This window comes from Telluria sp. RB2R28, assembly GCF_059685835.1.
Window position 1 is genome coordinate 57,672 of the sequence record NZ_JCASIK010000008.1, and the last position, 57,671, is coordinate 115,342.

At 65.1% G+C, this 57,671-nt stretch carries 49 protein-coding genes and 1 pseudogene (2 of these 50 cut by a window edge); 36 read left to right on the top strand and 14 right to left on the bottom strand.

Translation table 11 applies throughout. The annotated features are described in order from the left end of the window. The 4 genes from AC56LV_RS22460 to AC56LV_RS22475 all read left to right on the top strand — a co-directional run. Window positions 1-1,011, top strand: partial view of an acyl-CoA dehydrogenase family protein gene (locus AC56LV_RS22460; RefSeq protein WP_499560903.1) — the 3' portion only. Its footprint begins 114 nt before the window's first position; 1,011 of the gene's 1,125 nt are visible here — the last part of the coding sequence; its start codon lies beyond the left edge, outside the window; its stop codon occupies window positions 1,009-1,011. 127 nt (window positions 1,012-1,138) lie between these two features. Continuing rightward, window positions 1,139-4,714 (top strand): indolepyruvate ferredoxin oxidoreductase family protein, encoded by a 3,576-nt coding sequence (locus AC56LV_RS22465; protein ID WP_499560905.1) that lies wholly within the window; start codon window positions 1,139-1,141, stop codon window positions 4,712-4,714. Between the two features lie 11 nt (window positions 4,715-4,725). Continuing rightward, window positions 4,726-5,475, top strand: coding sequence for an electron transfer flavoprotein subunit beta/FixA family protein (locus AC56LV_RS22470; RefSeq protein WP_499560907.1), 750 nt, complete (start codon window positions 4,726-4,728; stop codon window positions 5,473-5,475). Window positions 5,476-5,493: 18 nt separating this feature from the next. Further along, entirely contained in the window at window positions 5,494-6,441 is a 948-nt protein-coding gene (locus AC56LV_RS22475) for an electron transfer flavoprotein subunit alpha/FixB family protein (RefSeq protein WP_499560909.1), read from the top strand. 4 nt (window positions 6,442-6,445) lie between these two features. Here the strand turns inward: AC56LV_RS22475 and AC56LV_RS22480 are convergent, their stop codons facing one another. The 8 genes from AC56LV_RS22480 to AC56LV_RS22515 form a co-directional block, all read right to left on the bottom strand. Next, the gene (locus tag AC56LV_RS22480) at window positions 6,446-8,575 is read right to left on the bottom strand and encodes an ATP-binding protein (RefSeq protein WP_499560911.1); all 2,130 of its coding nucleotides are present in this window, start codon (window positions 8,573-8,575) and stop codon (window positions 6,446-6,448) included. Window positions 8,576-8,611: 36 nt separating this feature from the next. Further along, the gene (locus AC56LV_RS22485) at window positions 8,612-8,824 is read right to left on the bottom strand and encodes a PAS domain-containing protein (protein WP_499560913.1); all 213 of its coding nucleotides are present in this window, start codon (window positions 8,822-8,824) and stop codon (window positions 8,612-8,614) included. A 116-nt stretch (window positions 8,825-8,940) separates the two neighbouring features. Beyond that, entirely contained in the window at window positions 8,941-9,861 is a 921-nt protein-coding gene (locus tag AC56LV_RS22490; protein ID WP_499560915.1) for a VOC family protein, read from the bottom strand. Window positions 9,862-9,885: 24 nt separating this feature from the next. Then, window positions 9,886-10,644, bottom strand: a complete 759-nt coding sequence (locus AC56LV_RS22495; protein ID WP_499560917.1) for an SDR family NAD(P)-dependent oxidoreductase — start codon at window positions 10,642-10,644, stop codon at window positions 9,886-9,888. Between the two features lie 108 nt (window positions 10,645-10,752). After that, window positions 10,753-10,968, bottom strand: coding sequence for a ferredoxin (locus AC56LV_RS22500; RefSeq protein WP_499560919.1), 216 nt, complete (start codon window positions 10,966-10,968; stop codon window positions 10,753-10,755). 93 nt (window positions 10,969-11,061) lie between these two features. Continuing rightward, window positions 11,062-11,850, bottom strand: coding sequence for an IclR family transcriptional regulator (locus AC56LV_RS22505; protein ID WP_499560921.1), 789 nt, complete (start codon window positions 11,848-11,850; stop codon window positions 11,062-11,064). Between the two features lie 115 nt (window positions 11,851-11,965). Then, window positions 11,966-13,159, bottom strand: coding sequence for a thiolase family protein (locus AC56LV_RS22510; protein WP_499560923.1), 1,194 nt, complete (start codon window positions 13,157-13,159; stop codon window positions 11,966-11,968). After that, window positions 13,156-13,554 carry a Zn-ribbon domain-containing OB-fold protein gene (locus tag AC56LV_RS22515; RefSeq protein WP_499560925.1) on the bottom strand — a complete coding sequence of 133 codons (399 nt, stop codon included), beginning with the start codon at window positions 13,552-13,554 and terminating at the stop codon, window positions 13,156-13,158. The genes AC56LV_RS22510 and AC56LV_RS22515 overlap by 4 nt, the downstream gene beginning before the upstream one ends. Before the next feature lie 134 nt (window positions 13,555-13,688). On the opposite strand from AC56LV_RS22515, the gene AC56LV_RS22520 reads away from it, so the two are divergent. The 4 genes from AC56LV_RS22520 (at window position 13,689) to AC56LV_RS22535 (ending at window position 18,092) form a co-directional block, all read left to right on the top strand. Then, window positions 13,689-14,387, top strand: coding sequence for an SDR family NAD(P)-dependent oxidoreductase (locus AC56LV_RS22520; protein WP_499560927.1), 699 nt, complete (start codon window positions 13,689-13,691; stop codon window positions 14,385-14,387). Window positions 14,388-14,480: 93 nt separating this feature from the next. Then, complete coding sequence (locus AC56LV_RS22525; protein WP_499560929.1) at window positions 14,481-15,467, top strand: fumarylacetoacetate hydrolase family protein; 987 nt, start codon at window positions 14,481-14,483, stop codon at window positions 15,465-15,467. An 83-nt stretch (window positions 15,468-15,550) separates the two neighbouring features. Further along, window positions 15,551-16,816: an MFS transporter gene (locus tag AC56LV_RS22530; protein WP_499560931.1), complete on the top strand. Its 1,266-nt coding sequence runs from the start codon at window positions 15,551-15,553 to the stop codon at window positions 16,814-16,816. A 43-nt stretch (window positions 16,817-16,859) separates the two neighbouring features. Next, the gene (locus tag AC56LV_RS22535) at window positions 16,860-18,092 is read left to right on the top strand and encodes an NAD(P)/FAD-dependent oxidoreductase (protein WP_499560933.1); all 1,233 of its coding nucleotides are present in this window, start codon (window positions 16,860-16,862) and stop codon (window positions 18,090-18,092) included. A 41-nt stretch (window positions 18,093-18,133) separates the two neighbouring features. On the opposite strand, the gene AC56LV_RS22540 is transcribed toward AC56LV_RS22535, so the two are convergent. Then, on the bottom strand, window positions 18,134-18,889 hold the full coding sequence (locus tag AC56LV_RS22540; protein ID WP_499560935.1) for a DUF2889 domain-containing protein: 756 nt from the start codon (window positions 18,887-18,889) through the stop codon (window positions 18,134-18,136). 87 nt (window positions 18,890-18,976) lie between these two features. On the opposite strand from AC56LV_RS22540, the gene AC56LV_RS22545 reads away from it, so the two are divergent. From AC56LV_RS22545 to AC56LV_RS22620, 16 genes are all read left to right on the top strand, one after another. Beyond that, window positions 18,977-19,777, top strand: coding sequence for an SDR family NAD(P)-dependent oxidoreductase (locus AC56LV_RS22545; protein ID WP_499560937.1), 801 nt, complete (start codon window positions 18,977-18,979; stop codon window positions 19,775-19,777). Window positions 19,778-19,808: 31 nt separating this feature from the next. Then, window positions 19,809-20,459 carry a TetR/AcrR family transcriptional regulator gene (locus AC56LV_RS22550; RefSeq protein WP_499560939.1) on the top strand — a complete coding sequence of 217 codons (651 nt, stop codon included), beginning with the start codon at window positions 19,809-19,811 and terminating at the stop codon, window positions 20,457-20,459. 171 nt (window positions 20,460-20,630) lie between these two features. After that, window positions 20,631-21,725: an amidohydrolase family protein gene (locus AC56LV_RS22555; protein WP_499560940.1), complete on the top strand. Its 1,095-nt coding sequence runs from the start codon at window positions 20,631-20,633 to the stop codon at window positions 21,723-21,725. Next, entirely contained in the window at window positions 21,722-22,606 is an 885-nt protein-coding gene (locus AC56LV_RS22560; RefSeq protein ID WP_499560941.1) for a fumarylacetoacetate hydrolase family protein, read from the top strand. The genes AC56LV_RS22555 and AC56LV_RS22560 overlap by 4 nt, the downstream gene beginning before the upstream one ends. A 13-nt stretch (window positions 22,607-22,619) precedes the next feature. Continuing rightward, window positions 22,620-23,525, top strand: a complete 906-nt coding sequence (locus tag AC56LV_RS22565) for a 3-hydroxyacyl-CoA dehydrogenase (protein WP_499560943.1) — start codon at window positions 22,620-22,622, stop codon at window positions 23,523-23,525. After that, window positions 23,522-24,694, top strand: a complete 1,173-nt coding sequence (locus AC56LV_RS22570) for a thiolase family protein (protein ID WP_499560945.1) — start codon at window positions 23,522-23,524, stop codon at window positions 24,692-24,694. Before AC56LV_RS22565 ends, AC56LV_RS22570 begins: the two co-directional genes overlap by 4 nt. Window positions 24,695-24,778: 84 nt before the next feature. Then, window positions 24,779-25,630: an SDR family oxidoreductase gene (locus AC56LV_RS22575; protein WP_499560947.1), complete on the top strand. Its 852-nt coding sequence runs from the start codon at window positions 24,779-24,781 to the stop codon at window positions 25,628-25,630. 224 nt (window positions 25,631-25,854) lie between these two features. Beyond that, complete coding sequence (locus AC56LV_RS22580; RefSeq protein WP_499560949.1) at window positions 25,855-27,543, top strand: DUF1302 domain-containing protein; 1,689 nt, start codon at window positions 25,855-25,857, stop codon at window positions 27,541-27,543. A gap of 24 nt (window positions 27,544-27,567) precedes the next feature. Then, on the top strand, window positions 27,568-28,923 hold the full coding sequence (locus AC56LV_RS22585) for a DUF1329 domain-containing protein (protein WP_499560951.1): 1,356 nt from the start codon (window positions 27,568-27,570) through the stop codon (window positions 28,921-28,923). A gap of 117 nt (window positions 28,924-29,040) precedes the next feature. Next, window positions 29,041-30,174: a WD40/YVTN/BNR-like repeat-containing protein gene (locus AC56LV_RS22590; RefSeq protein WP_499560953.1), complete on the top strand. Its 1,134-nt coding sequence runs from the start codon at window positions 29,041-29,043 to the stop codon at window positions 30,172-30,174. 32 nt (window positions 30,175-30,206) lie between these two features. After that, a complete protein-coding gene (locus AC56LV_RS22595; protein WP_499560955.1) occupies window positions 30,207-32,684 on the top strand; it encodes an efflux RND transporter permease subunit in 2,478 nt (825 codons plus the stop codon). 23 nt (window positions 32,685-32,707) lie between these two features. Next, window positions 32,708-33,673: a VOC family protein gene (locus AC56LV_RS22600; RefSeq protein WP_499560957.1), complete on the top strand. Its 966-nt coding sequence runs from the start codon at window positions 32,708-32,710 to the stop codon at window positions 33,671-33,673. 1 nt (window position 33,674) lies between these two features. Next, window positions 33,675-34,511, top strand: a complete 837-nt coding sequence (locus AC56LV_RS22605; RefSeq protein WP_499560959.1) for an enoyl-CoA hydratase/isomerase family protein — start codon at window positions 33,675-33,677, stop codon at window positions 34,509-34,511. A 34-nt stretch (window positions 34,512-34,545) separates the two neighbouring features. Beyond that, on the top strand, window positions 34,546-35,376 hold the full coding sequence (locus AC56LV_RS22610; protein WP_499560961.1) for an SDR family NAD(P)-dependent oxidoreductase: 831 nt from the start codon (window positions 34,546-34,548) through the stop codon (window positions 35,374-35,376). A 9-nt stretch (window positions 35,377-35,385) separates the two neighbouring features. Continuing rightward, window positions 35,386-36,312, top strand: a complete 927-nt coding sequence (locus AC56LV_RS22615) for a quinone oxidoreductase family protein (protein WP_499560963.1) — start codon at window positions 35,386-35,388, stop codon at window positions 36,310-36,312. Between the two features lie 12 nt (window positions 36,313-36,324). Next, window positions 36,325-37,563 carry a multidrug effflux MFS transporter gene (locus AC56LV_RS22620; RefSeq protein ID WP_499560965.1) on the top strand — a complete coding sequence of 413 codons (1,239 nt, stop codon included), beginning with the start codon at window positions 36,325-36,327 and terminating at the stop codon, window positions 37,561-37,563. Window positions 37,564-37,884: 321 nt separating this feature from the next. Here the strand turns inward: AC56LV_RS22620 and AC56LV_RS22625 are convergent, their stop codons facing one another. From AC56LV_RS22625 to AC56LV_RS22635, 3 genes are all read right to left on the bottom strand, one after another. Next, a complete protein-coding gene (locus AC56LV_RS22625) occupies window positions 37,885-38,484 on the bottom strand; it encodes an aromatic-ring-hydroxylating dioxygenase subunit beta (protein ID WP_499560966.1) in 600 nt (199 codons plus the stop codon). A gap of 41 nt (window positions 38,485-38,525) precedes the next feature. Then, window positions 38,526-39,926 carry an aromatic ring-hydroxylating dioxygenase subunit alpha gene (locus tag AC56LV_RS22630; RefSeq protein WP_499560968.1) on the bottom strand — a complete coding sequence of 467 codons (1,401 nt, stop codon included), beginning with the start codon at window positions 39,924-39,926 and terminating at the stop codon, window positions 38,526-38,528. Between the two features lie 105 nt (window positions 39,927-40,031). Beyond that, entirely contained in the window at window positions 40,032-40,499 is a 468-nt protein-coding gene (locus tag AC56LV_RS22635) for a hemerythrin domain-containing protein (protein ID WP_499560970.1), read from the bottom strand. 167 nt (window positions 40,500-40,666) lie between these two features. On the opposite strand from AC56LV_RS22635, the gene AC56LV_RS22640 reads away from it, so the two are divergent. The 12 genes and pseudogenes from AC56LV_RS22640 to AC56LV_RS22695 all read left to right on the top strand — a co-directional run bounded on the left by AC56LV_RS22640 (window position 40,667) and on the right by AC56LV_RS22695 (window position 55,735). Beyond that, on the top strand, window positions 40,667-41,374 hold the full coding sequence (locus AC56LV_RS22640; protein ID WP_499560972.1) for an IS6 family transposase: 708 nt from the start codon (window positions 40,667-40,669) through the stop codon (window positions 41,372-41,374). Window positions 41,375-41,607: 233 nt separating this feature from the next. Then, entirely contained in the window at window positions 41,608-42,399 is a 792-nt protein-coding gene (locus tag AC56LV_RS22645) for a TetR/AcrR family transcriptional regulator (protein ID WP_499560974.1), read from the top strand. A 410-nt stretch (window positions 42,400-42,809) separates the two neighbouring features. Then, complete coding sequence (locus AC56LV_RS22650) at window positions 42,810-43,058, top strand: hypothetical protein (RefSeq protein ID WP_499560976.1); 249 nt, start codon at window positions 42,810-42,812, stop codon at window positions 43,056-43,058. Between the two features lie 358 nt (window positions 43,059-43,416). Beyond that, the gene (locus AC56LV_RS22655) at window positions 43,417-44,901 is read left to right on the top strand and encodes an efflux transporter outer membrane subunit (RefSeq protein ID WP_499560978.1); all 1,485 of its coding nucleotides are present in this window, start codon (window positions 43,417-43,419) and stop codon (window positions 44,899-44,901) included. Window positions 44,902-44,911: 10 nt separating this feature from the next. Next, complete coding sequence (locus AC56LV_RS22660; RefSeq protein ID WP_499560980.1) at window positions 44,912-45,991, top strand: HlyD family secretion protein; 1,080 nt, start codon at window positions 44,912-44,914, stop codon at window positions 45,989-45,991. Next, complete coding sequence (rbbA, locus tag AC56LV_RS22665; RefSeq protein WP_499560982.1) at window positions 45,988-48,735, top strand: ribosome-associated ATPase/putative transporter RbbA; 2,748 nt, start codon at window positions 45,988-45,990, stop codon at window positions 48,733-48,735. Before AC56LV_RS22660 ends, rbbA begins: the two co-directional genes overlap by 4 nt. A gap of 2 nt (window positions 48,736-48,737) precedes the next feature. Continuing rightward, window positions 48,738-49,865 carry an ABC transporter permease gene (locus tag AC56LV_RS22670; protein ID WP_499560984.1) on the top strand — a complete coding sequence of 376 codons (1,128 nt, stop codon included), beginning with the start codon at window positions 48,738-48,740 and terminating at the stop codon, window positions 49,863-49,865. Between the two features lie 169 nt (window positions 49,866-50,034). Further along, window positions 50,035-50,925, top strand: a pseudogene (locus tag AC56LV_RS22675) (bifunctional enoyl-CoA hydratase/phosphate acetyltransferase); the annotation flags it as partial. A 13-nt stretch (window positions 50,926-50,938) separates the two neighbouring features. Then, window positions 50,939-52,165, top strand: coding sequence for an acetate/propionate family kinase (locus AC56LV_RS22680; RefSeq protein WP_499560986.1), 1,227 nt, complete (start codon window positions 50,939-50,941; stop codon window positions 52,163-52,165). Window positions 52,166-52,201: 36 nt separating this feature from the next. Next, a complete protein-coding gene (locus AC56LV_RS22685; RefSeq protein WP_499560988.1) occupies window positions 52,202-52,690 on the top strand; it encodes a universal stress protein in 489 nt (162 codons plus the stop codon). Window positions 52,691-52,725: 35 nt separating this feature from the next. Continuing rightward, window positions 52,726-54,954: a DUF3141 domain-containing protein gene (locus AC56LV_RS22690; RefSeq protein ID WP_499560990.1), complete on the top strand. Its 2,229-nt coding sequence runs from the start codon at window positions 52,726-52,728 to the stop codon at window positions 54,952-54,954. Window positions 54,955-54,982: 28 nt separating this feature from the next. Further along, complete coding sequence (locus AC56LV_RS22695) at window positions 54,983-55,735, top strand: SDR family NAD(P)-dependent oxidoreductase (protein ID WP_499560992.1); 753 nt, start codon at window positions 54,983-54,985, stop codon at window positions 55,733-55,735. Between the two features lie 21 nt (window positions 55,736-55,756). On the opposite strand, the gene AC56LV_RS22700 is transcribed toward AC56LV_RS22695, so the two are convergent. Then, complete coding sequence (locus AC56LV_RS22700; RefSeq protein ID WP_499560994.1) at window positions 55,757-56,374, bottom strand: hypothetical protein; 618 nt, start codon at window positions 56,372-56,374, stop codon at window positions 55,757-55,759. Beyond that, a protein-coding gene (locus AC56LV_RS22705) for an esterase/lipase family protein (protein ID WP_499560996.1) crosses the window boundary here: on the bottom strand, window positions 56,310-57,671 show its 3' portion. The gene runs 681 nt beyond the window's last position; only the last 1,362 of its 2,043 coding nucleotides appear in the window; its start codon lies off the right edge, out of view; its stop codon occupies window positions 56,310-56,312. The genes AC56LV_RS22700 and AC56LV_RS22705 overlap by 65 nt, the downstream gene beginning before the upstream one ends.

The following is a 57,671-nucleotide window of genomic DNA, read 5'->3' on the forward strand; positions in this document are numbered from 1 at the left end:
AAGTCGATCTGGCGCAAGGCCGGCGAGGTCGGCTTGCTGTGCTCGACCGTTCCCGAGGAATACGGCGGAGCGGGCGGCGACTTTGGCCACTCGGCGGTCATGATTGAGGAACTCGCCCGCGTGAACGCGACCGCGATCGGCTTCACGACGCATTCGGAAATTGTCGCCCCCTATATCGTTGCCTACGGCAGCGAGGAGCAGAAACGCAAATGGCTGCCGAAAATGGTCAGCGGCGAGACGATCGGCGTGATTGCCATGAGCGAGCCAGGCGTCGGCTCGGACCTGCGCTCGATGCGCACGAGCGCCCGGCGCGAGGGCGATGAGTATGTAGTGAATGGCCAGAAGACCTTCATCACCAACGGCGGCAATGCCGACCTGATGGTCACCGCAACCAAGCTCGATCCGACTGCAAAGGAGCTCACGCTGATCTGCGTCGAGGCCGGCAGTCCCGGTTTCTCGAAAGGGAAGCTGCTGGAGAAAATCGGATTGAAGGGCCAGGACACGTCGGAGCTGTTCTTTGATGAAGTACGGGTCCCCGTTGAAAACCGGCTGGGTGAAGAGAATAAGGGGTTTTCCTACCTGACGCACCAGCTGGCATGGGAGCGCACCATCATCGGCCTGCGCGCGGCGGCCTGCATCGAAGCGCTGCTGGACGACACGCTGGAGTACGTGCGCGAGCGCAAAGTCTTCGGCAAGACCGTGTTCGATTTCCAGAACACGAAGTTCAAGCTGGCCGAGTGCAAGGCGCAGGCGACCATGTTGAGGGTATTCGTCGACGACTGTTTGGCTAAGGCCATGCGTGGCGAACTGTCGGCCGAGGTCGGCGCCATGTGCAAGCTGCTGGGTTCTGAAATGCAGGGCAAGATCCTTGACGAGCTGCTCCAGCTGCACGGTGGCTATGGCTTCATGAACGAATACAAGATCAGCCGGGCCTGGGTCGATGCCAGGGTCGCGCGCATCTACGGCGGCACCTCGGAAATCATGAAAGAGATTATCGCGCGCTCGCTGTAGGTTCACGCCCCCAGCCGAGCGCGGCGCCTTTCACGTTTCGGAATTTGTCTCCCTCCGTGTCCCGCACCGGGACGGGAGACCCTGTTTGCCTACGCTGTTCATCAACACCACCACCAGGGGACCTGTCATGAATTCGCCGCTCACCTTTGAAGCGGGCGCCGCCTTGCGCGCCGTCACACTCGACGATAAATACACCGTGGAGCGTGGCCGCATCTACCTGAGCGGCGTGCAGATGCTTGCGCGCCTGCCGATGTTGCAGAAGACGCGCGACCTTCGCGCCGGCCTGCACACTGGCGGCTATGTGTCGGGCTACCGCGGCTCGCCACTCGGCGGGCTGGACCTCGCGTTGTGGAAGGCGAAGAAGCACCTCGACAGCCATGATGTCGTATTCCAGCCGGGCCTGAACGAAGACCTGGCCGCCACAGCCGTGTGGGGAACGCAGCAGGTCAACCTGTACGAGAGCGCCACGCGCGACGGCGTGTTCGGCATGTGGTACGGCAAGGGGCCAGGTGTCGACCGCTCGGCGGACGTCCTCAAGCACGCCAACTCGGCCGGGACCTCGAAGCACGGAGGGGTGTTGATGCTGGTCGGCGACGACCATGCCGCCAAGTCCTCGACCGTCGCGCACCAGTCCGAGCACCTCCTGATCGCCTGCGGCATTCCGGTGCTGTATCCGTCGAACGTCCAGGAATTCCACGACTACGGCCTGCATGGATGGGCCATGAGCCGTTACGCAGGCCTGTGGGTCTCGATGAAATGCGTGACCGACGTGGTCGAGTCTTCCGCCTCGATCGAGATGGATCCGGACGACCTGCGCATCGTGATCCCCGACGCGCCCCTGCCGGAGGGCGGGCTGGGCATCCGCTGGCCCGACGCGCCGCTTGACCAGGAAGCGCGCCTCGTCGACCACAAGTGGTATGCGGCGCTCGACTACATCCGCGCCAACAAGCTGAACAAGATCGTGCTGGACGCGCCGCAGGCACGCTTCGGTATCGTCGCCGCAGGCAAAGCCTACCTTGACCTGCGCCAGGCGCTGGCCGACCTCGGCCTCGACGATGACGCCTGCCTGCGGATCGGCATCCGGATCCTGAAAGTCGGCTGCGTGTGGCCGCTGCATGCGCAGGACGTGCAGGAGTTCGCTGCGGGGCTGGAGGAAATCCTGGTGGTCGAGGAAAAACGCCAGGTGCTCGAATATGCAATCAAGGAACAGCTCTACAACTGGCCACATGCGCAACGGCCGCGCGTGTTTGGCAAGTTCGACGAGCGCGATGGCGCCGGCGGCGAATGGGCGGAGCCGCGCGGGCAGTGGCTGCTGCCGGCCCGTTATGAGCTGTCGCCGGCGCTGGTCGCGCGCGCGCTGGCGCGACGGCTCGGCCAGGCCGGACTGCCCGAGGACCTGTGTACGGCCATGGAGGCACGCATCGCAATCATCGACGCCAAGGAGCGCGAAGCCGCCCGTCCGCGCGCGACGGCCGAGCGCAAGCCCTGGTTCTGCTCGGGCTGCCCGCATAACACCTCGACCCGGGTGCCGGAAGGCTCGCGCGCGCTGGCCGGCATCGGCTGCCACTACATGGCGCTTTGGATGGACCGGCGCACCGAGACCGTGACTCAAATGGGCGGAGAGGGTGTCAGCTGGCTGGGACAGATGCACTTCACCCGCGACAAGCACGTTTTCGTCAACCTCGGTGACGGCACCTATTTCCATTCCGGGCTGCTGGCAATACGCGCTGCCATCGCCGCCAAGGCAACGCTGACCTACAAGATTCTTTATAACGATGCCGTGGCGATGACCGGCGGCCAGCCGGTGGACGGCACGCTGACGGTCCCGCAGATCGCGCAGCAGGTAGTGGGGGAGGGCGCCGCGAGGGTGCTGGTAGTCAGCGACGAGCCGGAAAAGTACGCGGATCGTACCGGTTTGCCTGAGGGCGTGACGGTGCATCACCGCGACCAGTTCGATGCACTCCAGCTTGAGCTGCGCGAAGTGGCGGGTGTGTCGGTCCTCATTTACGACCAGACCTGCGCTACTGAAAAGCGCCGCCGCCGCAAGCGTGGCGACTACCCGGATCCGGCCAGGCGCGCTTTCATCAACCCGGCCGTGTGCGAAGGCTGCGGTGACTGCTCGGTCAAGTCGAACTGCCTGTCGGTCGAGCCTTTGGAGACGCCGCTCGGCACCAAGCGCAAGATTAACCAGAGCTCTTGTAACAAGGATTTCTCCTGTGTGAACGGCTTCTGCCCGAGTTTCGTCACTGCAGAGGGGGCCCAGCTACGCCGGCCGAAGCTTGCCGCCGCTGGCGGGCCCGCGCAGTTGACTCCTGCTCAGCTGGCGCCTGAACCTGTGCTGCCCTTGCTCGACGGCGTCTGCGGCATCGTGGTGCCGGGCGTCGGCGGGACTGGCGTAGTAACGATCGGGGCGCTGCTGGGCATGGCCGCGCACCTGGAGAACAAGGGCGTCAAGGTGCTCGACATCACCGGACTGGCGCAAAAGGGCGGGGCGGTGCTCAGCCATGTGCAGATCGCCGCGCACCCGGACCAGATCCATGCGACTCGGGTACCGACCGGGGAAGCGGCCGTATTGATCGGCTGCGATGCGATGGTCTCGGCGTCTGGCGATGCCCTGTCGCGCGTGCGCCGTGGGCGCACGCGTGCGGTCGTCAACTGCGCATCGGTGCCGTCGGCAGCCTTCCTGTCCAACCCCGACTGGACCTTCCCCGGCGCGGCGGCCGAGGGCGACCTGCGCGCCGCCATTGGCGACACCTGCGAATTCATCGACGCCAACGCTCTGGCGCTGCGCCTGTTCGGCGACAGCATTTATGCCAATCCGCTGCTGCTCGGCTACGCCTGGCAGAAGGGCTGGGTGCCGCTAGGCCGCGCTGCCCTGTTGCGCGCCATCGAGCTGAACGCAGTGTCAGTCGAGAAGAACCAGCAGGCCTTCGAAGCCGGCTGCCTGGCAGCGCACGACCCTGGCATGCTGCCTGCCAACGCAGTCCACTCAGACCAACCGGCCCAGGCAGGCGTCGTGATGGCAATGCCGCGCACGCTCGATCGCCTGGTCCAAGAGCGGGTCGACCTGCTGAGCGACTATCAGGACCGCGCATATGCGCGACGCTACCGGCTGGCGGTAGAGCGGTTGCGGGCGACCGAGGGCGCGCTCGCCGTGAAGGGCAGGCTGGCTCTCACCGAATCGGTAGCGCGCAACCTCGCCAAGCTGATGGCCTACAAGGACGAATACGAAGTAGCACGCCTGCACAGTTCGCCGGACTTCATCGAGGAACTGCGCAAGCAGTTCGAAGGCGAACCAGGAAAAGATTACATGCTGAACTTCCACCTCGCGCCGCCCCTGCTGGCCGCGCGGGATGCGGACGGAAAGCTTGTTAAACGCCGCTTCGGACCATGGATGATGGGAGCGTTCAGCGTGCTGGCGCGTTTCAAGGGGCTGCGTGGCACTCCCTTCGACCCGTTCGGCAGGACCGCTGAGCGGCGCCGCGAGCGCCAGCTGGTCGAGGACTACTTCGCGCTCGTCGAACTGTTCTGCACCAGCCTTACGCTGGAAAACATCGACGCCGCGCTCGAGCTGGCGCGCTTGCCGGAGAAAATCCGTGGCTACGGCCACGTGAAGGAAAAAGCCATGGATGCGGCACAGCAGAGCCGCGCGCTGTTGATGGAACTCTACGGCGCGCCTGCAACCAAATTACAACAAGCCTGAAGGAGTGGAGCATGAAGGTACTGGTACCCGTCAAGCGCGTGGTCGACTACAACGTCAAGGTCCGCGTCAAGTCCGATGGCAGCGGCGTGGATATCGCCAACGTCAAGATGTCGATGAATCCGTTCGACGAAATCGCGCTCGAAGAAGCGACCCGTTTGAAAGAAGCCGGCAAGGTCACGGAAGTGGTCGCCGTCTCGATCGGCGTGCCGCAGTGCCAGGAAACCCTGCGCACCGGCATGGCGATCGGCGCCGACCGCGGCATCCTGGTCGAAACCAATGGCGACATCGAGCCGCTGGGCGTGGCCAAGATCCTGAAGGCGCTTGCCGACAAGGAGCAGCCGCAGCTGATTATCCTCGGCAAGCAGGCGATCGACGACGACTCGAACCAGACCGGCCAGATGCTGGCAGCCTTGCTGGGCTGGCCGCAGGCGACCTTCGCCTCGAAAGTGGTACTGGAAGACGGTAAAGTCACCGTGACCCGCGAAGTCGATGGCGGCCTGGAGACGGTTGCCCTGACGCTGCCTGCGATCATCACGACCGACCTGCGCCTGAACGAGCCGCGCTATGTCACGCTGCCGAACATCATGAAGGCGAAGAAAAAGCCGCTGCAAAACATCAAGCCGGAAGAGCTGGGCGTCGACGTGACCCCGCGCCTGAAGACCCTGAAGGTTGTCGAGCCGGCCAAGCGCTCGGCCGGCATCATGGTGCCTGACGTCGCGACTCTGGTACAGAAGCTGCGCCTTGAGGCCAAAGTCATCTAAAAATATAGGAAAAACATCATGGTCGCATTAGTCATCGCTGAACACGATAATGGCTCCCTGAAGGGCTCCACCCACCACACCGTGACGGCGGCCGCCCAGTGCGGCGCAGGATCTGGAAATGAGGTCCACGTGCTGGTCGCCGGTTCCAGCTGCGGCGCAGCCGCTGAAGCCACCGCGCAAATCGCCGGCGTCTCGAAAGTGCTGGTCGCCGACGCTCCATACTTTGCCGACGGCCTGGCCGAGAACGTGGCCGAGCAGATCCTGTCGATCGCCGGCAACTACTCGCACATCCTGGCGCCAGCCACCGCCTTCGGCAAGAACATCCTGCCGCGCGTCGCCGCCCGCATGGACGTCGCCCAGATCTCCGAAATCACCAAGGTCGACTCGCCCGACACCTTCGAGCGCCCGATCTACGCCGGCAACGCCATCGCCACCGTGCAGTCGACTGACGCCATCAAGGTCATCACCGTGCGCGGCACCGGCTTTGATTCGGCGCCAGCCAGCGGCGGTTCGGCTGCGGTCGAGCAGATCGCCGCTGCAGCGGACTTCGGCAAGTCGGCTTTCATCGGCCGCGAACTGGCCGTCTCGAGCCGTCCGGAACTGACCGCCGCCAAGATCATCGTCTCCGGTGGCCGCGGCATGGGTTCGGGCGACAACTTCAAGCTGCTAGAACCGCTGGCCGACAAGCTGGGCGCCGCCATGGGTGCCTCGCGCGCCGCGGTCGACGCCGGCTACGTGCCGAACGACTGGCAGGTCGGCCAGACCGGCAAGATCGTCGCGCCATCGCTGTACATCGCCGTCGGTATCTCGGGCGCGATCCAGCACCTGGCCGGCATGAAGGACTCGAAGACCATCGTTGCCATCAACAAGGATCCGGAAGCGCCGATCTTTTCGGTGGCCGACTATGGCCTGGTGGGGGATTTGTTCGAGTTCGTTCCGGAACTGACCGAGCGGCTCGGCCAATAGCCATTTATGGTCGATGCTGGTCCAGAAAACTGGCTAGTTTGCTAACATCGACCGGCTTCACCAGATGCTGGTCGAATCCCGCTGCCATGGCCTTGCGCCTGTCGTGCTCCTGCCCGTATCCGGTAACTGCAATGAGGAAGGCATGGGCGATGTCTTGCTCCGCCCTTAATCGACGGGCCAATTCGTTACCGTCCATGTCAGGCAGACCGATATCGAGTATGTAGACCTCCGGTTTTTCCAGTCTGGCGCGGGCCAGCGCGCCGCGCGAAGAATGTTCGATAAGGACTTGGTGGCCCATGGTCTCGAGATACAAGGCCAGCATCTGTGCCGCGTCTTCGTTGTCATCGACCACCAGGATACGCAGGGGTTGTTTGGAGCGCGGCGTTGCATGCATATCTGCACGCTCGTTCAGTGCGGCACCCGCCGCAACACGATGGCGCGGCAGTTGTACGGTGAACCTCCTTCCTTTATCTTTTCCTGCGCTGAAGCAGCTGACTGTTCCGCCGTGGAGCTCAATTAAATTTTTGACCAGAGCGAGCCCGATCCCCAATCCTCCCTGGGTGCGATCCGATGTCCGCTCGGCCTGAGTGAATAACTCGAAGACATGTGGTTTCAGTTCCAATGGCATGCCGATGCCATTGTCTTCGACCGACAGGGCCAGCAAGTCTGCATCGACCACCAGCCTCAAACGAATCTCGCCGCCTTTCGGTGTGTATTTCGCTGCGTTATTGAGCAGATTGGTGATGATTTGCACCAGACGCTTCTGGTCCCCCATGACGCACGCTTTCTCTGCCGCCAGGTCAAATAGCAGGTGGTGACTTTGTGCTTCCAGAAATGGCCTGACTTGCTCGACTGCGCTATACACAACCGATTTCAGATCGAACGGGTCCTTGCTGATCGTGACCAGCCCCTGCGTCACCCGCGACACGTCCAGCAAGTCGTTGACGAGAGCAGTCATGTGCTTGACCTGGCGACTGATGATCTGCGAAGTTCTTTTGGTCAGCTTTTCGTCCAGGGCATGCGATTGTAGAACCTCTGCGGCTGCGGCGATGGGCGCCAAGGGATTTCTCAACTCATGGGCCAGCATCGCCAGGAACTCGTCCTTGCGCTTGTTTGCAAGCAGCCCATCCTCCGCTTGTTTGCGTTCCGTAACATCGCGCGTCGTCCCGGCGATGGCTTCCACCTGGCCATCAAGGCCGAGTACCGGCTTGAAAATGTACTCATAGATACGTCGGCCGTTTGTGCCGTGAAATGGCACTTCTCCACGAATTGGCTGCCTGGTGGAGGTGACTTGATCGATCTCGCGATCATGCATTTCCGCATGCCAGGGTTCGTAACCGAGCTCGAGGCAAGTCCTGCCGATCGCCCCATCCCAAGTACGCCCCCACATCGTGAGCAATACCTTGTTGGCGTAGATAAATCGATGGTTCAGTCCGAAAACGTATGCCAGGTCCGGAGAATTTTCTAGGAAGGTTTCATAGAGCCGGCGGCGGCGCTCGGATTCAGCGACGACCTTGTCCAGTTCTGCCGCGTTCCAAGCGCGTTCGCTGGCAATCCTGGTTCGCTCGGCGACGTCCTTGATGAATGCAAGTTCTTCGTCCGACCAGCTTTTGACCTGTGCGAAATTGACGAAAATGACCGCGACCAGCAGGTTTTTCTCGATCACAGGCACATTGACGAATGATGCGGTGCTGCGTTCTCTTAACGCCGCTGCCGAATCTGCGGTGCGGCTGTCCCTGTCGACATCATCGATCGAGATGAATTTACCGGCCTTCAAGTCACCAATGAAGGAACCATAATCCCTCAGCTTCAGCGTGCCGGCCAGTGTCTCGACACCAGGCGCAATCCAGTCCCGAGCAACATGAAGCGTTTCGGCAACCAGATAGATGGTTCCATAGCCGACCCGGCTGACACCGAGCGTCTTGCCCAGGATTTCCGCCGCCTTGTACACAATCTCATCCGGCGCGCTCAGGTCGCGGAAGATGTCGGTGAGGGTAAAAAATGCGGTGCGGCGCGCCTCTTCCTGCATCCGCGCTGTGATATCCCGAAAATATACAGACAAGCCGGCGGGCGCGGGATAGACAATAACGTCATACCATCGGTCATGGTCCGAATAGTAGGAATGGAATGACAAGGCAACGCGCTCCTGCGCCGCTTTCCGGTACATCCTTTAGAAGTCGCTGCCCACGGTGCCGGGATACACCTCCCATATGCTTTTTCCGAGTAAATCCTCTGCTTCGCATTCGAGCGTCGCTACCGTCTGACGATTGACATAGGAAAACTGCCAGTCCGAGTTTAGGCTGAAAAACGCGTCGGTAATGCTGTCCAGAATAGTCTGTGCATCGCTTAGCTGGACCGGGTTTTCTCTCGATTGATCTTGCATTCAACACTTTCCGTGGACATTTGCGTCGAGTGTAAATGCTTTTTGTTGCGCCCGGTGGCCCCGCATATCGATCAGGAATAGGGCGCAAGGCGCCCCTTCATTGTGCCGGAACGTAACTAGCGATCGAATACTTCCTCAGGCGAGCGCACGCTCGTCCCCAAGATTGGGCCGACCAGCTCATGCCCCCAGGTCGACAGCTTCTCCGGGTTCAGTTCAAACCCGTCGTCATGCCACGGTTCCAGCTCGACGATGCATTCGATCGCGAAACCGGACGGCGTAAAGTGATAGAAGGACATGTGCGGGTCCTGCGTATGCTGGCCCAGTGTCATCATCATCTGCAGCCCTTTTTTACGCACCAGGTCATAGGTTTCGCCGACGTCGCGCACCGAGTTCACGGTGATGCCCACGTGCTGCACGCCGGCCTTGCCCGGGCCGAAACCGTAGGCGATGTCGTGGCTGGTGTGCGTGTTGAGCTTCGAGCGGAAGAATCCCGTCTTGCCCTTGCCGGCCCCGGCGCCGTAGTAGCGCATGTCCATGACCACGGTCAGGAAATGCTCGAGCTCGGACGTGTACTCGGGCGTGATCAGGACCACATGTCCGACGCCACGCTCGCCGCAGCTAAAGCCGCCGTGAGGACGGCCCGGCTGGAAGGAGCGGGGCATCCATTTCTGGGCGTAGAACAACTCGTGCTGGTAGCCCACCGGGTCGCGAAAGCGCACCAGTTCCTTAACGCCACGGCGCTCGCGCAGGGCGTCATCGGCGAAAGTGATTTCGACCCCGTGTTCGCGGAAACGCTCGACCGCAGCATGAAACTCCAGCTTGCCCTTCGCCTCCCATCCGATGTAGGCGAGCCGGTCGATCTTCCCGGGATGGAAGGCGAGGCGGTGGCGCCGGTCGTCCATCTTGAAGTATAGCGAATCCGACTCGCCTTCCGGCGCGGCGCCAACTTGGAATCCCATCACTTGCGGGCCGTATTCGCGCCACGCGTCCAGGTTCGCCGTCTCGAAGCCGAGGTAACCGATGCCGATGATGTCCACTTGTTACTCCTGTGTGAGAGTGTCTTAAATAGCGAGCAGGCCGCCGTCGACCACCAGGTCGGAACCGGTCATGAAGCGCGCCTCGTCGGATGCGACATACAGCGCAAGCGACACCACTTCTTCCGGCTCGCCCGGGCGGTCCTGCAGCACGCCGTCGAGGATGATACGGCGCGTAACCGGGTTATCGACAAAGGCTGCGGTGCCCGGCGTCCGGACGAAACCAGGGCTGATGCTGACCGCGCGGATGCCGAGTGGCGCGCCCTCGACCGCCACCTGCCGGGTGAACGAGACAACTGCCCCCTTGGCTGCGCTGTGCGCGCTGATCCCCGCTGCTTTCGAGCCGCCCCAGGCTGCGGTCGACGCGATGTTGATGACCACGCCGCCCCGTGCCGACAGGTGGCGCCAGGCGTATTTGGTCGTAAAGAAGATGAGATCGAGCTCGTTACGGATCGTGAAATGCCAGTCTTCGATCGACATCTCGCCCACGCCGCCGAACTTCGCGGCCGAGGCGTTGTTGTACAGGATGTCGATGCGGCCGAGCTCCTCCGCCGCTGATTCGACCCAGAGCCTGGCCTGCTCATGGTCGCCAAGATCGACCGGCGCCGAGCCGTGCAAGGTGAAGCCATCTGCCGCCATCAGGCGCGCTGTTTCGTCGTGGGCCGCGCGGTCGACGTCGCAGCCGACCACGATAGCCCCCTCACGTGCGAAGTACAAGGCCGCAACACGTCCCTGGCCGCCACCGGTGCCCGTGATCAGGGCCACTTTTCCAGCTAATCTATTCATGGGTTATCCCCGCAGATGGGATCCGGCCGTGCGCGGGTTCGCCTTGCGCCGCCCAGGGGAGGCTGCAGGTCGACCGCACGCCTGGCGCGGACCGCCAGGGTTGGAAGCTCAGGCTGGGGCCTGGATCGCGATGGCCTCGGCCGGGCAGGAGGCGGCGCCTTCGCGCGCCGTTTCCAGCAATTCGTCCGGCACCAGGTCGCTGTCGACGTAGACGATGCCGCCGGCGTCGAGCTTGTAGACTTCGGGGCAGATGGCGGCGCAGAGACCATAACCGCAGCATTTGCTGCGTTCGATGATGACACGGTGAAGAAGTTGATCGCTCATGATTCGTCTCTTTAATAATTATCCGACCGCGCAGGTCTGTGAGACGATTATGCACACAAATCGAAAATCTGTCACGTTTTGTGGGGACGTTTTTTAGAACAGGATGTTTCCGATCTTTCCAGCCACTTTGCGCAGGGCCGCGCCCAGCTTGTCAATTTCTTCGCTACTGTGCTGGCCGCGGAAAGTGACAGCCGAGACGGAATAGGCGATGGCCCCGCTACGGTCGGCCACCGGCGCCGCCACCGCCAGGATGCCGGGAGAAAAATAGCCGTCATCGACCGCCCAGCCCTTGATGCGGGCATCCGCCACCTGCTGGCGGTAGTCCTCGAAACTCAGCGGCCGGGGCCAGCGCACCTTGTCGAAAGCGGCGCGCAGGCGCGCTTCGTCGAGTTCCAGGTGTGCGGCAAAGAGTCGTCCGCTCGCGCCCATCAGCACCGGCAAGCGTTGTCCGATCGCCATGTCGATGCGCAGGTCGCCCGGGCTGGTTTCCGAGCTGACCAGCACGATGCGGTCAATGCCCATGCGCCGCCACAGGGTCACGGTGACGTGGTGCGCCTCTGCGAACTCCTGCATGAGGGGACGCACCACCTCGAGCCGCTGGCCCTGCGTCACCAGGTGCTCGACCAGCTTGGCCAGGCCCAGGCCTGTGGTATAGGTTTTTGAGAGCGGGTCGAAGTCGAGCATTTCCTCGGCCACCAGCGTGCGCAGGGTATTGAAGCAGGTGCTGGGATTGAGCGCGAGCTCGCGCGCGATGTCAGCCGCGCGCTCGGGCGAGCCGGAGGTGGTGAGGAAGCGCAGGATGCGCACCGCGTTGACGACCGGCTTGACGATCACGCCGGTGGGCAGTTCGGCCCGCTCTTCGCTGCTTGTATTGGTAACCATGTGGCGCTCCAGTGGACGACCAGAGCGACGGTGCGCAGTCGAGTCGATTATTAAAATGTAATTCTAATATCAGAATCGATCGCGGGCAAGCATGCTGCATGCTGTCCGGACGTCGTCACTCGCGCACCAGCAGGAGGCTGCCCCCGAGCGGACCGCCACCCGAAGCCACCACCGATACCTGATGCGGCGCCACCTGGCGCGCCCCGGCGCGTCCCCAGAGCTGGCTGCAGGCCTCGTGGACGTAACCAAGGCCGTGCGTGCGTCCACCCGAAAGCTGGCCGCCGTTTGTATTGATCGGCAGGTCTCCGGTCAGCGAAATGCGCTGGCCCCCTTCGATGAACGCGCCGCTCTCGCCGCGCGGGCACAGGCCCAGCCCTTCCAACCACATCATCGTCAGGATAGAGAAGCCGTCGTACAGCTGCGCACTGCCGACCTCCGAGGGTTTGATGTCGGTGCGCGACCACATCATGTCGCCACAGTCGCGTGTCGCCATGGCGGTCAGGTCGAGCTGGTCCCACGACCAGGGCTGGTGCAGCGCCGCGCCGATCGCGTCGATGCGGACTAGCGGGTTAGGGCCATCCTTCGCCGCATCGGCGCGCGACAGGATGATGGCGGTCGAGGCGTCGCAGTGGACGTCGCAGTCGAGCATGCGCAGGGGCGTCGAAATCATGCGCGAGGCCATGTAGTCGTCCATGGTCAAGGGCGTGCGATAGATTGCCTTCGGATTGAGCGCCGCATTCGCGCGGCAGGTGAGGGCGATCTGCGCCAGCTGCTCGGGCGTGGTGCCGTATTCGTGGAAGTGGCGCTGGGCGTACATTGCCATCAGGTTGACGCCAGACAGCACGTTGAAGGGCGTGTACCACTGCCAGGCGGCACTCGTGTCGCGCCCGACCGTCTTGTTGGTCAGCGCGCTGGCGCCCTTGTCGGTCTGGCGCCGCGTCGCCTCGGTTATCGTACGGAACACCAGCACATGGCGACACAGGCCGGCGGCGATCGCCATCGCGCCGTTGATCACCCCAGCCAGGGGGCCCGGACCCTCGTAGCCACCGCCATACCAGTTGACCTTCAGGCCGAGGGTGCCGATCAGCGCGTTCGGGCCGACCGGCGAAAACGCGTCGCCGTTGTTGTTGTCGCCGGGCCAGCACGATACGCCGTCGATGTCATCGCGCGTCAAGCCGGCGTCGGCGATGGCCTCCAGGCAGGCGTCGAGCGTCAGGCGCATGGCCGATTTGTTCGAAGGGCGGCCCACTTCCGACTGGCCGATCCCGCTGATGGCCACGTCTTTTTCATAGCGTCGGTCGAACATCATGCGGCCTTTTCAAAGAGGGGAAGCCAGACGTCCTCGTGCTGCTCGAAGCGCACCTGCACCGGCATGCCGATGAATACCTCATCAGGAGGCATGCCGACGATGTTCGTGACGAAACGCAGGCCGGCCTGCTCGACCAGCTCGACGATCGCGACGACGTACGGTTCCTTCAGGTCGGCACGCCAGGGCTGGTGGTTGACCGTGCAGGTGAGCACCTTGCCGGCGCCGGAAACCGGTTCTGGCGCAACGTCCGCGCTCAGGCAGCGCGGACAGACTGGTGCGGGAGGATGGAAGAATTGCGCGCAGGCGTCGCAGTGGTGCATGCGCAGTTGGCCATCGGCGCCGCCCTGCCAGAAGGCGCTGTTGTCCGGGGTCAGGGCAGGAAGTTTTCTTGTCATTCTGGGCCTTTGAAAGTGCGTTGCGCGGGCTGTCGATGCGAAGATTCTACAACTATGTAGACAGAAATCGAAAATATGTTTAAAGTTTTCTCAGGTTGTACCGGTTTGAACCGCTCCACACAAGAAAGCCAGCCATGTCTGCAAGACTCGATTCCCGCATTATCGTCGTAACCGGCGGCTTCGGCGCCCTCGGCCGCGCAGTGGCCGAACGTTTGACAGCCGACGGTGCGCGCGTCGTGCTGCTCGACCGCGCCGCCGCACCATCGTCCGGTCTTCCACAGGTTGCGCTGGCGCTCGGCGGCGTCGAGCTTGGCGACGAAGCCGACTGCAAGGCGGCCTATGCCCAGGCACGCGAACTGCTGGGCGGTGTCGACGGCGTCGTCAACGTGGCCGGCGGATTTACCTGGGAGACGCTCGAGGGCGGCGCGCTTGCCTCGTGGGACCGGATGTACGACACCAATGTCCGCACCGCCGTCGCCAGCTGCCGCGCTGCGCTGCCGCACCTGCTGGCGCGTGGCGGCGGGCGCATTGTCAATGTCGGCGCTGCCGCCGCGCAAAAGGCTGGCATGGGCATGGGCGCATATGCCGCATCGAAAGCCGGAGTGGCGCGCCTGACTGAGGCCCTGGCCGAGGAACTGAAGGACCGCGCAATCACGGTCAACGCGGTCCTGCCGAGCATCATCAACACGCCGGCGAATCGCAGCGACATGCCAGACGCCGACGCCAGCCGCTGGGTCGCACCAGACCAGTTGGCCGCCGTGATCGCCTTCCTGCTGTCCGACGACGCTGCGGCACTGACTGGCGCCTGCATTCCGGTGAACGGCCGGGTGTAGCGGCACCGCGTCCGCAGCATCGGGCGCCCGATCCATCCAGAAGAGGGTGTGGCCGCCACAACAGGCATGCGCCCCGCAACGGAGACACAAAGAATGAGACTCGTTACCTACCGCGACGAACGAGGCGCGATGCGCCCGGGCGCCCTGATCGAGGCTGACAGCGCCATCGTCGACCTTTCGAGCGCCGCCCAGGATGACGGCCTCGGTGGCTGGCCCGCTTTCACCAGCATCCTCTCGCTGGTCGAAGCAGGCGACGAAGCGCTTGACGAGGCACGCCGCCTGGTGGCGCGCGCTGCGTCGGCGTCGGTCATCGAACGCGCCGCCGTGAAATTGTGCGCGCCGATCCAGCCGCCGCCGCAGATGCGCGACTGTTCGTGCTTCGAACTGCACCTCAGGCAAAGCTTCGCCGCCGCCCGCCGCGCCCGGGTGGCGCACCTGCCGAATACCGAGGAAGCGCTGGCGCAGATGAACACTCGGGGCGATGAGCGCGTGCTCGCCACCTTTGACCGCCAGCCGATCTATTACAAGTGCAACCGCTTCGCCGTCATCGGTCCGGACGAGGACGTCATCTGGCCGGCGTATAGCCGTGCGATGGACTTCGAGCTGGAATTCGCCTGCTATATCGGGCGCAAGGCAAAGGACATTCCTCGCGACAAGGCACGCGCTCATATCGTCGGCTACACCATCTTCAACGACATGAGCGCGCGCGACACCCAGGCCGTCGAGATGGCGGGCATGCTCGGCCCCGCCAAGAGCAAGGACTTCGACACCGGCAACGTGATGGGACCCTGCCTGGTGACCGCCGATGAACTGCCCGACCCCTACGACCTGACCATGATCGCCCGGGTCAACGGCGAGGAGTGGGGCAGGGGCAGCACGCGCGACATGCGCTGGCAGTTCGAGGACCTGATCGCGCATATCTCGCGCTCCGAGACCCTGTATCCGGGCGAAGTGTTCGGTTCCGGCACCGTGGGCAACGGCTGCGGGCTGGAGCAGTCGCGCTTCCTGAAGCCGGACGACGTGATCGAGCTGGAAGTCGAGGGCATCGGTACCCTGCGCTCCCGGATCACCAAATTGTGAGTACGAACGACTGAAGCATTCCACGGCGTCACCTGCCAGCAGAGCCAGGGACACCGATTCCAACGACCTTTGAGGAGACAAGCATGGTCGGCACTAAGAACGGCGCGGCGATCGACTTCACCGAATTCAGGCAAGCATGGCGCGTCCTGTTGCTGGCGATCGCCGGCGTCATGATCAGCATTAACGCGGCGCTGCTGTACGGCTTCGGGGTGCTCGTGATCCCGCTGCAGACCCAGTTCGGCTGGGACCGGCCCGCCTTGCAGGCCGCGATCAGCTTCCTGTTTGGCGGCGCCGTCATCGGCCTGCAGCTGGTTGGCTGGCTCAACCTGCGCTACGGGATCAAGCGCGTCACCGTCATATCGCTCTTGACGATGGCGCTGGGCTATCTGGCCACCACCCAGATTGGCGGCTCGGTCTGGACGCTGTATGCCGCCTTCTTCCTGCTGCCGATTGTTGGCATGGGTGCCCTTGCGGTTACCTGGACCCAGCTGCTGGCGCTCTGGTTCGTGCGCAACCGCGGCCTGGCGCTGGCGCTAGGTTTGTCCGGCACCGGGATCACGGCTGCGGTGACGCCGCCGCTGTTCGCCTGGGGCGTGGCGCAGTGGGGCTGGCAGGCGCCGTTCGTGATCCTGGCCATCGTCAACGTGGCGATCGGCATCCCGCTGACACTGGCTTGGTTCCGCCTGCCCGACGTGCGCGCCGCCGCGAAAACCGCGGGCGGCGAACCGGTCGCGGTGGCGGGAATGGATTTTCGCGAGGCGCTGGCCTCGCCCAAGTACTGGGTCTGCAATATCGCCCTGTGCCTGGTCGTCTCGGCCGTCATGGGCGTCGTCACCAGCACGGTGCCGATGCTGCGCGACCGTGGGCTCGATCTCGCCGGCGCTACCGCGGTGTTCGCCTGGTTCGGCATTGCACTGGTGGTCGGCCGGCTGGTAGTCGGTTATCTGCTCGACCGCCTGTGGCCGCCCGCCGTGGCCGCGATCAGTCTCGCCCTGCCTGCCGCCGGGTCGTTCATCTTCCTGTCGGGGAGTACCGACGTCGCGCTGCTCTCATGCGCGGCGGCGCTGGCCGGCCTCGGCGCGGGCGCGGAATTCGACATTGCGGCCTTCCTGATGGCGCGCTACTTCGGGTTGAAGGATTACGGCCGCATCTTCGGCTTGCACCAGGGGCTGATCACGGTCGCGTCGGCGGCGGCGCCGCTGATGTTCGGGGCCATGTTCAGCGCGACCGGCAGCTACACCACGATGCTGACCTATTGCGCGGCCAGTACGCTGATCGGGTCGGCCATGCTCCTGATGCTCGGACGAAGCCCGCAGGCCGCGGTCCAGCCGCAAGCAGTCGGGGCCTGATCCTGACATCAAGATTCTCACCTCTACACCGGGAAACCAGACCATGTCGCTCAATAGTGTCGTCATCGCAGGGGCCGGCCACGCCGGCGTGCAGGTCGCCGTATCGTTGCGCCAGGAAGGGTTTGCCGGCCGCATCGCTCTCGTCAATGATGAACCCTGGCTGCCCTACCAGCGCCCGCCACTTTCAAAAGCTTTCCTGCTCGGGAAAATCGATGCCGCGGCCATGCAGTTCCGCAGCGATGCCTTTTATGCGGAACAGCGCATCGAGCTCGTGGCCGATCGCGGCGCGGCCATCGACCGCCAGAACCGGCGCCTGCTGCTGGCATCCGGCGAGGCGCTAGACTACGACCACCTGGTGCTGGCCACCGGCGCGCACAACCGCCCGCTGAACGTGCCTGGCGCGGAGCTGGCGGGCGTGTTCGGTGTCAAGACCCGCCTTGATGCCGAAACGATCGCGCCGCTCCTGAAGACAGCAAAACGCGTGGTCGTGATTGGCGCCGGCTTCATCGGGCTCGAATTTGCCGCCGTAGCTGCGGCCGATGGGGCGGCGGTCGAAGTGCTGGAACTGGGCGAGCGGCCAATGGCGCGGGCGGTGTCGCCGCATATGTCCGCGTTGTTTCGCACGGCGCACGAGTCCTGGGACGTGCACTTCAATTTCCGCTGCGGCGTGTCCGAGATCGAGGGCGATAACGGCAGGGCAGTCGCGGTGATTACCTCGGACGGGCGCCGGCTGCCGGCGGACCTGGTCGTCTACGGCATCGGCGTGATCCCGAACGTCTCGCTGGCGCTCGAAGCGGGGCTGGACATTGATAACGGCATCCGCGTCAATTCCAGCCTGCTTACCTCGGACCCGAACATTTCGGCGCTGGGCGACGTCGCCGCTTTCCCGTGTGTGCAGAACAGCGAGCAGCTGACGCGCCTCGAATCGGTGCAGAACGCCGTCGACCAGGGCAAGCTGATCGCCGCGCGCCTGATGGGCAAACCCGCGCCCTACAGTGCGCTGCCATGGTTCTGGACCGACCAGGGGACGCTGAAGCTGCAGATCGCCGGGCTGGCGCTGTGCGCGGATAACCACGTGATGCTGGGCGACCCCGCCGCGCGCCAGGTATCGGTGCTGTGCTTTCGCGGCGAACAGTTGCTGGCCGTCGAATCCTGCGGACGGGTGGGCGACCACATGGCGGCGCGCAAGGTCCTCGCGCGGCCGCCGGCCCTGACGCCGTCCATCGCAGCGGCGCCAGGCTTCGACCTGAAGGAATGGGAAGCGGCCAACCGTTGATCGGGCTGGGCGCGATTCGTGTGTTCACTTCAGGGCTGGATTCAGGCGTCGAAGTCGGCGAGCCAGTCGCGATCATCGAAGGCCAGCGCTTCCGGGCGCGCCGTGAAATCCCAGGTGGAGCCGACGATGCGGATCGCCTGGGGCGCGCGCTGCGGCTGCTGCGCGTAGCAGCGGCCGGTCAGGTGCGCGTGCGGTTCCTTGTCGATATCCTTCAGGCGCCCCAGGGAAATCAGGGCGCAGCGGCGCAGCACCAGCGCCGCTTCGGCTTCTTCAACAGGCAGGGTCGTGAGCGCCCAGCGCGCCATCCCCTGGCGCATGTCGACGCCCGCATACGGCGCCGGCCCCAGGATGGCGCTACCCTCGACTTCCCAGTCCAGCACGGGGACGCCGTCGCGCATCAGGCGCGCATGGGTGCGTCCATCCACATGGCGCGGGATTTCGATATCGAAGCGGCGCGCCGTGTCGCCGCGGGCGGCGGCAGCAATGGCCAGGCCTGCGAGATCGAACATGTGGGTGCACTGCTGGGTCGAATCGGTATGCAGCGTTACCGAATTGGCGACCTGGTCCAGACGCATGCCGGCCAGCTTCTGGAGTTCCGGCGCCGCGCCGGGACAAGCGGTAAACGGATGGCGCGGAGTCTCCCCGCGCACGGCCGTCACCACGCCGTCGCGATGGTCGACCACGACCCGGAAGTGATGGAAATCGTCCTCCAGCGCGGCCCGAACTTGTCCCTGCTGTGGTCCGGGGCCTGCGCCATAGTGCCCGGCCAGCTCGATCCGCCTGCGAAAGCATTTCATATTGTGCATTTTGTAGATGCCGGTAGAAGTTATTTGCATGCATGTGTACAATAACAGAAAAAATGTTCAATAGTGAGGATGGGTGGCATGGGACTTCTACAGGGTAAGGTGGCGCTGATCACCGGCGCCGGAGGCGGTATCGGGCGAGGCGTGGCACGCCGCTTCGCGCGCGAGGGCGCGGCGGTGGTGATTGCCGAGATCGACCACGAGAGCGGGGCGCAGGTTGCGCGCGAGCTCCAGGAGCTCGACGGGCGAGCCCTGTTCGTGCACACGGACGTGCTGCGCAAGGAGTCGGTCGAAGCGGCCGTCGCGGCAGCGGTGGCGCAGTTCGGCGGCCTCGACATCTTGGTCAACAATGCCTTTGTGCCGACCCCGAATGTGCTGTTGGAAGACAAGACCGACGAGATGCTGGAGCAGACCCTGACCTCCACAATCAAGGCCAGCTGGTGGGCCATGCGCGCCGCGCTGCCGCACATGCGCGCGCGCGGAGGCGGCAAGGTCGTCAACTTTTACTCGATCGACGTCGACATCGGCGCCTGGCTGCATGCCGACTACAACACGGCCAAGGCGGGCATCGTCGGCCTAACACGCAGCGCCGCGGCGGAATGGGGCCGCTTCAACATAACCGTCAACGCAATCGCGCCGACCGCGATGGGCGCCACCTTCCACAAGCTCGCTGCCAAGAATCCCGGTTTTGCCGAGCGCGCCGCCGCGATGCGCCCATTGGGCCGCTGCGGAGATCCGGAAGACGACATCGGCCCGGTGGCGGTGTTTCTGGCCAGCGACATGTCGCGCTATGTCACCGGCGAATCCTTCCACGTCGACGGTGGCCTGCACCTGCCCGGCTACAACTCCCGGCCCGCGGACGTGCCGGTCAGGGACTACTGACAAAGTGCGGCTCGAGAACGGCTCCGACGCGATGCAAGCTGCACTGCCCGACAGCGCTAACGGCAACACGCCAGGCAAACCCAGGGGGCGTGCCGAAAGCACCGTCGCCGCCATCCTGCGCGCGACCGAGCAGATCGTCTTGCGCGAAGGGTCGGAGCGCATTTCGGTGCTCGACGTATGCCAGCTGGCGCAGGTATCGCGCGGCACCTTTTACCGCTATTTCAGTTCCCAGGACGAGCTGCTCGACGCATTCGCGCGGCACAAGCGCGCCTCGTTCCAGCAAGCGATGGCCGATGCCGTCACGCCGCACACGGAACCGACCGCGCGCTTTCATGCGCTGGTGCGCTATCTCGACAACTACGCGGCGCACGGTCAGGCCCGGCTGCTGCTCGGCGCCGCGCCGGAATACACCCTGCGCCTGTTCGGGCGGCTCTTCAATGAGTCCCTGGTACGGATCGAGGAGCTGATGCGCACCGTGTTCGACGCCTGGGATGCGCGCCTGGGTATCCGGGTCGACCGCGAACTGGTGTGCGAACTGATGATCCGCTGTGTGCTCAGCGAACTGGTGGTGCCGCATCAACGGCCGCAGGACGGGGTGCAGCGCATCGTGACCTTCCTGTATTCGATTGTCGACTGCGAGTCGAATTCGATCGCGCAAAAACCCACGCAAAATAAAAGTTAAACAGATTTGCAAAATCTGTCTATCTTTGGCATGATGGGTCCTAATGTAAAAGCACCGACCGAGTGCCGCGGATGAGACATGAAGCTTGTGGGCAGGCCAGTTGCGGCCGGCCAATGTGTCCGGCCGATCGCGCCCAGCGTCGGGATAACCAATCGTCACAGGGAGACATCCATGCTCATCGACCTTCACGCCCACGCGCCGCATCCCGATTACTACGACCAGCACCCGCACTGGGGACCTTTCTTCGAAAAGCGCCCGGACGGCGATATCAAGCTGCGCGTCGGCCACTGGATCCTGTCGCTCGGTTCCCCGGAGCGCAAGGCCGCGCTGAAGAAGGCCAAGGCCGAAGGCAAGGAGCTCGACATCAACCAGTACCTCGAGCGCTGGGCCGACCCGAAGACCCGGCTGGCCGGCATGGACGCCGCCGGGCAGAGCGCGCAAGTGGTGTCGGTGCCCTCGCACTGCTACATGTACTGGGCCGAGCCCGAATTCGGCGTGCCCTTCGCGCAGAAGGTCAACGACGTGATGGCGGAATACTGCGCCGCCGCGCCGAACCGCCTGATGGCCTGGGCGCACGCGCCACTGAACGTGCCGCTGGAAGCGGCCAAGGAAATCCGCCGCGCCTGTACCACTCTTGGCGCCAAGGGCCTGGTGGCCGGCGGCGCCAACTTCGGCGGCCTCGAGTTCGACTCGCCCGAGATGGATCCGGTGTGGGAGGCCCTGTGCGACGTCGACCTGCCGATGTTCGTGCACGGCTATAACCAGTCGGTGACCTGGGGCGAGCAAGCCAATACCGACCGCTACGAGACCACCGCCATCGTCGGGATGAACTACGACGAGACGAAGTGCTTCTGGAACATGATCAATGGCGGGGTGCTCGACCGGTTCCCGAACCTGAAGGTCTACATTACGCACGGCGGCGGTTTCGTGCCTTACCAGCTCGGCCGCTTGGCGCAGACCAATCCAAACCTCGATTTGTCGCACAACAAGAAGCCGGTGCTAGAGTACATGAAGAACTTTACCTTCGATGTCGAGCTGCACGAACTGCCGATGCGCCAGGCCATGATCGAAGTCATCGGCGCCGACCGCGTCGTTTACGGTTCGAACTTCGGCGGTAGCGACGCAGTGCGCCATGACCTCACCGATGGCCTGCGCCTGTCCGACGAGGACCTGCAGAAGATCCGCTGGAAGAACGCTTGCGAGCTGCTGCGCATCGACCCGGCAACCCTGGTCGAGGTCGCGAAGCCTGCGGCGATCGCAGCATGAAGATCGCGCGCTGCACTGATGGTGGCGCGCCGTTCTGGGCGCTGGTCGACAGCGAGGCCAGGACGCTGCGCGAGATCGCCGGCGCCTTCGCCGACTGGGGCCCGGCCCTGACGCGCGCGGTTGCGGCCGGCCGCGCCGGGGAAGGGCAGGCGGCCTTGCCCTTGTCCGGCCCTGCGCGCCCGCTGGCGCAAGTGCGCCTGCTGGCGCCGATCGAACCGGTCAATCGGGTCGTCGTTGCGGGTGCGAATTACGCCAAGCACCTGGCGGCCGACTTCGGCCTGAAGTCGCCAGCCCAACCGATCGCCTTCCTGAAAGCCTACGGCGCGCTGATCGGCGCGAACGACCCGATCCGCTATCCACCGCTCACCAATGAACTCGATCATGAAGTCGAACTCGTCGTCGTCCTGGGAGACGCCCCGGCCAACGTGGACAACGCGCTGGAAGATCCGCTGGCGGCGGTGCTCGGCTACACGGTCGGCAACGACGTGTCGGCGCGCGACCTGCAGCGTAGCGGCCCGGCCGGCATCGGCATGGACCTGTTCGCGGCCAAGAGCCAGGATCGCAGCACGGGTGTCGGTCCCTGGATCGTCACCCGTGACGAGTTCCCGGCCGGCAGCCCGCAGCTGTGCCTGACGCTCAAGGTGAATGGACAGACCCGCCAGGACAGCACGACCGCGGAAATGACCTGGGACGTGGCCCAGCTGGTGCGCTTCGTCGAGCAGCGCTCGAGCTTTGCAGCAGGCGACATCATGTTCACCGGGTCTCCCGCAGGCGTTGGCCAGGGCACGGGCCTGTACCTGAACCCGGGCGACGTGGTCGAAGCGAGTGTCGAAGGGATCGGCACCATCAGCAACGTAGTCGGGCCGAAGCCCGGCGCTTGAGGAGACAAGAATAATGAGCGACAAGAACCAGATAGTCGTCGTGGTCGGTGCGGGCCTGATGGGTACCGGCATCGCGCACGCCTTTGCCAGCAGCGGTTTCGCCACGCGCCTGGTCGACAGCAATGGCCAGGCGCTGGACAAGGCGCTGCAGGGCATCCACGCCATCCTCGACGGCGGCGTCAAGCTGGGCAAGCTGGCGCCTGAAGCGGCCGAGGCGGCGAAGGCGCGCCTCACCGTGCACACCGCACTGGTCGAGGGCGCCGCGGGGGCGAGCCTGCTGGTCGAGACGGTGTCGGAAAACCTGGTGCTGAAAAAGGCGATCCTGGCCGAAGCCGCGTCCGTGCTTGCCGAAGATGCGCTGCTGGCCACGAACACGTCGGCCCTGTCGGTCACCGAAATAGCGGCCTCCGTGCCGCGGCCCGAGCGCGTCATCGGCATGCACTTCTTCAATCCGGTGCACAAGATGAAGCTGGTCGAGCTGGTCCTCGGCATCGCCACCGACGAGGCCACCGTCGCCCGTAGCCGCGCCTGGGTTGATTCCATCGGCAAGACCGCCATCCTAGTCAATGAATCGCCGGGCCTGACCACGAGCCGCATGTCGGCCATGCTCGGCAACGAGGCAATGTGGATGCTGCAGGAGGGCACCGCCAGCGCCGAGGACATCGACACGGCACTGCGCATGGGGTTCAACCACCCGATGGGACCGCTCGAACTGGGCGACCTGACCGGCTGGGACACGCGCCTGTCGGTGCTGCGCTACCTGCATTCGACGCTCGGCGAGAAGTTCCGTCCTTGCCCCCTGATCATCAAGATGGTGGCCTCCGGCCGCCATGGCCGTAAGACCGGCCATGGCGTCTACCGGTACGACGCGGCAGGCCAGCGCGTGCCCGGTTCGGGCCTCAAGGCGAGCAATCTATGAAAGACGTCTACATCGTCGCAGCGGTACGCACGCCGATCGGCAAGTACAAGGGCGGCCTGGCGGGCGTGCGCGCCGACCACCTCGGTGCGCATTTGCTCAATGAAATCGTACGTCGCGCCGGCATCGAGCCCGCCGAGGTGGACGACGTTATCTTCGGCTGCGTGACCCAGGTCGGCGAGCAGTCGGCCAACATCGCCCGCACCGCCTTGCTCGGCGCAGGCTGGCCGGCCACGGTCCCGGGCCTGGCAATCGACCGCAAGTGTGGTTCGGGCGAGGTGGCCGTGCACCTTGCGGCCGGCATGATCGCGTCCGGCGCCGCGCAGGTGGTGGTTGCCGGCGGCGCCGAGAACATGAGCCGCGTGCGCATGGGCGGCAACCGGGAAGTCTATGGCGAAGCTTTCGGCTGGATGGCCTCCGAGAACTGGGAACTGACCAGCCAGGGCGAAGCTGCCGAGCGCGTGGCCGACAAGTGGGACCTGAGCCGGGCGCAGCTCGACGCCTACGCGGTCGAGAGCCACCGCCGCGCGGCGGCCGCAGCGCAGGCCGGCTGGTTCGAGCGCGAAATCGCAGCGGTGCCTGTCGCCGCCCTGCAAGAGCGCGGCTACGCGGAGCCGGCGCCCGAGGTGCTAGCGGCGGACGAAACCATCCGTCCGGGCACCAATGTCGAAAAACTCGCGACGCTGAAAACCAGCTTCCGCGAAAACGGCAAGCTGAGCGCCGGGAATTCGTCGCAGATTTCCGATGGCGCCGCCGTGCTGCTGCTGATGTCGGGCGAGGCGCTCGATCGATTCAAGCTCAAGCCGCGCGCACGGATCCGCGCCTTCACCACTGTCGGCTCCGACCCTACCCTGATGCTGACCGGCCCGGTGGCTGCGACGCGCAAGGTGCTGGCGATGAGCGGGCTGAGTATCGACGACATCGACCTGTTCGAGGTGAACGAGGCCTTTGCCTCGGTGCCGCTGATGTGGGCGAAGGAGCTGGGGGTGTCGCAGGAGCGGCTGAATGTGAATGGCGGCGCGATCGCGCTCGGCCATCCGCTCGGGGCAAGCGGCGCACGCATCATGACCTCTCTGCTGCACGAACTGGAACGGCGCGGTGCGCGCTACGGCCTCCAGGCGATCTGCTGCGCCGGCGGCATGGGCACGGCGACCATCATCGAACGCGTGTAAGTAGCAAGGGCAGGGCGGCAAACCGGCGCAGACCGGCCGCCGCAAAAAAGCGGTGCCCCGCATCACCTATAACAGGAGACAGCAATGCACATTGACCTCAGCAGCAAGCGGGTGATCGTCACCGGCGCCTCGCGCGGCATTGGCCTCGCCATCGCCCGTGCCTTTGCGGCCGAAGGGGCGCGTGTCGCGATCTGCGCACGCGGCGCAGATGCACTGCGGAGTGCCGCACGCGAACTGGCATGCGGCGCGCAGGCAGTCATCGCGCGTGAGGTGGACGTGACCGACACGGCCGGCGTCCAGGCGTTTGTCGCGGAAGTGGCCGATACCTGGGGCGGCGTCGACGTCCTGGTGAATAACGCGGGGCAGGGGCGCGGGGGCAGCCTCGATACGCTCACCCCTGAGCAGATCCTGGAACACGCGAATATCCTGCAGATGGGGCATTTTCGCTTCGTGCAAGCGGTCGTGCCGCACATGCGGCGCCAGCGCTGGGGACGCATCGTCGAGATCAATGCACTGGCCGGCGCCATCCCCACACCCGACGGGATTCCCTCGGTGATCAACCGCGCGGCTTGCCTCGCGCTGTCGAAGTCGCTCGGCATGTCACTGGCGAAGGACAACATCCTTGTCAACTCGCTGAACATGGGCTGGATCGACACCGGGCAGTGGGACCGCCATTACCGGGAAGTGGGCCCTGGCGTCAGTCGCGAGGAATTCAACGAGATGGTGCTCAAAGTGGTGCCGCTCGGTCGATTCGGCAAGCCGGAAGAGGTGGCCGGCATGGTGCTATTCCTGGCGAGCGATTATGCCTCCTTCATTAGCGCGGCCTCGATCGACATCGCGGGGGGGCTGCAAGGGCAGATCGCCTACTACCCGACACTCAAGCGCGATTTTACCGAGATGGTACGTGCACGCAATTTAGCTCAGGACGCACCTTAGAAGTGGTGCGAACGCGACTGATCCACATGCCTGTAATTCTACAAACAGAATCGTCGTCAAACAGTAGAATTTACGGGATTTTCGGGCTACAATCAAAACGCGGCAAAAGTCTCGTTTCCGTTGGGCCGAAGACAGTCGAGCAGCACGGTTCACTGGAAGGACAGGCAGGCAGTGCTGAACGATTTCTAAAAGCGGTCACAACCGATACAACAGGAGACAGTTTCATGAACCAACGAAGCGCCGTCACATCGCCCGCCGGCCTCGCGCCGCGCGCTATCGCAGCAGCGGCGGCAGCAGTTGCCCTCGCCTGCGCCTTCCCGGCGTTGGCTGGCGAAATCGCAGTCGCCAACCCTGATATCAAGATGCGGTTCGATACCACCGTCCGCTACACGGGCGGTTTCCGGATGGAAGGGCAGGACCAGCGCCTGCTGCGTAACTACATCTATGACGAAGGCGACTCGAAATTCGACAAGCACGACATGGTGACCAACCGTCTCGACCTGCTCACCGAATTCGACGTCAGCTGGCGCAACAAGATCAGCGCCCGCGTCTCGGCAGCCGGCTGGTACGACGAAGCCTATGATGATCGCTCGGTCCGCTCGCCGGCCGGCTTCCTGACCGCCTACCGCAACGCCGAGTACAACAATGAGGTGAAGCGCTACGTCAACGGCCCGTCCGGCGAGATCCTTGACGCCTTCGTTTGGGGCAACGTCGACCTCGGCCCGGTGCCGCTGAACATCAAGGTCGGGCGCCAAACCAACGTCTGGGGCGAAGGCCTGCTGCTCGGCGCCCATGCGATCTCCTACGCGCAGTCGCCGGTTGACGGCGTCAAGGCGGCGATCAATCCGGGTGTAGAAACCAAGGAGGTGTTCCTGCCGATTGGCCAGATTCACCTCAGCGCCCAGGTCACCGACGCATTGACCCTGGTCGGCCAGTATTACTATGAATGGAAGCCTACCCGTATTCCGCACGCGGGCACCTACCTGATGGGCGCCGACACCGCGCCGTCTTCCGATAACCTGGTGTTCCCCATCCCGGGCGTGGCTGCGCAGCTGATCGAAGCGCGTAAACCTGGCGACCACGGCAACTGGGGCGTTGGCGCGCGCCTGAACGCCGAGTCCATCGAATCGAATTTTGGGGCCTACTACCGCCGCTTCGACGATTACTCGCCGGAGTTGGGCGTGCAGCTGCTGGACTTCCGCGGACCACTTCCAAGCAACGCACGCTTCCTGTATCCGGAGAAGATCGACCAGTACAGCCTGAGCTTCAGCCGCGTGATCAAGTCCGTGTCGGTTGGCGCCGAGCTGTCCTACCGGAAGAACGGTGCTCTAAATACGCCGTCCTCGGTGGTGACGCCAACCGGCGCGCGCGGCGACACCTGGCATGCGGTGGTGAACGGCATCTACATGCTGCCGGCAACGCCGCTTTGGTCCACCGGCACCCTAGTGACGGAAGTGGCCTACAACCGCCTCGACGAAGTCACCACCAACCCCGGCTCCTACCGCTCGGTCGGCGCGGCAAGCTGCGTCGACTCGCGTACCGGCGTGGCGCTCTCCGGCACCAAGGACGACGGCTGCTCGACGAAGGACTCGTGGCTGATGGCATTACGCTTCACGCCGCAGTACCTCAACCCGCTACCGTCATGGGACCTGGCGCTGCCGGTGAGCGCCACCTACGGACTCTCGGGCAATGCCCCATCGTCGGGTGGTGGCACCGAGGGCGAGCTGCGCTGGTCGATCGGCGCTACCGCAACCTATGCATCGAAGTACGAATTCTCGCTCCTGTATGCCGACCGCACGCTCCCTGTCAGGGAGCTGAACGGAAGGATCACCGGGGGCGCGGCTCACAGCAATTCGTCGGTCGGCGTCATCGACCGCGGCTGGCTGTCCTTTACCTTCAAGACGGCATTCTAAAGCGCCGCAAACAGGAGACAAGACATGAATACCAATCGAATTCTCGTGGCACTGCTGGCAGGCCTTGCTGCCGGCGCACAAGCCCAGGTCACCCCCGACGAGGCCAAGCAGCTTGGCGCCACGCTGACCCAGGTCGGCGCGACCAAGGCCGGCAACAAGGAAGGCACGATTCCGGCCCACACCGGCGGGCTGACCAAGGCGCCTACTGGTTTCAAGGCCGGCAGCGGCGTCTGGGCCGACCCGTTCAAGGACGAGGCGCCCATCCTGCGCATCGACGCCAAGAACTGGGAGCAGCATGTCGACAAACTGTCGGATGGCCAGAAAGAGCTCTTCAAGAAGAATCCCGGCTTCTACATGGACGTCTACCCGAGCCATCGCACGGGGGCGATGCCGGAAGAGGTCCTGGCCAAGACCGTGCGCAACGCCACCACCTGTAAGACCACCAAGGGTGGCCTCGGCGTCGACCAGGCCTGCCGCGGCGGCATTCCATTCCCGATCGCGAAGTCCGGCAATGAAATGATGTGGAACCAGCAGCTGCGCTACAAGGCCGATACCATCACGCGCTCGTCGCGTTCGTGGGTGGTCGATTCGAGCGGCAAGGCAGTGATGACCTCGCAGCAGCAGACCTTCGAGGAAACGCCGTATTACCACGCCAACCTCGACGGGCGTGATGACCAGATGTACTGGCGTACCTATTCGGTGACCAGCGCGCCGATCCGCAAGGCAGGCGAAGTGACCGGCCTGATGGATTTCCTTGATCCGACCCAGAAGCCGCGCCGCGCGTGGAGCTATGCACCAGGCCAGCGCCGCATTAAGCTGGCGCCCGAGTTTTCCTACGACACGCCGGTGGCCAGCATGGGTGGCGTGACCCTGTTCGACGAGTTGTTCGTGTTCTCGGGCCAGATGGACCGGTTCGACTTCAAGCTGGTCGGCAAGAAGGAAATGTACGTCCCGTACAACGCCTACAAGCTGTACTTCGGCTGCGGCGTCGAGGAACAGTTCAAGGAAAAATACCCGAACCCGGCCTGCTGGCGCTGGGAGCTGCACCGCATGTGGGTGGTCGAGGCGACGCTCAAGCAGGGCTTCCGCCATGCCTACGCCAAGCGTACCTACTACATCGACGAGGACACCTACGGCGCGATGCTGTACGACGCCTATGACCGCAGCGGCCAGCTGTACCGCTCGATCTTCAACTCGATGGTCCAGCTGTACGACGTGAATGCGCCTTACACCGTCAAGAACGTGATCTTCGACTTCAACAAGGGCATGTACGCGCTGGTGAACGACGGCCTGGTCGGCGGCTATGGCGTGGTAACCAAGCCGCGCTCGAACCGCGACCTGAACCCCGAGACCATTGTGGCGAAAGAGACGGCACGCTAAGCGCCTGACCAGGCAGGCTGTCCCCAAGGCAGCCTGCGGTCCAGCATAACGTGTTGAATGACTGCGCGGCCCGCCGCGCCGCCACATCGTATCGACCGCACCACGATGGAGTCTCCATTGAAAAATCCTGACTACTTTCCCGCGGCGCGCCGTCGCCTGGGGGCGGCCCTGTTCGCTGCCTCCCTTGCCGCTCTTGCAGGCGCCACGGCGCTCGTCGCTGTCGCTTCGACCCCAACTGCACCCGTCGCCGACGTCCTCGACCTTCCCGCAGCGCCTTCCACGCTCGCGCTCAAGCGCCCCTTGTCAGGCATCGCCGTGCAAGGGTCGACCGCGCTTGCCGTGGGCGTGCGCGGCACCATCCTGGTATCGCCTGACGCCGGCAACAGTTGGAAGCAGGCAAGCGTTCCGGTGAGCGCCGACCTGACCACGGTACGTTTTACTGCACCGGGCCTGGCCTGGGCGCTCGGCCATGATGGCGTGGTACTGCGGAGCGGCGACAACGGCCGGACCTGGGCCCGCGTGCTCGACGGGCGCAGCCTGGCCGTGCTGATGAAGAAGCACTACCAGCCGCTGGCCGCAAGTGGCGATGCCGGGGCCACCGAAGTGCTGGCAGAACTCGAACGTGCCATGCTCCAGTCGGCCACGCCGGGCGTGCTGCCGTATCCTTTCCTGGATATCCGCATCGGCCCTGATGGCGAAGGCTTCCTGGCCGGCGCCTTCGGCCTCCTGCTGCGCACCCTGGATTCCGGCAAGACCTGGGAGCCGATACTGGAAAAAGCAGCCAATGACCGCCGCATGCACCTGTATGCCCTGGAACAGGGCGCCGATGGCGCCGTCTACCTGGCGGGCGAACAGGGCCTGCTTGCCCGTTACGACCGCGCCGCCGGAAATTTTGTCGCACTCAAAAGCCCGTATGCGGGCACCTTCTTTGGGCTGAAGGCCAACGGGAGCGCGCTGGTCGCCTACGGCCTGCGCGGCAACGCCTTCCTTAGCGAAGACAATGCGGCCACCTGGAAGCCGCTGGCGCTTGGCGGCGCCGCGACCGTGGTGGCCGCCATCCCGGCCGGGCCAGGTCAGTTCGCCTTCGTGACACAGGCGGGCCAGGTAGTCCAGCCAGGTGTTGACGGCGGGATGATCCGCACGGCGACGCGTGCGCGCGGCGAGGTGTTCGACGCCGCGCTGTCCGCCCCTGGCCAGCTTCTCGTGGCAGGCGTCGGTGGCGTCACCCTGCAGCCCATTTCGTCGAAATGACGGCGTATCAGTGAATAACCGGGAAGAATCAAATGGCAGGCCATAGCGAACACCCCCGGATGCCCGTGATACGGGATCCAAAAGACTTCGACCGGCGCTCGGGCAACCTGCTCGAGCGCGTCATCTTCAATAATCGCGTGCTGGTGCTGCTCGCCTGCCTGCTCGCGACCATCCTGCTCGGGGTGGCGGCAACCCGTATCAAAGTCAACGCCAATTTCGAGCGGATGATCCCGCATAACAGCCCGTACGTGCAAAACTACCTGGCGTACAAGAACCAGCTTCCGGGCCTGGGCAATACAGTGCGCGTGGTAGTCGAAAACAAGACCGGCGACATCTACGACCCCGCCTACCTGGAGGTCATGCGCAAGATTAACGATGAGCTGTACCTGATTCCGGGCGTCGACCGTTCATGGATGAAGTCGATCTGGCTGCCGATCGTGCGTTGGCGCGAGGTGACCGAAGACGGCATCACCGGCGGTCCCGTGATGCCCGCGCAGTTCGACGGCAGCCCGGCCGAAATCGCCAAGCTGCGCGATAATATCGGCAAGGCCGGGATCGTCGGCAGCCTGGTGGCGCTCGACGCAAAGTCGAGCATGATCGTGGCGCCGCTGCTCGATACCGATCCCAAGACCGGCGAGAAGCTCGACTACAGTGCCTTCTCCGAGCGCCTGGAAGCGAAGATCCGCACCTACGAAAGCGACAAGGTCGGCATCCATATCGTGGGCTTCGCCAAGATCGTGGGAGACCTGATCGAGGGCCTGCGCTCGGTGATGCTGTTCTTCGCAGTGTCGGTCGCCATTTCGATGGTGTTCGTCTACCTTTACACCCGCTGCGTGCGCAGTACGGTGATGCTGGTCTCGGCCGCGGTGATCGGTGTGGTCTGGCTGCTCGGCCTGATGCAGCTGCTGGGCTATGAGCTCGATCCTTATTCGATCCTGGTGCCCTTCCTGATCTTTGCCATCGGTCTGTCGCACGGCGCCCAGAAGATGAACGGCATCATCCAGGATATCGGGCGCGGCACCCACAAGTACGTGGCGGCGCGCTACACCTTCCGCCGCCTGTTCGTGGCGGGCATCACGGCGCTACTTGCGAATATCGTCGGATTCGCGGTGCTGGTCATCATCGACATCCCGGTGATTCGCGACCTGGCAATCACCACCAGCGTCGGCGTGTCGGTGCTGATCTTCACCAAGCTGTTCCTCATTCCCGTGGCGCTCTCGTATGTTGGCATCAGCGAGTCCGCGGTGCGTCGCGCCATCGCCGACGAACAGAAGACGGCGCAGGGCAACTCGCTGCTGGGACGCGTCTGGGCCGGGCTCGATGCGCTGACCGAACGGCGCTGGGCGATTTGCGTCGTGCTCGCTTCGGTCGTCGTGACGATCGTCTCGGTGGTGATGATGCAGGACCTGCGCATCGGCGACCTCGATGCCGGCGCGCCCGAGCTGCGCGCGGACTCACGTTACAACCGCGACAACGCCTACATCACGCGCAACTACGGGCTGTCGAGCGACCAGTTCGTGATCATCATGAAGACCGGCGACGAAGGCTGCCGCCTGTACTCGTCGCTCAACAAGATGGACGGCCTGGCGCAGCTGCTGCGCGCCGATCCGGCAGTGCAGGCCACCACCTCGCTCGCCGAGAACGTGCGCTTCGTCACGGCCGCCATGTCCGAAGGCAGCGGCAAGTGGATGACCATCAGCCGCAACCAGTCGATCACCGACGGCTCGATGTCGGCCGCCGTAATCGCGACGCCGGACATCACCAACCAGAGTTGTTCGGTGTCGCCGCTGGTGGCCTACCTGTCCGACCACAAGGCCGACACCGTGGCGCGCATCCTCAAGACTGCCGAAACCTACGCCGCGGCCAACAACACCGGCCCTGGCGCCGCGGAACCGGTGCAGTTCCTGCTTGCGGCGGGCAACGCCGGGATCGAGGCCGCCACCAATATCGAAGTCCAGAAGAGCATTGTCACGATGTACCTGGCCGTGTACGGCTCGACCGCGCTGCTGTGCCTGATCACCTTCCGTAGCCTGCGCGCGACCATCGTGGCACTGATCCCGCTGGTAATCACCACACTGCTGTGCAAGGCGCTGATGGTCTGGCTCGGCATCGGCCTGAAGGTCGCCACGCTGCCGGTAATCGCGGTCGGGGTCGGGGTCGGGGTCGATTACGCGCTCTACCTGCTCAGCGTGCAGCTGGCCTGCCAGCGCCGCGGCGACAGCCTGCGCGCCGCATACCGCCGCTCGCTCGACTTCACCGGCAAGGTGGTGGCGCTGGTCGGAATGACGATGGCGGCCGGCGTCGTCACCTGGGCCTGGTCGCCGATCAAGTTTCAGGCCGATATGGGGATCCTGCTGACCTGCATGTTCCTGTGGAACATGCTCGGCGCCCTGGTCCTGACGCCGGCGCTGTCCTATTTCCTGCTCAACCCGAAGCCGCGCGCTCCCACTGCGGCGGCGGACGCCGCGATTGAAACCGCCGCCCCGGCCCGCGCCGCGGTCGGCCGCTAACTGAACGAAATTGGAGAACAATAATGTTTGATTTGCTGATGTCCGCAGACATGATGCTGCCCGATCCCGACGGGATGGCGGCCCTGTTGATCGACAAGCTGGGCATCCATGGCCATGCGAACTGGCGCCAGGCCTTCGACAACCACCCATATATTGCGCACTTCCTGCGCGTGCATAAGTCGCTGGCGGTGGCGCCAACCCGGGTCGAGCCGCAGTGGCACCTGGACTACGAAAATCCGGGCGACCCGATGTTCCACGAGTTCCTCGAAAGCCTGAAGGACTACCAGGGCCGGCACCGCCCGATGCTCACCCACTCGCTGGTGCTGTCGCTGCACGGCCCCAAGTTCGACGTCTTCGTCGACAAGCTGATGCGCCGCAATCTCGCCTTCCGCATGGCGCAACGCACACCGGAAATGCCCTTCGACCGCCTGTGGCTGGGCGCCACGCCCGAGCGCCCGCGCTACAGCCCCGAGGTCGACGGCGGCCTCTGTATCGAGGTGATGCCGATGGAGCCGCTGCAGATGCCAGCGGAGACGTTCGCCACGCCGCCGGCCCAGCCACGCGACCCGAAGCCGGGCGATATGATCCGCGTGACCGCGCGCGGCTTCCTGGTGCGCGACCTGGACCACACGCTGCGCTGCTGCGCCAACAACCTGGACTGGGAGCCTCGAGCTGCCGTGCAGGACCTGCGCCACGAGGGATACCGCCGCGCGGTGATGCCGTTCACCGTCGCCAACAGCGCGGCGCTGCACGTGATCCAGCCCAAGGCCTGGAATACCGACGCCGCCCATTACCTGAACAACTGGGGACCGGGCCTGTATTACATCCGCATCGCTGTCAACGATCTGAAAGCGAAGGCCGAGGACCTGAAGGCGCGCGGCACCGCTTTTACCTGGGTCCCGGAATCGGAAGCGGTCGGTGGACGTGCGCTGATCAGGATCGACCCGCGTGGCTTGCGCGGCCAGGTATTCGAATTCGAGGAGGCTTGACATGGGTAGCCACTTGGCCAGCGCAGGAGGTGCATGCGCGTTGCAACGCGAAGCGGTCAACGGATCGGTCAGCGTCGAGCGCGAAGGCGCGCTCGGGTGGGTCGTGCTGACCCGCCCAGCCCAGATCAATGCCATCAACGACGAGATTCGACAGGGCGTGCCGCAGGCTTTGCGTGCACTCGATGCCGACCCGGATATCCGCGTCATTGCGATCCGTGGCGAAGGGTCGCGCGGTTTCTGCGCCGGTGCCGACATCAAGGAAGCGCGCGGTCTTGAAACCGCGATCGAGGTACGGCGCCGTATGGAAGGGGTGCGCTGGATTGAGGCGATCGACACGATCCAGAAGCCGGTGATCGCCGCCATCCACGGCTATTGCCTTGGTGGCGGCCTCGAACTGGCGCTGGCCTGCGACATCCGCTTCGCCACGCCGGACGCGGTCTTCAGCCTGCCGGAGACGGCGCTTGGATTGATTCCCGGCGGCGGCGGCACCCAGCGCCTGCCGCGCATTGTTGGCCCGGGCCGCGCGATGGACCTGCTGCTGACTGGCGAGCGCCTCGACGCTGCCGCCGCCAGGGGAATGGGCCTGACCACGCGTACCGCCAGCGTGTCCGAAGCCCTTGTCGACGAAGTGCGGGTCTTTGCCCTGCGCATTGCGGCGCGGGCGCCTGCGGCCACGCTCTCGGCCAAGCGCGCCGCACGCAGCGCCTTCGACCTTGCGCTGAAGCAGGGACTCGACCTCGAGCTCGACCTGTTCGCGATGCTGAAACCCAGCGACGACGCGCAGGAAGCGGCCAGCGCCTTCCGCGAAAAGCGCGCGCCGAACTTTTCTGGCCACTGAGCCGTAAGTACAAGAAAAACACAGGAGACAAACCATGAGTGAACGAAAGCTGGAAGGGCGGGTAGCGATCATCACCGGAGCCGGCGGGGGCCTCGGCGCCGAGGCGGCCCGGGTGATGTCCATGCACGGCGCCTATGTGGCGATTGTCGACATCGACGGCAACGCAGCGCAGCGTGTGGCCAGCTCGATCGAGATCGATGGCGGCCAGGCGCTGGCGGTGCAGACCGACGTGTCGTCCGAAGCGGCAGTCAAGGCCATGGTCGAGGCGGTGGTGGCGCGCTACGGGCGCGTCGATGTCCTCCACAACAATGCGGCGATATTGAGCGTCGAGCAGCGCCGACGCGACCGCGACGTGATCAATATGGATGTCGAGGCCTGGGACCTGGCGATGGCGGTCAACCTGCGCGGCGCCATGCTGTGCACCAAGTACGCGGTGCGCGAAATGCTCAGGAATCAGAAAGGATCGGTGATCTTCGCCACCTCGGGCCTGGGCGCCCAGGGCGACCTGTCGCTATCGGCCTACGCTGCCTCGAAGGCGGCGCTGATCATGCTGAGCCGCTCGGTGGCTGCCCAATACGGAAAGCAGGGCATCCGTTCGAACGCGCTGCAGATTGGGCTGGCGCCAGCTGAGAACGCGCATGAGAGCATGCCGGCACCGCTGATCGGCATCCTGCGCGATAACCACCTGACGCCCGACGTCGGCACCCCGCGCCAGATCGCCGATGTAGTCGCCTTCCTGGCCTCGGACGAATCGTCGTTCGTGACGGGGACGACGCTCGTCGCCGACGGCGGCTTCGGCAGCCACACGCCCTCGCTGGTGGCGATGAAGGCTTTTTTTGCGCAAACTGGCGCCCATGGAATGTAAGGAGCCCCAATGAAAGCAGCCATCATCACGGAAAAGGGCGCCGCCCCGGCGATCCAGGATTTTCCCGCGCCGACGGCGCAGCCGGGAGCCTTGCTGGTCCATGTCGACACCGCCGGCCTCGGCGGATGGGACGTGCTGGGCGCCTACCGTCTTGGCGTGCAGTTCCCATGCGTGATACGGGGTGAAGGGGTAGGGCGGCTCGAGGACGGTCGCCGCGTCTACTTCGGCGAGCGCTCGTTGCAGCCCTACGGCGCATGGGCCGAGCGCACCGTGGTGCCGGTCGAAGAGCTGTGGGACGTGCCTGACGATGTCGACGACCGCACCGCGATCGCGATGGGGATTGCCGCCACCGGCGCGCTGGTGCCGCTTGAAGCGGCGAACATCCAGCCCGGCGAGCAGGTGCTGGTGCTCGGCGCCACCGGGACCCTGGGACAGATCGCGCTGCAGCTGGCGAGCTACCTCGGTGCTGGCCGCGTGGTGGCCGCCGCACGTTCAGCCCCCGCCCTCGAGCGGCTCAGGGAACGCGGCATCGCCGACGATATCGTGGTCCTGGGCGGCAGCGACGATGTGGCGGCCCTGAAAGCGGCCGGAGGCGCCGGTTTCGACGTGGTGCTCGACCTCGTCTGCGGCCAGCCGATGCTCAATGCCCTCAAGGCCACGCGCTGGGGCGCGCGCATCATGACTATCGGCACCGGCGCCGGACGCCAGCTCAACCTCGATATTGCCGACCTGCTGTTTCGCACCCTGTCGTGCATCGGTACCGGCCAACGCCCGCCAGCCGACCGCCGCGCGATCTGGGAGCGCCTGCTGCGCGTCGCGCGCGAGCAGGACATCCAGATCGATTACGCCGATTTTGCGTTCAAAGACGCGGCCTCAGCATGGGCGGCGCAGATCGACGGACCTCACGCCAAGATCACCGCACGGGTGCGCGGCTGAACGTCGGCCCCCATGGCTGAGAATGGGCCTGTGCCGACGGCGCGGACTGACCTACGCAGCATCACGCTGATCCTTGCCCGCCTGGCGATGCTCGGGCCGTTCTCGATCAACGCCTACCTCCCATCCTTCCACGAGATGTCGGTCGTCCTCCATACCGACCAGGTGGCGCTGCAGCAGACCATTTCCGTCTACTTCGCCGCGTTCGCGTTCATGTCGCTGTGGCATGGGGCGATTTCCGATTCGCTGGGGCGGCGCAAAGTGGTACTGGCGGGGCTGGCGCTGTACGCGCTGTCCTCGCTCGGCTGCGCCCTTGCCACCCGCGTCGAGCACCTGTGGGTGCTTCGGGCGCTGCAGGGCTGCTCGGCAGGCGCCGGCATCGTGATCGGACGCGCGGTAGTGCGCGACCTGCACGACGGTCCGCTGGCGCGGCGCATGATGTCACAGGTCGTGATGCTGTACGGCCTGGCGCCTGCCGTGGCGCCGCTGATCGGCGCTGCGCTGCAGGTGGCCTTCGGATGGCGCTCCGTGTTCCTGTTCCTGGGCTTGCTGGCGGCCGCTTTGTTCGCGGCGGTGGCGCTGCGCTTGCCCGAGACGCTGCCGGCCAGTGCCCGCCAGCCATTCAATGCCCGGGGACTGGCCGCGGGTTACGGCGAACTGCTGCGCCATCGCGTCTTCATGGTGTGGGCCTGTGCATATGCCCTCATGTTCGGCGCGTTCTTCGTCTACGTGCTATCGGCACCCGTATTCCTGATGCGCCATCTCGGCCTGGGCGAATCCGACTTCATCTGGCTGTTCGGCCCCGCCACGGCCGGACTCATCGGCGGCTCCGCACTGGCCAGCCGCTACGCGGTGCGCTGGTCCGGCAACAGGACGCTGGCGCGAGGTTTTGCCCTGATGGCGGCCGCCAACCTCTATAACCTGGCAGTGTGCATGGCCGCGCCCGACGGAGGGGCGTGGTACGTGGCATATGTGTTCGTCTTCAACCTCGGCATGTCGCTGGCGGTTCCCACGCTGACGATGCGCGCCCTCGATTGCGTGCCGGCGAGGCGCGGCATGGGCTCGTCGGTGCAGATCTTCGTACAGACGGGTTTCAACGCCCTTATCGCTGCGGTGCTGGCGCCGCTGGCCTGGGGTTCGCTGCTGTCGCTGGCGATTGCCGCGGCGGGGCTGTCGCTATGTGCCGGGCTGGCGACGTTGCTGGCGAACCGCCTGGCGAGTCTGGCGCCCTCGGGTGGACCGGCAGGAGCGTGAGAAAACCGCCCGGCGCCATTGAACGGCGCCGGGAAATTTGCGTTTCCCCGAAGGGTGGGCACTTGTGCCCACGCCGTCATTCCCATGGCTACCGCAACGTTTTCGGAAACTGGAAACGGTCGAACGTCGGACGCGGTATGCGCACCGATACGTGCTCCGGACGCCGTGCGTCACGCGGCCGTACGACCGCGTGGGCACAAGTGCCCACCCTACTGTACTGGTGAGCCGCCTGGCGCGCACTTGTGGGGCGGCAGGAGCATGAAAAAACCGCCCGGCGCCCCTTTTGCGGGCGCGGGGCGGCTTGCGCCGGGCGGCAGTGGCTTATAGGAAGATGCCCAGGTTCGGCGTGCCCAATACGGCCTGGTCGATGATGACCTCGCGGCGCGCCAGCAGGTAGCCATCATCTGTCTTGCGCAGCACGTCATGACGCTCGCACGGGACAAGGTCGAAGCGATCGTTGTCGAAGCGGTTGCGGGTCAGCAGCAGGTAGCTCTGGACCTTGAACTCGTTCTCCTTGTCGGTACGGTAGACCCGAATGTTCGACACCATGTGCTTGGTGCGCGACGGCGGGTCCTCGCCCCAAGCGCTGCGGGTATCCATCACGCGCATCACGCGCAGCATGATCGAGCGGTAGTCGTCGTACATGTGCTGGACCGTGCGGATCACCGACTTGTCCTGGTCGCGTGTGGCGCGGGTATGGCGCAGCGGCACCGTGTATTCGATGTCTTTGGCGACCATTGCGATCCAGTCGCGCAAGCGCAGCGTGTCGAACATTTCGGCTTCGTCGTACAGGAATTCGACGACGTCGTTGTACAGCTGGCTGCCGATCGCAACCCGGTTGGCGCGCAGCGACGGCGGCAGGGGTGTCGGTTCGAGCGGATTTTTTTCCAGCGGATTCGTTTCCAGCGTATTCGTTTCCATCTAGGTCTCCTGGTGGTCTTGTAGAGGTTCGAGCGACGGGTTCATTTGTCTGAAGTCATCAGCTCGTGCCAGGCTTTCCACCATGCCCACTGGGTGTCGTCCTTGGTAAAACCGTCGCCTACGTGGCCCGGGCCTGACCAGCCTTCAGGCGCACCCTGCTCGAACTTGGCCTGGTACTTCAGCGTGATGGTCTTCGCCATCGCGCCTTTCGCCACCTCGGTCTGGTGCGGCCAGGTGTCGGAGTCTTCCATCTCGACCATGCCGGAGGTGCCCAGCATCTGGATCGACTGGCGCAGCATGCGCGCCTTCAGTTCGGGCGGGGTGTCCTTCTCGGCGAAGATCCAGTTCATGAACTCGAGCTGGCCAGGGCCCTTCGGGATGTAGGCGTGCAGGGCGCAAGCGCCGACAACGGTGCCGTCGGGCTGCGGCAGGTAGATGAACTCGAACAGGCCATTCGGGAAGAAACCACCGACCTGGGGTGGGCGCCAAGACATCAGCTTGAGCTGGCCATCGTCGAAACGCTCCAGCAATTCCGGCACCATCGCGGCGGTGACGCCCGGCGGAGGCAAGGCCGTCAGCTTCTCGACGACCGTCAGTTCGGACGGGTTCTTGCCGGTCAGGCGCACGATCTTGCGATCGAGGTCGATGCAGCGCAGCGCATGGCCCTGGTCCGTCCATACTTCGCAGCCATACATTTCCGGCGACAGGTCAGCGCCTTTGCCTTCCGCATCCGGTTTTTTCGCGTAGGGGCCGACTTCAGCCAGCCAGCGGTGCAGGGTCAAGGTATGGAAGCCGTCGGCGGCAGACTGCTCGCACGCGGTTTTCCAGTTGGCGTTGATGCGGAAGCGCTGCGGCGGGCCGAGGACTTCGAGGCCGCCCTCGGTACGCAGGAACAGGGTGTCGAAGTAGTACTTGGCATCGCCCAGAAACTCGTCGAGGCTCGGGCCATCGATGTTCCAGGTTGCGAAGATCAGGCCGCCGTACAGGGCGACCCGTGCTTTCTTCAGGCCCAGCTGGTCTTTCGGGGTCATATGGCCATGCATGCATTCCTTCTCGACCGGTGCGCCGATGAAGTCGCCGTTCGGCTTGAAGGCCCAGCCGTGGTAGATGCACATGTGGACGTTGGTATTGCCGGCGTCGTGGGTCTGCACTTTCATGGCGCGGTGCGGACACACGTTGAGCGAGACGTGGATGTCGCCCTCGCGGTCGCGGGCGACGATGACGGCGTCCGACCCCATGTCGCGGGTGACGAAATCGCCCTTGTTCGGGATTTCCGTTTCGTGGCCCAGAAAAACCCAGGTCTTTCCGAAAATCCGCTCCATCTCGAGTTCATACAGCTCGGGGTCGGACAGGGTCCGTACCTTGACTTCGCGGGTCTCGTGGTTGATCAGGTCGGAAATCCTCGTACCGTCCCGTAGTGTCGTATCGGCGTTCCTGTGCATTATCGTCTCCTTTGTTTTGCCTTCTTCCTGAATTGTACACATATCAGGTATTTGTTCAACATATGAGGCCGGGCGACGCGAATATATTTTGCAAATGTATTTTCGTCAGCCGGCCGGCGCCGCCGGCGGCCTGGCACTGCGGCGTTTCAGCACCACCGGGATTCCGCCCACGCGCTTCTTGACCATCCACTGCGCGAGCGCCGCGTCCATATAATCGGCATGGCCGGGAAACCAGCGCACCAGCTCCTGCGCCAGGGCGCGGCAGGTGTGGCCGTGACCGCCACCGGCGAGCAGATCGCGTACTTCATATACTGATTTCAGCACCGCATCGTGCTCGTCGATGTGGCATTGCGTAGCCGGAAAGGCAGTGGACTCCATCCAGCCGCGTTCCTCGGCGAAATGGCATTCCGCGTGTACGGCGAATGCATCGAGGTGGCGCGGCAGGTCGTCGTCAGGCGCCGAGAGGAGCGCCGCAACCAGGTCGACGAACTCGCGGTGGGTTGCGTCCATTGGGCCGTAACCAAGCAGGAATTGATCGGTCCAGGGAAAGGCTTGTGGTGATGGTGGCTGCATGGAGCTCGGGCGGGTTCATCGCGCTGATCAATGAAGAATCTAAACAGGATACACTTTTTTAAAATCTGTCGAAATAAATATCGACCAAGCGCCGGTTTGTTTGCCGGTTCAGGTCATGTAGGTACTGTCAACTTACAGGTGCGGGGAAAACTTTGTAAAGTAGCGGGATGAAAAAATCCCAACTCTACTGCGGTTTCCGCTACCCGGCAGAAATCATCAGTCATGTCGTATGGCTCTACTTCCGGTTCGCGCTGAGTTTTCGCGACATAGAAGAGCTGATGGCAAGCCGTGGCATCAGCGTAACGTACGAGACGATCCGCCAATGGACATTGAAGTTCGGCCAGGGCTATGCCAATGAACTTCGCCGGCGTCAACCGCAGCGCGGGGACAAATGGCATCTTGACGAGGTGGTGCTAACAATCAAGGGCAAGCACCATTACCTCTGGCGTGCAGTCGATCAGAACAGTCAGGTGCTCGATATCTTGATCCAGAGTCGGCGTAACCGGCAGGCAGCAAAGCGTTTTTTGCGCAAGCTCCTCAAGGGCTTGCGTTACGCACCACGGGTGCTGATCACCGACAAGCTGAAGAGCTATGCTGCGGCGAAGAAGCAAATCATGCCGGGTGTCGAGCATCGCCAGCACAAGGGCCTCAACAACCGGGCCGAACTCTCGCATCAACCGACGCGGCAACGAGAACGACAGATGCGCCGCTTCAAATCAGCCGGGCAAGGTCAGCGCTTTTTGTCGGCGCATGGCCCGATCAACAATGCTTTCCGCTGCCAGCGCAACCGCTTGACAGCGGAGCAGTACCGGCACGTCCGCACGCAGGCATTTTCTATATGGAGTGAGGTCACCCAGGTCGCAAAGAACGCTTAATTCGTGGGGCAGTATTACCCGACCAGAAGCAATTTCACTTCGAATTCTACAACTCGCCGTCCAGGTTCAGCAAGTTGACAGTACCCTCCCGGGCCGTGGGGCCGCAAGCGTGCTCCGGGGGCGGTTTGCAAATTCCTGTGGTGGCAAAGGCCGGAATTCGCGTGACATCCGCCAGGCGCCGGCATCATCTGCCGGCGAGCCAGCGTCCATCAGCGGCTGAGGGAGCCATGGTAATGTCCGATATTAAAATCTTTAGCGATTGCATTCGCATGAACGACATGGAAACACCAAACGGGCCTCAACGTCCGCCGTTGAGTGAGGCCGCAAGCATCGGCGATGCGCCACCCGCCATCGACAGGACCAATGCATCGACCGCAGCGGTCGTCGAGCACGAAACGGCCGCTGATCGTGGGCTGGTGCGCAGGCGTGCCGACGCGGTACACAACCGTGAAAAACTCCTCGCGGCGGCCGAAGCGGTCTTTCTCGAATCCGGCGTCAATACGTCCCTGGACGTCATGGCCGATCGCGCCGGGGTGGGGCGAGTGACCTTGTTCCGGAATTTCACCGATCGCCGGCAACTGCTGGTCGGCTTGCTCGATCGCTCGCTGGCTGCGCTGGAAAGGCAGGCGGCAGCGGTCGGGAGCGGTGCGGATGCCCTCGGGCACCTGCTGCGCTACGCAGCGCAGCGCATGGTCAGCCAGGGAGCGTTGGTCGAGTACTGGCTTGCCCTGGACTACGACGATCCCCGGCTACGCACCGCACTGCGGCGGGTTTCCGGCACGTTTTCTAAACCGGTGGCCTCAGCAGTCAAGGCTGGCAACTGCCGGGCGGACCTCGATCTTTCAGACATCATCCTTCTCATCGTGATGATGAGCGGCGTCAGGTATGCACGAACCCTCGAGGCGCAGCGCGAACTCGTGGAACGCGCCTGGCAGCTGGTCATCGCCGCAGCGCAATTACGCGGAGCACCACCGACAGTCGGCACATTGGGTCAACTGCCCGGACTGGCGCATCTGGCCGTCTAGGATCCTGAATTGAAGAGTCGTTGAATAAATGCGGCGAGAATCGCCCCGATACCACGTCGCAAATACGCGCAAGGCCCCGGCCTTGCCGTGCTTTGCTCCTTGTCTCGGGACGATATCGCCACATTTATTATTCAACGAATTTCCAATTCAGGACACTAGGGAAGCACTGATTTATTCGCCGTCAACCGCTCCGGCGACACCGCCCTGCTGGGACTGAGTACCAACAATATGCCGAGCGAGCCGAAGTGATCAGCGCTGCCGAACACCTCGCCGGCGAAGCTGGCGTGGCCGCAGCCTGACGCGCGTTACGGCTGCCGCGCAGCGCGTTATATCGCCATCGGAGCGCGCAACGGCTTTGTTCATCACCGCCTGTGAAGCCGGCTGCGCCAGCCCGACGTCCACCGCTCGCGTTGTCCGAACATGAGCGGCGCGTCGTACTGGAGGTGCTCGACAGCCCGCGCTTTGCCAACTGGGCGCCGGCCGCCATCCACGCGCAGTTGCTCGACGAGGGGAGCTATGTAGCATCGGTGCGCACGATGTACCGCCTGCTGCAAGGCTACGCTGCCGTGCGCGAACGCCGTAACCAGCTGCGCCATCCCGAGTACACCGATCCGATCTGCCGGCCGTCGCGCCGAACCAGGTGTAGAGCCGGGAAATAACCAAACTCAAGGGGCCGGTCCGCGGCACCCGCTGTCCATCGCCCGCGTGTCGTGCAGCGTCTTCACCTGCCGCAGGCGCGCCCCAGGAGTATGAGGCCGGGGCCAGCTCGTACATTGCCTAGACCGGGCCGTTCCATGTGGACCGAGCCCGGCAGTCGCTGACGCACACCATGTTCAGCACGCTATTCCCGACCGGGGCGAGCAAACCCGGGCGCGCGCGGCTGGACTTTATGCCACGGATGAAGTTTTAGCACTAGGTTAATCGTTAGTGTGCTAAAGTCCCGATCGTGTTGTTAACGATAGATTAATCGTTAAAATGGCGCGATCGACTTCGCAGCAGACGAGAGGATTGACGAGCATGATTCAGATCCGCAAGGCGGACAGCCTGACGAGAACGCGCGCGGCCGCACCGCCGAGAATACTGGCCCTCGCCTTCATGCTGACGGCGTGCGCGCCGCAGCAGCGCCAGCCGGCTTCGCCGGTGGTGCCGGTCTCCGCGAGCTGGCCGCAACCGGATTCGCACCAGACCACACCGCCAGCAGCCGCGACCGAACTGGGCTGGCGTAGTTATTTTTCAGACCCTCAACTGGTGGCCCTGGTCGACACGGCGCTTGCCCAGAACCGCGACCTGCGTCTGGCGCTATTGCGGGTGCAGGAGGCGCGTGCCCGCTACGGGTTCGAATCGGCCGCGCTATTCCCGACCGTGGGCGTGGGCGCGCAGGGCGCGCGCAGCCGGGTGCCGGGCGACCTGAGCCCGACCGGTAACGCGGTCACGGCAAGCCAGTACGAGGCGTCCTTCGGCGTGAATAACTGGGAGCTCGACCTGTGGGGCCGAGTGCGCAGCCTGCGCGAGGCCGCGCTGCGCGACTACCTGGCCACCGACGCCGCCGGCCGGGCAGCGCGGATCGCACTGATCGCCGAGGTGGCGAATGCCTACCTGGCGCTACGCGAGCTGGACGAACGCATGGCGCTGGCGAAGGAGTCGATCGCCGGCCGCGAGGAGGCGCTGCGCATCTTCCGGCGCCGCAACAAGGTGGGCTCGGCGTCGGCACTCGAAGTGACCCAGGTCGAGACCCTGCTGGTACAGGCGCGCGGCCTGGGCGCGCAGCTGGAGCAGGCCCGCGCGTCCCAGGCGCACGCGCTGGAGCAGCTGGTGGGGACGCCGCTCGCATTGGCGCCGCAAACCGACCCGCGCTGGCGCGATGAGGCCGTCTTCGCGCCATTGCGGGTCGGCCTGCCGGCAAGCCTGCTCAGCGCACGGCCCGACATTGCGGCGGCCGAGCAGCGCCTGGGCGCCGCCCGCGCGAATATCGCCGCGGCCCGCGCCGCATTCTTTCCGCAGCTCGTCCTGACCGGCAGCCTGGGCAGCGCAAGCGCCGAACTCGACGGTTTGTTCGATGGCCGCAGCCGCGCCTGGGCGTTCGCGCCCTCGATTTCCGTCCCGATCTTCGACGGCGGCCGCCGCCGCGCCAGCCTCGACCTTGCCGTGGTGCGCAGCGACATGGCGGTCGCCGAGTACGAGAGCACGATCCAGATCGCGTTCCGCGAGGTGGCCGACGCACTCTCCGCGCGTGACTCGCTTGGCCGCCAGGTCGCGATCGCGCGCCAGGCGCTCGACGTGCAGGTCCGCCGCGCACGGCTGGCGCAGTTGCGTTACGACAGCGGCGCCGCCGCCTATATCGAGGTCCTCGATGCGCAGCGCGATCTACTCTCCGCGCAGCAGCAACTGGTGCAGGTACGGCGCGCTCTGTTGTCGAGTCACGTGACCCTGTACGCCGCCCTCGGTGGCGGCGCCATCGACGCCGGGAAGGCCCCGGCGCCGTTCGCCTTCTTCAATCCTTAAGGCTCTCGTCATGGACATATCGAAGTTTTCAAAGAAAAAAATGTGGATTGGCGCCGCTGTCGTGGTCGTGGCAGGCCTGGGCTGGTATGCATGGTCGCGCATGGCCGACAACGCGCCTGGCGAGGGTTTCGTCAGCGGTAACGGGCGCATCGAAGCAACCGAAGTCGACGTCTCCACCAAGCTGGCGGGGCGGGTCGCCGAGATCCTGGTGAACGAGGGCGATTTCGTCAAGGCCGGGCAGGTCCTGGCGCGGATGCAGACCGATACGCTCGAAGCCCAGCGCGACGAGGCGGTGGCGGGCCAGCAGGAAGCCTTGCATGGCGTGGCCGCCGCCAAGGCCCAGACTGCCCTGCGCGTCAGCGATGTCGTGGCGGCCGAAGCCCAGCTTGTGCAGCGCGAAGCCGAGCTGGACGCCGAGCAGCGGCGCCTGGCCCGTTCTACCACGCTCAGCAAGGAGGGTGCGGCTTCCATGCAGGAGCTGGACGACAACCGCGCCCGCGAGCGCAGCGCGGCCGCCGCGGTGAATGCCGCCAAGGCCCAGGTACTGGCGGCGCGCGCCGCCGTCGAGGCGGCGAAAGCGCAGGAGACGGGCTCCGGCTCGCGCGTTGCCGCTGCCGAGGCGGCGATCCGGCGCATTGCCGCGGAGCTCGCTGACAGCGAACTCAAGGCGAGCCGCGACGGCCGGGTGCAAGTGCGCGTGGCCCAGCCGGGCGAAGTGCTGGCCGGCGGTGGCCGCGTGCTGAGCCTGGTCGACCTGTCGGATGTCTACATGACCTTCTTCATTCCCGAAGTCGCCGCCGGCCGCGTCGGACTGGGCAGCGAAGTGCGCCTGATCATCGACGCGGCGCCCGAGCGCGCGATTCCGGCCAAGGTGTCGTTCGTCGCCGCCACTGCGCAGTTCACGCCGAAGACCGTCGAAACCGCCAGCGAGCGGCAGAAGCTGATGTTCCGCGTGAAGGCGCAGATCGCACCGGACCTGCTGCGCAAGAATATCCAGCTGGTCAAGACCGGCGTGCCAGGGGTGGCCTGGCTGAAGCTGAACCCTACCCAGCCGTGGCCGGACAAGCTCCCGGTCGAGCGCGCTAAATGAGCGAGTCCGAATCCACGACGGTTGTGCGCCTGAGCGGAGTGGTGCTGCGCTATGGCAAGACGACCGCGCTCGACGGTGTCGACCTGTGCGTCCCTGCCGGGCGCATGGTGGGGCTGATCGGGCCCGATGGGGTCGGCAAGTCGAGCCTGCTGTCGCTGGTCGCCGGCGCGCGCGCCGTACAGAAGGGCAGCGTCGAGGTGCTGGGCGGCGACATGGCGGACAGGGCGCACCGCGAGGCGGTATGCACGCGCATCGCCTACATGCCCCAGGGCCTGGGCAAGAACCTGTACCCGACCCTGTCGGTCGAGGAAAACCTGCAGTTCTTCGCGCGCCTGTTCGGCCATGGCCATGACGAGCGGCGCCGCCGCATCGACGAACTGACCGGGGCCACCGGCCTGCGCGCGTTTCTGCAGCGCCCGGCCGGCAAGCTGTCCGGCGGCATGAAACAAAAGCTCGGCCTGTGCTGCGCCCTGATCCACGACCCCGACCTGCTGATCCTGGATGAGCCGACCACGGGAGTGGATCCGCTGGCGCGCGCCCAGTTCTGGGACCTGATCGACCGTATCCGGGCCGATCGTCCCGGCATGAGCGTCATCGTGGCGACCGCCTACATGGACGAAGCGCAACGCTTCGACTGGCTCGCCGCGATGGACGAAGGCAAGTTGCTCGACACCGGCACACCGGCCGAGCTGCTCGAACGTACCGGCAGCGACTCGCTGGAACAGGCCTTCATCCGCCTCCTGCCCGAGGAAAAAACGCGTGACCACGAGCCTGTCAGTATTCCGGCGCTGAAGGCGGAGGGCGGCGAGACCGCGATCGAAGCGCAGGGGCTGACCATGCGCTTCGGCGATTTCGTCGCCGTCGACCACGTCAGCTTTCAAATCCGGCGCGGCGAGATCTTCGGTTTTCTCGGGTCCAACGGCTGCGGCAAGTCGACCACGATGAAGATGCTGACCGGCCTGCTGCCGGCCACCGAGGGGCAGGCCTGGCTGTTCGGCAAGGAAGTCGATCCGCGCGATATCGAGACACGGCGCCGGGTCGGGTATATGTCGCAGGGCTTTTCGCTGTATGGCGAGTTGAGCGTGCGCCAGAACCTGGAACTGCATGCACGCCTGTTCGACCTGTCCCCGGAGAAGATCCCGAAGCGGGTCGACGAGATGGTGCGCCGCTTCGGGCTGGAGGCGTCGATCGACGCATTGCCCGATGCGCTGCCGCTGGGAATCCGCCAGCGCCTGTCGCTGGCGGTGGCCATGGTGCACCAGCCGGAACTGTTGATCCTCGACGAGCCGACATCCGGCGTCGATCCGGTGGCGCGCGACGCGTTCTGGCGCCTGCTGGCGGAGCTGTCGCGGCGCGATCAGGTGACCATCTTCATTTCCACCCACTTCATGAACGAAGCACAGCGCTGCGACCGCGTGTCGATGATGCACGCCGGTAAAGTGCTCGACAGTGACACGCCCGCCAGACTCGTCGAGAAGCGCGGCGCGGACAGCCTGGAGCAGGCCTTCATCGGCTACCTGCTCGAGGCGGGGGCCGACAAACCGGAAGCCGACAAACCGGGTGCAGCCGCCGCGGCGCCGCCCGGCCCGCAGCCCGCGCCGGCGGCAGTCTCCCGCAAGGAGCGCCGCTTCAGTACCCAGCGCCTGTTCAGCTATGCATGGCGCGAGGCGCTCGAGTTGCAGCGCGATCCGGTGCGCGCGACACTGGCCCTGGCCGGGTCGCTGATCCTGATGATCGTGATGGGCTTCGGCATCGGCACCGACGTCACCGACATCCGCTACGCGGTGCTCGATCGCGACCAGAGTCCGTCGAGCATCAGCTACCAGCTCGACATCTCGGGCTCACCGTATTTCTCCGAACAAGCGCCGGTCGGCGACTACGACGAGCTCGACCGGCGCATGCGCAGCGGCGAGCTGAGCATGGTGATCGAAATCCCGCCCGGTTTCGCGCGCGACCTCGAACGCGGCAAGCCGGCCGCGATCGGCGCCTGGTTCGACGGCGCCATGCCGCAGCGCGCCGAGACCGTGCAGGGCTACCTGCAGGGCCTGCACCAGCACTGGCTGACCCAGCGGGCGAGCGCCACCGGCGCCGGCGCCAGCGCGGTCACGATCCAGAACCGCTACCGCTACAACCCGAACGTCAAGAGCCTGCCCTCGATGGTGCCGGCGGTGATCCCGCTGCTGCTGTTGATGCTGCCGGCGATGCTGACCGCGCTGGCGGTGGTGCGCGAAAAGGAGATGGGCTCGATCATCAACCTGTACGTCACCCCGGTGACGCGCACCGAGTTCATCCTGGGCAAGCAGCTGCCCTACCTGGGCCTGGCCATGGTGAACTTCCTCCTGATGGTCCTGATGGCGGTGCTGCTGTTCAAGGTGCCGGTGACCGGCAGCTTCCTGGCCCTGAGCTGCGCGATGCTCCTGTTCTGTGTGATTTCGACCGGCATGGGCCTGCTCGCCTCGGCGGTCACGCGCAGCCAGATCGCGGCGCTGTTCTTCACGATCGTCGGCACGATGATGCCGGCGATGCAGTTCGGCGGCCTGATCGACCCGGTCTCCTCGCTCGAGGGGGCGGGACGGATCATCGGCCAGATCTATCCGGCCAGCCACATGTTTACCGTCAGCCGCGGCGTGTTCAACAAGGCGCTCGGCTTTACCGACCTGGCCGCATCGTTCTGGCCCTTGCTGATTGCCGCGCTGGTGATCGTCGGCGCCGCGATCGCCTTGGTGAAGAAACAGGAGACCTGAACATGCGCCGCACGCTATCGAACATTTACCGCCTGGGCGTCAAGGAGCTGTGGAGCCTGTGGCGCGATCCCATCATGCTGTTGCTGATCGCATTCAGCTTCACGTTTTCGGTCTATTCCGCGGCCGGCTCCATGCCCGAGACGCTCAACAACGCCCCGATAGCGATCGTCGACGAGGACAATTCGCCGCTCTCGCAAAGGATCGTCTCGGCATTCTATCCGCCGGCCTTCAGCCATCCGTTCCTGATCGGCGGGGCAGAGACGGATGCCGGGCTCGATTCCGGCATCTACACCTTCGTGCTGGTCATTCCGCAAAACTTCCAGCGCGACGTGCTCGGGCGCGGCGGCGCGGAACTGCAGCTCAACACCGACGCCACCCGCATGACCCAGGCCTTTGTCGGCAGCAGCTATATCCAGCAGATCGCCATGGCCGAGATCGACGAGTACCTGAGCCATGTGCGGCAGAGCGCTTCTGCGCCGGTCGAACTGGCGCTGCGGGCCCGCTTCAACCCGACGCTCGACAAATCGTGGTTCGGCGCCCTGAACCAGATCATCAACCAGATCGCCATGCTGTCGATCGTGCTGGCCGGCGCCGCCCTGATCCGCGAGCGCGAACACGGCACCATCGAACACCTGATGGTGATGCCGGTGACGCCGACCGAAATCATGCTGGCCAAGATCCTGTCGACCGGACTGGTGGTGCTGGCCGCCGCGATGCTGTCCCTGAACCTGGTGGTACGGGTCTGGCTCGGGATCCCGATCGCCGGTTCCGCGCCCCTGTTCTTCGCGGGCGCGGCCTTGATGCTGTTCGCCACCACCTCGCTCGGCATCTTCATGGCGACCCTGGTGCGCAACATGCCGCAATTCGGGATGCTCGCCGTGCTGACTCTGCTGCCCTTGATGATGCTGTCCGGCGGCGCCACGCCCTACGAGAGCATGCCGAAGGCGGTGCAGATCGTCATGCAGGCCGCGCCCACCACGCATTTCGTCGCGCTCGGCCAGGCGGTCCTATTCCGTGGCGCCGGCTTCGACGTCGTATGGAAACCGTTTGCCGCGCTGTTCCTGATTGGCGTCGTGCTATTCACGCTGTCCAACCTCCGATTCCGGAAAACCATTGCCAGTATGGCGTAAGAACGGGGTGCACCTGCCCACCGTTCAACACAGCAAGGAGAACACCAGGATGAGTATCTCGAACCAGGCCCTATTCGCTGGCGCCTTACCGATGCAGCATCCCAGGATGGTCGTTGATGGGCCAGTGCCGGGTAGCCCTGAGCCGGTCCGTTTGCAGTGGCTCGTCGACAGGGCCGCGGGCCTGGCGCCGATACGGGTCGCGGTGGTGCATCCCTGCGACGAGGCAAGCCTGTCGGCGGCGCTGGAGGCCCGCGACGCCGGCCTGATCGTGCCGGTCCTGGTCGCGCCGCGCGCCAGGCTGGCCGCCGTGGCGGCCGACGCCGGGCTGGATCTGGCGGGGGTGGCGATCGAAGACGTGCCGCACAGCCATGCGGCAGCGGCGCGCGGCGCCGCCCTGGCGCAGGCCGGCAACGTCGAGGCGCTGATGAAAGGCAGCCTGCACACGGATGAATTGATGGGCGCGGTTGTAGGCGCCGCATCAGGGCTGCGCACCAAGCGCCGTGTCAGCCATTGCTTCGTGCTGCAGACGCCCCACTATCCGCGGCCGTTCATCGTCACCGATGCCGCGATCAATCTCGAGCCCGACCTCGTGCAAAAAGCCGATATCGTGCGCAACGCCATCGACCTGGCGCACACGCTCGGGATATCGAGGCCGAAGGTGGCCATCCTGGCGGCCGTCGAAACCGTCAACCCGGCGATGAAGGCGACCCTCGACGCCGCCGCGCTGTGCAAGATGGCCGACCGTGGCCAGATCGAAGGCGCCATCGTGGACGGTCCGCTGGCGCTGGACAACGCGGTCTCGTTCGGTGCGGCGCGCAGCAAGGGCATCGTTTCCACGGTCGCCGGCCAGGCCGACATCCTGGTGGTGCCGGACCTGGAAAGCGGCAACATGCTGGCCAAGCAGCTGGTCTACCTGGGCGACGCCGATAGTGCCGGCATCGTGCTCGGCGCCAGGGTACCGGTGATCCTGACCAGCCGTGCCGACTCGCGCGCGTCGCGGATCGTCTCGTGCGCGATCGCGCTGCTGCTGGCGCATCGCTATCGCAGCACGCCGCCCTGAAGGCGCGCCGTCCATGTCAACAGCCAAGGCCATCACGATGCCAGCCACGCTTTCCTATCGCCTCATGCTGGTGCTGAACTGCGGTTCATCCAGTCTCAAGTTCGCGCTCTTCGATACCGGGATCGCGCCCTTGCCGCGCGCGCCGCTGTGGAGCGGCAAGGTGCAGGGAATCGGGGGCGCCAATCCGGAACTGAGTGCCAGCGACATCCCCGCGCGCCAGCTTGCGCTATCCCCGGACACGTCGCACCATGGCGCGCTGGAGCTGATCCTTGAACTGGTGCTGGCGCGCTTCGGCATCGCGCGCCTGTGCGGCGTGGCGCACCGGGTCGTGCACGGCGGGACGAAATATTTTCAGCCGACGCGGATCGATGCCGACGTTCTTGCCGACCTGAAAAGTTATATTCCGCTGGCGCCGCTGCACCAGCCGTTCGCGCTCGAAGCCATCGAGATCCTGCTCGCAGCAAACCCTGGACTGGCGCAGGTGGCGTGCTTCGACACCGCGTTCCACCATACCGTTCCGGCGGTCGAGCAGGCGCTGGCCCTGCCGTATGCCGCCTGGCAGCGCGGCCTGCGCCGCTACGGCTTCCATGGCCTGTCGTATGCGTACATGGCCGCCGTCCTGGCCGAACGCTACCCGGATGCGGCGCGCGGCCGGGTCATCGTCGCGCACCTGGGCAGCGGCGCCAGCCTGTGCGCGATGCATGGCGGCGCGAGCCTGGCCACCACCATGGGTTTCTCTGCACTGGACGGCCTGATGATGGGAACCCGCTGCGGCGCGATCGACCCTGGCGCCGTCTTGTATCTGATGGAAGTGGAAAAACTGTCGCTGGAGCAGGTCGGCGACATGCTGTATCACCATTCCGGCTTGCTCGGCGTTTCCGGTATTTCCTCGGAGCCCCGGGTGATCGTGCGCCACGAGCAGGACGAGGGCGAAACCGGCGAGCGCGCCCGTCTGGCGCTGCAACTGTACGTGCGCCGCATCGTGCGCGAAGTCGGCGCCCTGGTGGCCGTGCTCGGAGGACTGGACCTGCTGGTGTTCACCGCCGGCGTGGGGGAGCACAACGCCTTCGTGCGCGAGCGCGTGTGCCGCGCGCTGGCATTCCTCGGGGTCGAACTCGACGATGGGCGCAATGCCGCCGGTGCGCCGCTGATCTCGGCGCCCGCCAGCCGCGTGACGGTGGCAATCGAAGCGACCAACGAAGAGTGGGTCGCTGCGCGCGACGCTCTGCGCCTGGTATAGCGGCGCCCACGCCCTCCACTCATTTCGAAAAAGACCATGTACGCAAGAATCCTGGTACTCATCGATGGCTATGCCTCGGGAAAGCTGGCGTTGGACCATGCCGGCGACATCGCACACGCGTGCAATGCCACGCTGGTCCTGCTGCACATCGTCGACTCGGCAGCCGATGACGATGGCATGCCGCATCGCTGGGACACGGGAGAGAGCTTGCTGGCCCAGGCCGCCGATTCGCTACGGATCGACTGCATCGAGGTTGAAACCGTGTTGCGGCGCGCCGCGACGGGACGGCGCCTCCCGGAGCAGGTCGCGCTCCTGTCCGTGGACCTCGGTTGCGATGTGATGGTCGTGGGCATGGACGGCCGCCCCGACGGTTACGCGCTGCTGTTCGGGGACGATGGCGCCCTGGTGCAGCTCTCGCCAGTGACCGTCATCCTCGTCAGGCAGACGCGTCCGTCATATGCATCCGCATCCGCATCCACATTTGGAGCCGCACCGCTGCTCGAACGACCGGCGGCACAGATTTGAAGTTTCGTCACATTCCGACGCAAGAGGGGAGTTACATGAACAAGGATGAGAAGGTCAACCTACCGTTGTCGGCCGCTGCATGGCGCAATCCGTTTGCGCTGGCCGGCGCGGCCATGGAATATGCCACCGATGCCTGGCAGCGCAGCGTGCTGTACGCCGACGTGCGCCGCCAGCGGGGCAACCAGTACCGCGAACATTTACAGGAGGAGGTGCCGAACGTCCTGCATTTCCAGACCGAGGTGCTCATGTCCGGCAAGGACTTGCCGCGCCCGGTCAACTACTGGCTGGTGCGGATCGTTCCCGAGGACAGCATGGAGATCGACCCCGCCAGGCGTCCGTTCGTCGTCGTCGATCCGCGCGCCGGCCACGGCCCCGGCATCGGCGGCTTCAAGCCGGACAGCGAGATCGGCGCCGCACTGAAGGCCGGCCACCCCTGCTACTTTGTCGGTTTCCTTCCTGATCCGGTGCCGGGCCAGAGCATCGAGGACGTCATGCACGCGGAAGCGGCATTCGTGCGGCGGGTAGCCGAGCTGCATCCGCAGGCCGTCGGCAAGCCTGCCGTGATCGGCAATTGCCAGGCCGGCTGGCAGGTGCTGATGACGGCGGCGGTATGGCCGGAACTGTTCGGGCCGATCATCGTGGCCGGCGCCCCGATGTCGTATTGGGCCGGCGACACGCCCATGCGCTATGCCGGCGGCCTGCTGGGCGGCAGCTGGTTGACGGCGCTGACCAGCGATGTGGGCGCCGGCCGCTTCGACGGCGCCTGGCTGGTCGGGAATTTCGAGAACCTGGATCCGGCCAACACCCTGTGGTCCAAGCAGTACAAGCTATACGCGCAGGTCGACACCGAAGGGCCGCGCTACCTCGAATTCGAGAAGTACTGGGGCGGACACGTGTTCCTGGATCAGGGGGAAATCCAGTACATCGTCGATAATCTGTTTATCGGCAATAAGCTCGCCACGGCGGAACTCAGCATGTCCGACGGCACCCGGATCGACCTGCGCAACATCCGCTCGCCGATCGTGGTGTTCTGTTCTCACGGCGACAACATCACGCCACCGCCCCAGGCCCTGGGCTGGATTACCGACCTGTACCGCGACGACCAGGATGTCGCTGCCCACGACCAGACCATTGTCTACGCTACCCACGACAGCATCGGCCATCTCGGCATCTTCGTATCAGGCAGCGTCGGGCGCAAGGAACACCGTGAATTCGCCTCGAACATCGACCTGATCGACTTGCTCCCAAGCGGCATCTATCGGGCCGTGGTCGAGGATCGCCCCGAGCAGGAGCCCGGGGTCGAACTGAGCGATGACGCCTACCTGATGAAAATCCGCGACAGCGGCATCGACGAGGTGCGCGCCATCGTCAAGCCCGACCAGGCCGGCGAACGCCGCTTCGCCGCCGCCGCATGCGTTTCCGAGCGCAACCTGGCCCAGTACCGCGACCTGCTGCAGCCATGGGTGCGTGCGCTGTCGACGCCGCTCTCGGCGCGCTGGCTGCAGGCGCTGCACCCACTGCGCATCGGCTACGAATGGTGGTCCGACCGGCATCCGCTGGCGGCGGTCGTGGAGCGCGCCGCGCAGGGCGTACGGGAAAGGCGCCAGCCGGTCTCTCCCGACAATCCGTTCCTGCAAATGCGCGACGCGATGTCCGGCGCGGTGGAACGTATGCTCGACCAATCCCGCGATGCGCGCGACGCCGGCTATGCGGCCACCTTCGACGCGCTGTATGGGGCGCCCGCGCTACAGGCGCTGGCTGGAAAAAGCATGCGCGACGAAGCGCACGTGCGCCAGCGGCCAGGCGATACCCCGGCGCTTCGGGCGCGCATGCAGTCCGGCGCTTCCGCAGGCGAACCCTTGGCGGAAGGCGTGCCGGACGCCATGTTGCGCGCCTTGTGCTGGGTCTTCCGTTCCCGTGCCGAGACCGATGAGCGTTATTTCCGGCCCGCGTGGGAGTTGGTGCGTCCGCGTCTTGGCGACCGGATGGGGGAATTCCGCGATCTGGTGCGGCGCGAGCATGCCCGGGTACGGCGCGAAGGCGACGCCGCGCTGCGGACGATCCCGCCTTTGCTGGAACAGGTCCCGCCGCAGCAGTTGCATGAGGCGGCGCTGTTCCTGGGCAGGCTCGCCGGCGCCCCGGAGGGGCTCTCGGCCGGGGAACAGGCCGACCTGCAGCGTGCACAGGCACTATTCGAACAGGCAGGCGCACCGGGCGCGCCCGCGCAGGAAGGGGCGGGACCGAAAAACCGCCAGCGCAAGTAAATCGTATGACGCGACAGGAGATAGATAAATGAAATATTCGTTCAAGGGAAGCGTGGTGCTGGTGAGCGGTGCGGCGTCGGGTATCGGCGCGGCGACCGCCCGCCTGCTGGCGGCCAACGGCCTGGCTGTGGTGGCGTCCGATGTCGAGCACGACACGGTGGCACGCGTGGTCGACGAGATACGGGCGGGCGGTGGGCAGGCCGTGGCGCACACGGGAGACGTGTCGCTGCCCGAGGCTGCCGAAGGCGCGGTGCGCGCGGCGCTGGAGGCCTTCGGCAGCCTCGCGTATGCGGTCAATAATGCGGGCATCGGCGGGGTGAGCCTGCCTGCCGGCGAGTTGCCGGCGCAGGACTGGCAGCGCGTGATCGACATCAATCTCGGCGGCGTCGCGCATGCCCTGCGCTACCAGATCCCGGCGATCCTCGACGCCGGCGGCGGGGCGATCGTCAATATGTCCTCGATCCTCGGACTGGTCGGCAGCCCCGCGGCGCCGGCCTACGTCGCGGCCAAGCACGGCGTGACCGGCTTGAGCAAGTCGGCGGCGCTGGCGTATGCGGCGCGCGGCATCCGCGTCAACTCGATCCATCCGGGCTATGTCGAGACCCCGATTCTCGGTAACCTCGACGCCGCCCAGCGCCAGGCCGTGGCGGGGCTACACCCCATCGGCAGACTGGGGCGGGCAGAAGAGATCGCCCACGCCGTCGCCTTCCTGCTGTCCGATGGAGCCAGCTTCGTCAACGGCGCCGCGCTGACCGCCGATGGCGGCTATACCGCGCAGTGACGGCCCGCTGCCTGGCTTGAATCAGGCTTGCGCGACCGTGACGCGCGCGAAACGCAGGTTCTCGAACACCTTGATTTTCCCGCGCAATGGCCACCAGTCGTACAGGAAGATCTCGGCCGGGCGCCACATCGCGACCCAGCCGACGATGGTCAGGCTTTCTCGGGTGATCGCCTGCGCCGAGCCGCTCAGCAAGGTGCTTGCCGCCTCGGCCGCCCCCAGGCAGAGGCTGACGAAGGCGGTGCCGATCAGCAGGCTGGTGCGGCCCTCGCGCAGCATCTGGCGCAGCTGCGCGCGCACCAGCGATGCTTTCTGGGCGTAATAGTTATGGATGGCCTCGACCAGCAGCTCGCCGGTCTCGGTCACGCAGTCCAGCTGCTCGACCTGGATCCTCAGTTGCAGGCGGGACTTGTGCGGGAGGGACAGCGCCCAGCTTTCGATGAAGGCCTCGCAATTGCGGTCGAGGTCCTTGTTCAGGAACGGCGACGGGTCGAGCGAGTTGAACAACTGCCGTATTTCGCGCACGCGCAAGTCGAGCGTCTGGACCGGATGGGGGAGACTGTGCATCGCGGCGGCCCTAATCGCTTGCCGGCGCAGGCGCCAGCGCCGCAGCGGCATCGCCGTGCTGCGCCAGGTCGGCATGCAGGATGCGGCGCAGCTCCAGGATGGCAGCCGCCGTCTCCTGCACGCTGTGACCCGAGACGATGACTTTTTCGGACGCCGCGCCGGGCAGGTGGGCGCTGCGGTAGGGCACCAGGCCATCGTCGGATTCTTCGAGCGGGCCATCGGGGTCGGCCCTGGCGATGATCGAATGGTAGGTGACCTGCGGCGCGATCGGCAGTTTGCTGGCCGCCTGCATGAAGCGGTCGTCCTCGCGCAGGTTGTCCAGGCCGTTCGGGAAGCGCGGCGGGGCGCCGCGCCTGCCGTTGTTGCCTGGACCGTCGTCCTGGAGCACATCGGCGAAGCCTTCGAGCACCGTCAGCGGCAGGCGGATCGTGCCCGCCAGCCAGCGGCCGACGCGTCCTCCGGCCACCGGTGTGCCGCGGTGCGGCGCGGCGATGAAGATCGCGCGGCGCACCGCCGGCACCGGTTCGAAATCGAGGATCGGGCCGATGCGCGCGCGCAGGCGCTTCCTGCGCGTTTCGCTCATGGCGGTGTCGTCGATCAGATGCTGGAACAGTCCGCCCTGGGTCGACGCCACCATCATGTGGGCGATCACCCCGCCCATGCTGTGTCCGATGACGACCATGTCGCGCGAGGCCTGCGCCGTCTGCGCCGGATCGAAGTGGCGCATGGCGGCGTCGACGGCGCCGCGGATCTCGACATGATTCAGGCCGATCGGCATATTGGTCGGATAAAACACCTGCCATACCTGGAATTCGCGGCGCAGGCGCTCGTCGCCGAGGATCTCGTTGGCGACGTTGACCCAGGCTTCAGGGCTGCTCGCCAGGCCGTGGATCATGAGGATGACGCGGCGCTTCGAATCGTAGGGCTGCATCAGGTACAGGTGGGGGCGCTGCAGGCTTTGCTCGCGTCCGAGCAGGACCCGGATCGACTGCCCGGAAAAACCGGAGCGCGCCAGCCACAGGCCATAGCCGGCCGTGAAATTGGCCGCCAGCGGCACGCGCTGCCCGTGCAGCCCGATTTCTTCGTGCTCGTAGGCATCGTAGGCGGCGAAGGTGACAGCGCGCGTGGCCAGCACCTCGGCCAGCGTATTGCCCTCGAAGCGCAGCAGGGCCGTCACCACCGGATACGGCATTTCGCTCCAGGACTGGCCGGGCTCCCTGTCCGCGCGTGCGCCGAACCGGCGGTGTGCGCCCGGACCCGGACCCGCCGCCGACACCAGTTCGGCGCCGAAGCCGTCGCGCCGGTACAGGCTGCGCAGGCCCGTGAATGCCAGCGACGAGGCCGGGATCAATTCCTGCGGCGGCCCCAGGGT

Excerpts from the sequence above, each read along its gene's own strand:
- AC56LV_RS22690 (WP_499560990.1), top strand. The coding sequence starts at position 52,726 with ATGAACAAGGATGAGAAGGTCAACCTACCGTTGTCGGCCGCTGCATGG.
- AC56LV_RS22625 (WP_499560966.1), bottom strand. The coding sequence starts at position 38,484 with ATGGAAACGAATACGCTGGAAACGAATCCGCTGGAAAAAAATCCGCTC.
- AC56LV_RS22575 (WP_499560947.1), top strand. The coding sequence starts at position 24,779 with ATGCACATTGACCTCAGCAGCAAGCGGGTGATCGTCACCGGCGCCTCG.
- AC56LV_RS22475 (WP_499560909.1), top strand. The coding sequence starts at position 5,494 with ATGGTCGCATTAGTCATCGCTGAACACGATAATGGCTCCCTGAAGGGC.
- AC56LV_RS22615 (WP_499560963.1), top strand. The coding sequence starts at position 35,386 with ATGAAAGCAGCCATCATCACGGAAAAGGGCGCCGCCCCGGCGATCCAG.
- AC56LV_RS22645 (WP_499560974.1), top strand. The coding sequence starts at position 41,608 with ATGTCCGATATTAAAATCTTTAGCGATTGCATTCGCATGAACGACATG.
- AC56LV_RS22700 (WP_499560994.1), bottom strand. The coding sequence starts at position 56,374 with ATGCCGACCTGGCGCAGCACGGCGATGCCGCTGCGGCGCTGGCGCCTG.
- AC56LV_RS22695 (WP_499560992.1), top strand. The coding sequence starts at position 54,983 with ATGAAATATTCGTTCAAGGGAAGCGTGGTGCTGGTGAGCGGTGCGGCG.
- AC56LV_RS22570 (WP_499560945.1), top strand. The coding sequence starts at position 23,522 with ATGAAAGACGTCTACATCGTCGCAGCGGTACGCACGCCGATCGGCAAG.
- AC56LV_RS22635 (WP_499560970.1), bottom strand. The coding sequence starts at position 40,499 with ATGCAGCCACCATCACCACAAGCCTTTCCCTGGACCGATCAATTCCTG.
- AC56LV_RS22655 (WP_499560978.1), top strand. The coding sequence starts at position 43,417 with ATGATTCAGATCCGCAAGGCGGACAGCCTGACGAGAACGCGCGCGGCC.
- AC56LV_RS22620 (WP_499560965.1), top strand. The coding sequence starts at position 36,325 with ATGGCTGAGAATGGGCCTGTGCCGACGGCGCGGACTGACCTACGCAGC.
- AC56LV_RS22680 (WP_499560986.1), top strand. The coding sequence starts at position 50,939 with ATGTCAACAGCCAAGGCCATCACGATGCCAGCCACGCTTTCCTATCGC.
- AC56LV_RS22560 (WP_499560941.1), top strand. The coding sequence starts at position 21,722 with ATGAAGATCGCGCGCTGCACTGATGGTGGCGCGCCGTTCTGGGCGCTG.
- AC56LV_RS22565 (WP_499560943.1), top strand. The coding sequence starts at position 22,620 with ATGAGCGACAAGAACCAGATAGTCGTCGTGGTCGGTGCGGGCCTGATG.
- AC56LV_RS22545 (WP_499560937.1), top strand. The coding sequence starts at position 18,977 with ATGGGACTTCTACAGGGTAAGGTGGCGCTGATCACCGGCGCCGGAGGC.
- AC56LV_RS22580 (WP_499560949.1), top strand. The coding sequence starts at position 25,855 with ATGAACCAACGAAGCGCCGTCACATCGCCCGCCGGCCTCGCGCCGCGC.
- AC56LV_RS22535 (WP_499560933.1), top strand. The coding sequence starts at position 16,860 with ATGTCGCTCAATAGTGTCGTCATCGCAGGGGCCGGCCACGCCGGCGTG.
- AC56LV_RS22585 (WP_499560951.1), top strand. The coding sequence starts at position 27,568 with ATGAATACCAATCGAATTCTCGTGGCACTGCTGGCAGGCCTTGCTGCC.
- AC56LV_RS22605 (WP_499560959.1), top strand. The coding sequence starts at position 33,675 with ATGGGTAGCCACTTGGCCAGCGCAGGAGGTGCATGCGCGTTGCAACGC.
- AC56LV_RS22530 (WP_499560931.1), top strand. The coding sequence starts at position 15,551 with ATGGTCGGCACTAAGAACGGCGCGGCGATCGACTTCACCGAATTCAGG.
- AC56LV_RS22540 (WP_499560935.1), bottom strand. The coding sequence starts at position 18,889 with ATGAAATGCTTTCGCAGGCGGATCGAGCTGGCCGGGCACTATGGCGCA.
- AC56LV_RS22670 (WP_499560984.1), top strand. The coding sequence starts at position 48,738 with ATGCGCCGCACGCTATCGAACATTTACCGCCTGGGCGTCAAGGAGCTG.
- rbbA (WP_499560982.1), top strand. The coding sequence starts at position 45,988 with ATGAGCGAGTCCGAATCCACGACGGTTGTGCGCCTGAGCGGAGTGGTG.
- AC56LV_RS22610 (WP_499560961.1), top strand. The coding sequence starts at position 34,546 with ATGAGTGAACGAAAGCTGGAAGGGCGGGTAGCGATCATCACCGGAGCC.
- AC56LV_RS22470 (WP_499560907.1), top strand. The coding sequence starts at position 4,726 with ATGAAGGTACTGGTACCCGTCAAGCGCGTGGTCGACTACAACGTCAAG.
- AC56LV_RS22685 (WP_499560988.1), top strand. The coding sequence starts at position 52,202 with ATGTACGCAAGAATCCTGGTACTCATCGATGGCTATGCCTCGGGAAAG.
- AC56LV_RS22555 (WP_499560940.1), top strand. The coding sequence starts at position 20,631 with ATGCTCATCGACCTTCACGCCCACGCGCCGCATCCCGATTACTACGAC.
- AC56LV_RS22640 (WP_499560972.1), top strand. The coding sequence starts at position 40,667 with ATGAAAAAATCCCAACTCTACTGCGGTTTCCGCTACCCGGCAGAAATC.
- AC56LV_RS22500 (WP_499560919.1), bottom strand. The coding sequence starts at position 10,968 with ATGAGCGATCAACTTCTTCACCGTGTCATCATCGAACGCAGCAAATGC.
- AC56LV_RS22525 (WP_499560929.1), top strand. The coding sequence starts at position 14,481 with ATGAGACTCGTTACCTACCGCGACGAACGAGGCGCGATGCGCCCGGGC.
- AC56LV_RS22595 (WP_499560955.1), top strand. The coding sequence starts at position 30,207 with ATGGCAGGCCATAGCGAACACCCCCGGATGCCCGTGATACGGGATCCA.
- AC56LV_RS22510 (WP_499560923.1), bottom strand. The coding sequence starts at position 13,159 with ATGATGTTCGACCGACGCTATGAAAAAGACGTGGCCATCAGCGGGATC.
- AC56LV_RS22520 (WP_499560927.1), top strand. The coding sequence starts at position 13,689 with ATGTCTGCAAGACTCGATTCCCGCATTATCGTCGTAACCGGCGGCTTC.
- AC56LV_RS22465 (WP_499560905.1), top strand. The coding sequence starts at position 1,139 with ATGAATTCGCCGCTCACCTTTGAAGCGGGCGCCGCCTTGCGCGCCGTC.
- AC56LV_RS22600 (WP_499560957.1), top strand. The coding sequence starts at position 32,708 with ATGTTTGATTTGCTGATGTCCGCAGACATGATGCTGCCCGATCCCGAC.
- AC56LV_RS22630 (WP_499560968.1), bottom strand. The coding sequence starts at position 39,926 with ATGCACAGGAACGCCGATACGACACTACGGGACGGTACGAGGATTTCC.
- AC56LV_RS22515 (WP_499560925.1), bottom strand. The coding sequence starts at position 13,554 with ATGACAAGAAAACTTCCTGCCCTGACCCCGGACAACAGCGCCTTCTGG.
- AC56LV_RS22660 (WP_499560980.1), top strand. The coding sequence starts at position 44,912 with ATGGACATATCGAAGTTTTCAAAGAAAAAAATGTGGATTGGCGCCGCT.
- AC56LV_RS22485 (WP_499560913.1), bottom strand. The coding sequence starts at position 8,824 with ATGCAAGATCAATCGAGAGAAAACCCGGTCCAGCTAAGCGATGCACAG.
- AC56LV_RS22550 (WP_499560939.1), top strand. The coding sequence starts at position 19,809 with ATGCAAGCTGCACTGCCCGACAGCGCTAACGGCAACACGCCAGGCAAA.
- AC56LV_RS22505 (WP_499560921.1), bottom strand. The coding sequence starts at position 11,850 with ATGGTTACCAATACAAGCAGCGAAGAGCGGGCCGAACTGCCCACCGGC.
- AC56LV_RS22495 (WP_499560917.1), bottom strand. The coding sequence starts at position 10,644 with ATGAATAGATTAGCTGGAAAAGTGGCCCTGATCACGGGCACCGGTGGC.